Source organism: Amycolatopsis sp. NPDC051061 (assembly GCF_040682935.1).
Classification (GTDB): Bacteria; Actinomycetota; Actinomycetes; order Mycobacteriales; family Pseudonocardiaceae; genus Amycolatopsis.
Window position 1 is genome coordinate 1 of sequence record NZ_JBFBBZ010000034.1, and the last position, 54,886, is coordinate 54,886.

The 54,886-nt window shown below is 72.5% G+C and carries 55 protein-coding genes and 1 pseudogene (1 of these 56 cut by a window edge); 23 read left to right on the forward strand and 33 right to left on the reverse strand.

Translation table 11 applies throughout. From position 1 onward, the window contains the following. A partial coding sequence (locus tag AB0N03_RS35785; RefSeq protein ID WP_364381674.1) for a shikimate dehydrogenase occupies positions 1 to 543 on the reverse strand: 543 nt, incomplete at its 3' end. A 123-nt stretch (positions 544 to 666) separates the two neighbouring features. Here AB0N03_RS35785 and AB0N03_RS35790 point away from each other — a divergent pair. Further along, positions 667 to 1,323, forward strand: a complete 657-nt coding sequence (locus tag AB0N03_RS35790) for a TetR/AcrR family transcriptional regulator (RefSeq protein ID WP_364381388.1) — start codon at positions 667 to 669, stop codon at positions 1,321 to 1,323. Here the strand turns inward: AB0N03_RS35790 and AB0N03_RS35795 are convergent. Next, a complete protein-coding gene (locus AB0N03_RS35795) occupies positions 1,301 to 2,077 on the reverse strand; it encodes an N-acyl homoserine lactonase family protein (protein WP_364381391.1) in 777 nt (258 codons plus the stop codon). The two genes, AB0N03_RS35790 and AB0N03_RS35795, sit on opposite strands and share 23 nt — an antisense overlap. Further along, on the reverse strand, positions 2,074 to 3,423 hold the full coding sequence (locus AB0N03_RS35800) for an MFS transporter (RefSeq protein WP_364381393.1): 1,350 nt from the start codon (positions 3,421 to 3,423) through the stop codon (positions 2,074 to 2,076). Before AB0N03_RS35800 ends, AB0N03_RS35795 begins: the two co-directional genes overlap by 4 nt. Positions 3,424 to 3,639: 216 nt before the next feature. Between AB0N03_RS35800 and AB0N03_RS35805 the strand changes: the two genes are divergently transcribed. Next, positions 3,640 to 3,840, forward strand: a complete 201-nt coding sequence (locus tag AB0N03_RS35805) for a DUF302 domain-containing protein (RefSeq protein WP_364381396.1) — start codon at positions 3,640 to 3,642, stop codon at positions 3,838 to 3,840. A gap of 3 nt (positions 3,841 to 3,843) precedes the next feature. On the opposite strand, the gene AB0N03_RS35810 is transcribed toward AB0N03_RS35805, so the two are convergent. The 5 genes from AB0N03_RS35810 to AB0N03_RS35830 form a co-directional block, all read right to left on the reverse strand. Then, positions 3,844 to 4,539: a hypothetical protein gene (locus AB0N03_RS35810; protein ID WP_364381399.1), complete on the reverse strand. Its 696-nt coding sequence runs from the start codon at positions 4,537 to 4,539 to the stop codon at positions 3,844 to 3,846. Next, on the reverse strand, positions 4,539 to 5,417 hold the full coding sequence (locus AB0N03_RS35815) for an ABC transporter ATP-binding protein (RefSeq protein WP_364381676.1): 879 nt from the start codon (positions 5,415 to 5,417) through the stop codon (positions 4,539 to 4,541). The genes AB0N03_RS35810 and AB0N03_RS35815 overlap by 1 nt, the downstream gene beginning before the upstream one ends. Then, positions 5,414 to 5,785, reverse strand: a complete 372-nt coding sequence (locus AB0N03_RS35820) for a GntR family transcriptional regulator (protein WP_364381401.1) — start codon at positions 5,783 to 5,785, stop codon at positions 5,414 to 5,416. The genes AB0N03_RS35815 and AB0N03_RS35820 overlap by 4 nt, the downstream gene beginning before the upstream one ends. Positions 5,786 to 5,929: 144 nt before the next feature. Next, complete coding sequence (locus tag AB0N03_RS35825; RefSeq protein WP_364381404.1) at positions 5,930 to 7,057, reverse strand: enolase C-terminal domain-like protein; 1,128 nt, start codon at positions 7,055 to 7,057, stop codon at positions 5,930 to 5,932. After that, the gene (locus AB0N03_RS35830; protein WP_364381407.1) at positions 7,054 to 7,803 is read right to left on the reverse strand and encodes a creatininase family protein; all 750 of its coding nucleotides are present in this window, start codon (positions 7,801 to 7,803) and stop codon (positions 7,054 to 7,056) included. The genes AB0N03_RS35825 and AB0N03_RS35830 overlap by 4 nt, the downstream gene beginning before the upstream one ends. A gap of 41 nt (positions 7,804 to 7,844) precedes the next feature. Here AB0N03_RS35830 and AB0N03_RS35835 point away from each other — a divergent pair, with 41 nt between their 5' ends. Next, positions 7,845 to 8,774: an ROK family protein gene (locus AB0N03_RS35835; protein ID WP_364381409.1), complete on the forward strand. Its 930-nt coding sequence runs from the start codon at positions 7,845 to 7,847 to the stop codon at positions 8,772 to 8,774. A gap of 5 nt (positions 8,775 to 8,779) precedes the next feature. On the opposite strand, the gene AB0N03_RS35840 is transcribed toward AB0N03_RS35835, so the two are convergent. Genes AB0N03_RS35840 through AB0N03_RS35860 form a run of 5 tightly spaced genes read right to left on the reverse strand, consistent with a single transcriptional unit; the run spans position 8,780 to position 13,749 of the window. Next, positions 8,780 to 9,580, reverse strand: coding sequence for an ATP-binding cassette domain-containing protein (locus AB0N03_RS35840; protein WP_364381412.1), 801 nt, complete (start codon positions 9,578 to 9,580; stop codon positions 8,780 to 8,782). After that, on the reverse strand, positions 9,577 to 10,371 hold the full coding sequence (locus AB0N03_RS35845; RefSeq protein WP_364381415.1) for an ABC transporter ATP-binding protein: 795 nt from the start codon (positions 10,369 to 10,371) through the stop codon (positions 9,577 to 9,579). The genes AB0N03_RS35840 and AB0N03_RS35845 overlap by 4 nt, the downstream gene beginning before the upstream one ends. Further along, the gene (locus tag AB0N03_RS35850; protein WP_364381418.1) at positions 10,368 to 11,255 is read right to left on the reverse strand and encodes an ABC transporter permease; all 888 of its coding nucleotides are present in this window, start codon (positions 11,253 to 11,255) and stop codon (positions 10,368 to 10,370) included. Before AB0N03_RS35850 ends, AB0N03_RS35845 begins: the two co-directional genes overlap by 4 nt. After that, positions 11,252 to 12,217 carry an ABC transporter permease gene (locus AB0N03_RS35855; RefSeq protein ID WP_364381421.1) on the reverse strand — a complete coding sequence of 322 codons (966 nt, stop codon included), beginning with the start codon at positions 12,215 to 12,217 and terminating at the stop codon, positions 11,252 to 11,254. The genes AB0N03_RS35850 and AB0N03_RS35855 overlap by 4 nt, the downstream gene beginning before the upstream one ends. Next, entirely contained in the window at positions 12,214 to 13,749 is a 1,536-nt protein-coding gene (locus AB0N03_RS35860; protein ID WP_364381423.1) for an ABC transporter substrate-binding protein, read from the reverse strand. The genes AB0N03_RS35855 and AB0N03_RS35860 overlap by 4 nt, the downstream gene beginning before the upstream one ends. A 69-nt stretch (positions 13,750 to 13,818) precedes the next feature. Here AB0N03_RS35860 and AB0N03_RS35865 point away from each other — a divergent pair, with 69 nt between their 5' ends. Continuing rightward, entirely contained in the window at positions 13,819 to 14,607 is a 789-nt protein-coding gene (locus AB0N03_RS35865) for an IclR family transcriptional regulator (RefSeq protein ID WP_364381426.1), read from the forward strand. Beyond that, positions 14,597 to 15,598, forward strand: coding sequence for a serine hydrolase domain-containing protein (locus AB0N03_RS35870; RefSeq protein WP_364381429.1), 1,002 nt, complete (start codon positions 14,597 to 14,599; stop codon positions 15,596 to 15,598). The genes AB0N03_RS35865 and AB0N03_RS35870 overlap by 11 nt, the downstream gene beginning before the upstream one ends. A 24-nt stretch (positions 15,599 to 15,622) precedes the next feature. Here the strand turns inward: AB0N03_RS35870 and AB0N03_RS35875 are convergent, their stop codons facing one another. Beyond that, a complete protein-coding gene (locus tag AB0N03_RS35875) occupies positions 15,623 to 16,369 on the reverse strand; it encodes a GntR family transcriptional regulator (RefSeq protein ID WP_364381432.1) in 747 nt (248 codons plus the stop codon). A gap of 98 nt (positions 16,370 to 16,467) precedes the next feature. On the opposite strand from AB0N03_RS35875, the gene AB0N03_RS35880 reads away from it, so the two are divergent. Together AB0N03_RS35880 and AB0N03_RS35885 are read left to right on the forward strand one after the other, a co-directional pair. Then, the gene (locus AB0N03_RS35880) at positions 16,468 to 17,526 is read left to right on the forward strand and encodes a putative sulfate exporter family transporter (RefSeq protein WP_364381433.1); all 1,059 of its coding nucleotides are present in this window, start codon (positions 16,468 to 16,470) and stop codon (positions 17,524 to 17,526) included. Between the two features lie 128 nt (positions 17,527 to 17,654). Then, positions 17,655 to 17,783 carry a hypothetical protein gene (locus AB0N03_RS35885; protein WP_364381436.1) on the forward strand — a complete coding sequence of 43 codons (129 nt, stop codon included), beginning with the start codon at positions 17,655 to 17,657 and terminating at the stop codon, positions 17,781 to 17,783. Here the strand turns inward: AB0N03_RS35885 and AB0N03_RS35890 are convergent. Both AB0N03_RS35890 and AB0N03_RS35895 read right to left on the reverse strand, forming a co-directional pair. Next, positions 17,764 to 18,795, reverse strand: coding sequence for a hypothetical protein (locus AB0N03_RS35890; protein WP_364381438.1), 1,032 nt, complete (start codon positions 18,793 to 18,795; stop codon positions 17,764 to 17,766). The genes AB0N03_RS35885 and AB0N03_RS35890 overlap by 20 nt on opposite strands. Before the next feature lie 92 nt (positions 18,796 to 18,887). Beyond that, positions 18,888 to 19,337 carry a MarR family winged helix-turn-helix transcriptional regulator gene (locus AB0N03_RS35895; RefSeq protein WP_364381441.1) on the reverse strand — a complete coding sequence of 150 codons (450 nt, stop codon included), beginning with the start codon at positions 19,335 to 19,337 and terminating at the stop codon, positions 18,888 to 18,890. Between the two features lie 158 nt (positions 19,338 to 19,495). Between AB0N03_RS35895 and AB0N03_RS35900 the strand changes: the two genes are divergently transcribed. The 3 genes and pseudogenes from AB0N03_RS35900 to AB0N03_RS35910 all read left to right on the forward strand — a co-directional run bounded on the left by AB0N03_RS35900 (position 19,496) and on the right by AB0N03_RS35910 (position 21,427). Then, positions 19,496 to 20,485, forward strand: coding sequence for a hypothetical protein (locus AB0N03_RS35900; protein WP_364381443.1), 990 nt, complete (start codon positions 19,496 to 19,498; stop codon positions 20,483 to 20,485). A gap of 185 nt (positions 20,486 to 20,670) precedes the next feature. After that, positions 20,671 to 20,838: pseudogene (locus AB0N03_RS35905) on the forward strand (hypothetical protein); the annotation flags it as partial. 175 nt (positions 20,839 to 21,013) lie between these two features. Next, positions 21,014 to 21,427 (forward strand): carboxypeptidase-like regulatory domain-containing protein, encoded by a 414-nt coding sequence (locus AB0N03_RS35910; RefSeq protein WP_364381445.1) that lies wholly within the window; start codon positions 21,014 to 21,016, stop codon positions 21,425 to 21,427. On the opposite strand, the gene AB0N03_RS35915 is transcribed toward AB0N03_RS35910, so the two are convergent. After that, the gene (locus AB0N03_RS35915; RefSeq protein ID WP_364381447.1) at positions 21,417 to 22,016 is read right to left on the reverse strand and encodes a TetR/AcrR family transcriptional regulator; all 600 of its coding nucleotides are present in this window, start codon (positions 22,014 to 22,016) and stop codon (positions 21,417 to 21,419) included. The two genes, AB0N03_RS35910 and AB0N03_RS35915, sit on opposite strands and share 11 nt — an antisense overlap. Before the next feature lie 107 nt (positions 22,017 to 22,123). On the opposite strand from AB0N03_RS35915, the gene AB0N03_RS35920 reads away from it, so the two are divergent. The 3 genes from AB0N03_RS35920 to AB0N03_RS35930 all read left to right on the forward strand — a co-directional run bounded on the left by AB0N03_RS35920 (position 22,124) and on the right by AB0N03_RS35930 (position 25,031). After that, positions 22,124 to 23,194 (forward strand): MBL fold metallo-hydrolase, encoded by a 1,071-nt coding sequence (locus tag AB0N03_RS35920; RefSeq protein ID WP_364381450.1) that lies wholly within the window; start codon positions 22,124 to 22,126, stop codon positions 23,192 to 23,194. A gap of 93 nt (positions 23,195 to 23,287) precedes the next feature. Beyond that, on the forward strand, positions 23,288 to 23,737 hold the full coding sequence (locus AB0N03_RS35925; RefSeq protein ID WP_364381453.1) for a MarR family transcriptional regulator: 450 nt from the start codon (positions 23,288 to 23,290) through the stop codon (positions 23,735 to 23,737). Positions 23,738 to 23,819: 82 nt separating this feature from the next. Continuing rightward, positions 23,820 to 25,031: a cytochrome P450 gene (locus tag AB0N03_RS35930; protein WP_364381456.1), complete on the forward strand. Its 1,212-nt coding sequence runs from the start codon at positions 23,820 to 23,822 to the stop codon at positions 25,029 to 25,031. Positions 25,032 to 25,409: 378 nt separating this feature from the next. Here the strand turns inward: AB0N03_RS35930 and AB0N03_RS35935 are convergent, their stop codons facing one another. Beyond that, a complete protein-coding gene (locus AB0N03_RS35935; protein ID WP_364381459.1) occupies positions 25,410 to 26,045 on the reverse strand; it encodes a class I SAM-dependent methyltransferase in 636 nt (211 codons plus the stop codon). 118 nt (positions 26,046 to 26,163) lie between these two features. Between AB0N03_RS35935 and AB0N03_RS35940 the strand changes: the two genes are divergently transcribed. Next, positions 26,164 to 27,198 carry an alpha/beta fold hydrolase gene (locus AB0N03_RS35940; protein ID WP_364381467.1) on the forward strand — a complete coding sequence of 345 codons (1,035 nt, stop codon included), beginning with the start codon at positions 26,164 to 26,166 and terminating at the stop codon, positions 27,196 to 27,198. A gap of 7 nt (positions 27,199 to 27,205) precedes the next feature. Here AB0N03_RS35940 and AB0N03_RS35945 read toward each other — a convergent pair whose 3' ends face one another. Continuing rightward, positions 27,206 to 27,835, reverse strand: a complete 630-nt coding sequence (locus tag AB0N03_RS35945) for a TetR family transcriptional regulator (RefSeq protein ID WP_364381470.1) — start codon at positions 27,833 to 27,835, stop codon at positions 27,206 to 27,208. Positions 27,836 to 27,889: 54 nt separating this feature from the next. Here AB0N03_RS35945 and AB0N03_RS35950 point away from each other — a divergent pair, with 54 nt between their 5' ends. Further along, positions 27,890 to 28,762, forward strand: coding sequence for a 2-dehydropantoate 2-reductase N-terminal domain-containing protein (locus AB0N03_RS35950; RefSeq protein WP_364381473.1), 873 nt, complete (start codon positions 27,890 to 27,892; stop codon positions 28,760 to 28,762). Positions 28,763 to 29,139: 377 nt separating this feature from the next. Here AB0N03_RS35950 and AB0N03_RS35955 read toward each other — a convergent pair whose 3' ends face one another. From AB0N03_RS35955 to AB0N03_RS35975, 5 genes are all read right to left on the reverse strand, one after another. Further along, entirely contained in the window at positions 29,140 to 32,538 is a 3,399-nt protein-coding gene (locus tag AB0N03_RS35955; protein WP_364381476.1) for a TM0106 family RecB-like putative nuclease, read from the reverse strand. 63 nt (positions 32,539 to 32,601) lie between these two features. Further along, a complete protein-coding gene (locus AB0N03_RS35960; RefSeq protein WP_364381479.1) occupies positions 32,602 to 33,810 on the reverse strand; it encodes a helix-turn-helix domain-containing protein in 1,209 nt (402 codons plus the stop codon). A gap of 146 nt (positions 33,811 to 33,956) precedes the next feature. Beyond that, a complete protein-coding gene (locus AB0N03_RS35965; protein ID WP_364381482.1) occupies positions 33,957 to 34,676 on the reverse strand; it encodes an alpha/beta hydrolase in 720 nt (239 codons plus the stop codon). A 129-nt stretch (positions 34,677 to 34,805) separates the two neighbouring features. Then, on the reverse strand, positions 34,806 to 35,153 hold the full coding sequence (locus AB0N03_RS35970) for a TraR/DksA C4-type zinc finger protein (RefSeq protein WP_364381485.1): 348 nt from the start codon (positions 35,151 to 35,153) through the stop codon (positions 34,806 to 34,808). 165 nt (positions 35,154 to 35,318) lie between these two features. Continuing rightward, positions 35,319 to 35,531 carry a hypothetical protein gene (locus AB0N03_RS35975; RefSeq protein ID WP_364381487.1) on the reverse strand — a complete coding sequence of 71 codons (213 nt, stop codon included), beginning with the start codon at positions 35,529 to 35,531 and terminating at the stop codon, positions 35,319 to 35,321. 58 nt (positions 35,532 to 35,589) lie between these two features. Here AB0N03_RS35975 and AB0N03_RS35980 point away from each other — a divergent pair, with 58 nt between their 5' ends. Together AB0N03_RS35980 and AB0N03_RS35985 are read left to right on the forward strand one after the other, a co-directional pair. Continuing rightward, the gene (locus tag AB0N03_RS35980; protein WP_364381490.1) at positions 35,590 to 36,744 is read left to right on the forward strand and encodes an alpha/beta hydrolase fold domain-containing protein; all 1,155 of its coding nucleotides are present in this window, start codon (positions 35,590 to 35,592) and stop codon (positions 36,742 to 36,744) included. Beyond that, positions 36,741 to 36,953, forward strand: coding sequence for a hypothetical protein (locus AB0N03_RS35985; RefSeq protein WP_364381493.1), 213 nt, complete (start codon positions 36,741 to 36,743; stop codon positions 36,951 to 36,953). Before AB0N03_RS35980 ends, AB0N03_RS35985 begins: the two co-directional genes overlap by 4 nt. 107 nt (positions 36,954 to 37,060) lie before the next feature. Here AB0N03_RS35985 and AB0N03_RS35990 read toward each other — a convergent pair whose 3' ends face one another. Further along, entirely contained in the window at positions 37,061 to 39,859 is a 2,799-nt protein-coding gene (locus tag AB0N03_RS35990) for a BTAD domain-containing putative transcriptional regulator (RefSeq protein ID WP_364381496.1), read from the reverse strand. Between the two features lie 158 nt (positions 39,860 to 40,017). Here AB0N03_RS35990 and AB0N03_RS35995 point away from each other — a divergent pair, with 158 nt between their 5' ends. After that, positions 40,018 to 40,449, forward strand: coding sequence for a hypothetical protein (locus AB0N03_RS35995; protein ID WP_364381499.1), 432 nt, complete (start codon positions 40,018 to 40,020; stop codon positions 40,447 to 40,449). Between the two features lie 33 nt (positions 40,450 to 40,482). Here AB0N03_RS35995 and AB0N03_RS36000 read toward each other — a convergent pair whose 3' ends face one another. Beyond that, a complete protein-coding gene (locus AB0N03_RS36000) occupies positions 40,483 to 41,358 on the reverse strand; it encodes a LysR family transcriptional regulator (RefSeq protein ID WP_364381502.1) in 876 nt (291 codons plus the stop codon). 71 nt (positions 41,359 to 41,429) lie between these two features. On the opposite strand from AB0N03_RS36000, the gene AB0N03_RS36005 reads away from it, so the two are divergent. Continuing rightward, on the forward strand, positions 41,430 to 42,230 hold the full coding sequence (locus tag AB0N03_RS36005) for an LLM class flavin-dependent oxidoreductase (RefSeq protein WP_364381505.1): 801 nt from the start codon (positions 41,430 to 41,432) through the stop codon (positions 42,228 to 42,230). A 208-nt stretch (positions 42,231 to 42,438) separates the two neighbouring features. Here the strand turns inward: AB0N03_RS36005 and AB0N03_RS36010 are convergent, their stop codons facing one another. Then, the gene (locus tag AB0N03_RS36010) at positions 42,439 to 42,681 is read right to left on the reverse strand and encodes a hypothetical protein (protein ID WP_364381508.1); all 243 of its coding nucleotides are present in this window, start codon (positions 42,679 to 42,681) and stop codon (positions 42,439 to 42,441) included. A 672-nt stretch (positions 42,682 to 43,353) separates the two neighbouring features. On the opposite strand from AB0N03_RS36010, the gene AB0N03_RS36015 reads away from it, so the two are divergent. Next, the gene (locus AB0N03_RS36015) at positions 43,354 to 44,568 is read left to right on the forward strand and encodes a cytochrome P450 (protein ID WP_364381511.1); all 1,215 of its coding nucleotides are present in this window, start codon (positions 43,354 to 43,356) and stop codon (positions 44,566 to 44,568) included. A 102-nt stretch (positions 44,569 to 44,670) separates the two neighbouring features. On the opposite strand, the gene AB0N03_RS36020 is transcribed toward AB0N03_RS36015, so the two are convergent. From AB0N03_RS36020 to AB0N03_RS36040, 5 genes are all read right to left on the reverse strand, one after another. Beyond that, positions 44,671 to 45,894: a cytochrome P450 gene (locus AB0N03_RS36020; protein ID WP_364381678.1), complete on the reverse strand. Its 1,224-nt coding sequence runs from the start codon at positions 45,892 to 45,894 to the stop codon at positions 44,671 to 44,673. 35 nt (positions 45,895 to 45,929) lie between these two features. Next, positions 45,930 to 46,526, reverse strand: a complete 597-nt coding sequence (locus tag AB0N03_RS36025) for an ATP/GTP-binding protein (protein ID WP_364381681.1) — start codon at positions 46,524 to 46,526, stop codon at positions 45,930 to 45,932. Then, on the reverse strand, positions 46,519 to 46,878 hold the full coding sequence (locus AB0N03_RS36030; protein ID WP_364381513.1) for a DUF742 domain-containing protein: 360 nt from the start codon (positions 46,876 to 46,878) through the stop codon (positions 46,519 to 46,521). Before AB0N03_RS36030 ends, AB0N03_RS36025 begins: the two co-directional genes overlap by 8 nt. After that, positions 46,875 to 47,294, reverse strand: a complete 420-nt coding sequence (locus tag AB0N03_RS36035) for a roadblock/LC7 domain-containing protein (RefSeq protein ID WP_364381516.1) — start codon at positions 47,292 to 47,294, stop codon at positions 46,875 to 46,877. Before AB0N03_RS36035 ends, AB0N03_RS36030 begins: the two co-directional genes overlap by 4 nt. Positions 47,295 to 47,358: 64 nt before the next feature. Continuing rightward, complete coding sequence (locus AB0N03_RS36040) at positions 47,359 to 48,723, reverse strand: ATP-binding protein (RefSeq protein WP_364381684.1); 1,365 nt, start codon at positions 48,721 to 48,723, stop codon at positions 47,359 to 47,361. A gap of 433 nt (positions 48,724 to 49,156) precedes the next feature. On the opposite strand from AB0N03_RS36040, the gene AB0N03_RS36045 reads away from it, so the two are divergent. Beyond that, positions 49,157 to 50,371, forward strand: a complete 1,215-nt coding sequence (locus tag AB0N03_RS36045) for an SGNH/GDSL hydrolase family protein (protein ID WP_364381518.1) — start codon at positions 49,157 to 49,159, stop codon at positions 50,369 to 50,371. A 4-nt stretch (positions 50,372 to 50,375) separates the two neighbouring features. On the opposite strand, the gene AB0N03_RS36050 is transcribed toward AB0N03_RS36045, so the two are convergent. Next, a complete protein-coding gene (locus AB0N03_RS36050) occupies positions 50,376 to 52,982 on the reverse strand; it encodes a hypothetical protein (protein WP_364381521.1) in 2,607 nt (868 codons plus the stop codon). 196 nt (positions 52,983 to 53,178) lie between these two features. On the opposite strand from AB0N03_RS36050, the gene AB0N03_RS36055 reads away from it, so the two are divergent. Together AB0N03_RS36055 and AB0N03_RS36060 are read left to right on the forward strand one after the other, a co-directional pair. After that, positions 53,179 to 54,807, forward strand: a complete 1,629-nt coding sequence (locus AB0N03_RS36055) for an FAD-dependent monooxygenase (protein WP_364381524.1) — start codon at positions 53,179 to 53,181, stop codon at positions 54,805 to 54,807. Positions 54,808 to 54,846: 39 nt separating this feature from the next. Next, a protein-coding gene (locus AB0N03_RS36060; RefSeq protein ID WP_364381527.1) for an SRPBCC family protein crosses the window boundary here: on the forward strand, positions 54,847 to 54,886 show its 5' portion. Its footprint extends 506 nt past the window's final position; the window shows 40 of its 546 coding nt (coding positions 1–40); the start codon lies at positions 54,847 to 54,849; the stop codon falls past the right edge of the window.

Below are 54,886 nucleotides of genomic sequence, written 5' to 3' on the forward strand. Positions count from 1 at the left end.
GAGCGCCGCGGCCCGGCCGGCGTCGAGGTCGAAGACCCGGATCCGGCCCGCGCCGGCCGTGAGCAGCCCGTGGGCCACCGCGGCGCCGGCCCCACCCGCCCCGAGCAGGACGACGGAGCCGAGCTCGACGTCGGGCAGCCCGGTCCGGAGGCCCCGCGCGAAGCCGGACCAGTCGGTGTTGTGCCCGACCGCCCGGCCGTCCTCGAACACGACGGTGTTGACCGCGGCCAGCGCGGCGGCGTCCGGGGACAGCTCGTCCAGGTGCGCCAGCACCACCTGCTTGCACGGGTGCGTGATGTTCAGCCCGCGGTACCCCGCGTCGCGGGCGGCGGCCAGCAGCGGACCGACGGCGGTGGCCGGCGCGCCGAGGTCGTCGAGGTCGAAGCGGTGGTAGACCAGCTCCACCCCGAGCCGGCGGGCCTCGGTCTCGTGCAGCGGCGGGCTCAGCGACGGTCCGATCCCCGCGCCGATCAGCCCGGTGAGCACCGTGCCCGGCGTCGCCCGCGCTGCGTGCGCGCGGATCGCGTCGGCGGCCGAAGACAAGATCACGAGTACGCTCCTAATGTACGAACCAGTACGTTATTTGTACCTCATGGTGTCGCCGCCGTGAAGGGCCGCGGCGACGTCCTACAGTGGGGACACCAGCTGACGCGAGGAAGGAAGTCCGTGGCAGCACCATCGTCGGACGCAGTGGCGAACAGCGGACGCATCCGCGATGCGGACCGCACGCGCGCCGAGATCCTCGACACCGCCGCCCGCGAGTTCGCCGAAAAGGGCTTCGACGGCGCCCGGGTGGACGAGATCGCCGCGAAGACCCGCACCACCAAGCGGATGATCTACTACTACTTCACCAACAAGGACCAGCTCTTCGTCGAGGTGCTCGAACGGGCCTACACGGTCATCCGCTCCCTCGAGCAGGACCTCGACGTCGACCACCTCGACCCCGCCGAGGCGATCCGGCAGCTCGCCGGGCTCACCTTCGACCACCACGAATCCCACCCGGACTTCGTGCGGCTGGTCAGCATCGAGAACATCCACCGCGCCGAGCACATCGCCCGCTCGACCGCGCTGTCCAACCTGGCCAACCCGGCGCTCGACGTGCTCACCCGCATCCTCGCGCGCGGTCGCGAAGCCGGGCAGTTCCGCGACGACGTCGACGCGCTCGACGTGCACATGGCCATCAGCGCGTTCTGCGTGTTCCGCACGGCGAACCGCTACACGTTCAACGCCATCTTCGACCGCGACATGCTGGATCCCGCCTTCCGCGACCACCACCGGCGCATGGTCGCCGACCTGCTCGTCAGCTACCTGACCACGCGCTGAGCCGCACGATCCGGCCGGTGTCGCCGACCGTCGGGTACCGGGCGAGCACCGCCGGATCGTGCCCGGGAACGACCGGGCCGGGGCCGGCCAGCTCCTTGACCCGGTCGAAGGCGCCGTACACCCCGGTCATCGAGTGCAGCAGCGGCGCCGGGTGATCGTTCTCGAGGTTTTCGTGGAAGTGACTGGCGTCCGAGGCCAGCACGACCGGACCGGCGGCGGTCTCGACCCGGACGACCTGCATCCCGGCCGTGTGCCCGCCCACGAGGTGGACGCTGAGGCCGGGCACGACCTCGGCGTCGCCATCGACCAGGTCCGCGCGTCCGGACCGCAGGTGGTCGAGGGCGACTTCGTCGAGCAGCCACCGTTCCCGCTCGATCCGCTTGGCCCACGGTCCGGTCCAGTAGTCCAGTTCGGACTGCTGGACGACGAACCGCGCGCCGGGGAAGTCGGCCACCGTGCCGCAGTGGTCGTAGTGCAGGTGCGTCAGGACGACGTGGCCGACCGCGCTCGGATCGACACCCAGCTCGGCGAGCAGCCGGACGGGCTCGACGTAATCGAGCCCGTCCACCGCCCGCGCCCGCTCCGCCCGGATGCCCGCGTCGACGAGCACCGTGTGCTCCGGCGAGACCGCCAGCCAGACGTAGTAGGCGGTCGGGTGGGGTTCCGCGGAATCCCTGCCGTAGCCCAGGAAGTGCTCACCGCGATACCCGGTGCGCCGGCCGTAGCAGAGCGCGTGGACCTCGAACTCGCTCATCGCGGGACGCCGACCTCGCTGCGCGCCGGCTCCTTGAGGCCCAGCCGCGCGGTCGGCACCTGGTAGGTCTCCTTCCCGGTGGCCACGGCGATGATGTTCACCAGGCACAACGCGGCGGTGAACACGGCGACGCCCACCCACGCGCCGTGGCCCGTTCCGGTGACCCCGACCGCGATGGTCGGCAGGAACCCGCTGATCGCGAACCCGATCTGGGTCCCGATCGCGGTGCCCGACAAGCGCACCCGGGCGGGGAACATCTCGCCGTAGAACGACGGCCACACGGCGCTCGTGGCGGTGTAGACGATGCCGAACATCCCGATGCCGACGACGAAGATCCAGAGGTAGCTGCCGGCCGCGATAGCGCCCAGGTAGGGGAAGATCAGGATCGCGCAGCCCAGCGATCCGGCCATGAAGATCTTCTTGCGCCCGAAGCGGTCGGAGAACTTGGCCCACAACGGGATCGAGACCACGGCGGCGACGTTGGCCAGCACGCCGACCCACAGCATGGGCGTTTTGTTCAGGCCCACGGTGTTCACGGCGTAGCTGAGCGCGTAGACGGTGAAGATCGTGCTGACGGAAGCGATCAGCGCGGCCACGACCACGCGCAGGACGTCGGCCCAGTGGTCGCGCAGCAGCACGGCCAGCGGCAGCTTCACGACTTCGCCGCTGGCGACCTCCTCCTGGAACACCGGCGTCTCGTCCAGCGAACGGCGGATGAAGTAGCCCACCAGCACGACGACGGCGCTGAGCCAGAACGGCACCCGCCAGCCCCACGACAGCAGCGCTTCCTGGGGCAGCGCGGCGACCGGCAGGAACACCGCCGTCGCCAGGATCTGCCCGGCCTGGGTGCCGCTGAGCGTGAAGCTCGTGTAGTAGGCGCGCCGGTGTTCCGGAGCGTGCTCGAGGCTCATGGAGTTCGCGCTGGCCTGCTCCCCGCCGGCGGACAGGCCCTGCAGCAACCGCAGGGCGACCAGGAGGATCGGCGCGGCGACACCCAGGGTGCCGTAGCCGGGCAGGCAGCCGACGAGCACGGTCGACAGCCCCATCAGCAGCAGGGTGATCAGCAGGACGCGCTTGCGGCCGAACTTGTCACCCAGGTGCCCCAGCAGCAGCGCCCCGAGCGGCCGCGACACGTAGCCGACGCCGAACGTCGACAGCGCGAGCAGCGTGCCGGTCGCCGGCGACGAAGCCGGGAAGAAGATCTTGTTGAAGACCAGCGCGGCCGCCGTGCCGTAGATGAAGAAGTCGTAGTACTCGAGCGCGCTGCCGATCCACGCGGCCAAGGCCGCCTTGGCGGGCCGGCCCGCGGGCGGGGCGCCGCTGGCGCCCTCCGGACGATCGGTCACGTCAATCTCCTCCACGGTGCGCCGGTGCAGTCCAAGTAACTAACCGGTCAGGTATGTACCGTACGGTTAATTAGAGAGATTGAACGGCGGTCGCGGGCTTGTCAAGGGCCGATTTTCCGGCGCCCTCCCCGGGCCGGCGCCTGAATCGACGATGGCCTGGAAGTGCGATGATGAGGGACATCGGGCGCTCTCCGAACGGCGGCCCGCACCCTGCTCATGCAGGAGAACCAGGCGGCCGGCATCGACCTGCCGCTGAAGTTCCTCGTCTGGGAGGACGAGCACGGCCAGACCCGGGTGACCTACGACGAGGTCGCCTGGATCGCGCGCCGCCACGGCCTGTCCCCGGCGACGGACGGCGTCGTCACGGCGACCGCCTCCGCCGTCGAGAACCTGGCGCGCCAGGCGATCCAGGACTGACCCTCAGGCGGTCGCGCGCCGCAGGACCAGCCACGCCGCGCCGCCGAGCACCAGCGCGAGCACCACGGGACAGGCGGTGTAGAGCGCGAACGACGGCTGACCGCCGAGGAACTCGCCGATCGCGGGCCACCAGCTCCGCTTCGCCACCAGGACCTTGACCCCGGCGATCAGCGCGACGGCACCGGCGAGGGCGAGGTAGATCCCCGTCTGGCGCCAGCGCTGGAACACCACGCCCGCCAGCACCCCGATCGCGGCCACCGCGACCAGCGGTCCACTGTAGACGAACCACAGCGCGAGCGGGTCGTGCCCGCCCAGCACGTCCAGCCCGAAGATCCGCGCCTCCCGGCCCCAGCCGCCGGTCGACCGCTCGACGACGTCGAGCACCATCATCGCGAACCCGAGGAGCAGGGCCTGGCCGAGGACGACCAGCGCGGTGGCCGCGGCGAACGTCCGGCGGGTCACGCCGAGCCCGAGTGCGAAGGGGAACACCTGCGTCATCGACTGCAGGTGCGCGGGGCCGACCACGCCCCACAGCGCCGGCAGCAGGTAGATCTCGTGCGCGCCGAGCGCGCCTTCGCCGTTGGAGACGTCGATGCCCCAGCCCAGCAGCGGCAGCACGGCCAGCAGGCCCAGCGGGTAACCGAGCAGGACCGGCCAGTTGACCAGCTGGATCCGCGCGACGTCGAGCACGCGTGCCATCAGGATTCCTTCCCGGCGGCGACCGGCCCGCCGTGGGCTTGGGTGGTGCGGACGACCAGCTGCTGCAACGAAACCGGCTCGAAGTCCAGCCCGGGCTCGTACCGGTCGCGGGCGCCGGTGAGGGTCACGCGCAGGGAGCCGCCGATCCGCTCGCGGTGCAGTTCCTCGTGGCCCGCGGCGAAACGCTCGACGGCCTCGGCGGGCCCGGTCACCGCTACGGCCTCGCCGCGCAACGACTCCGCGTCGGTGTCGATGAGCACCCGGCCCGCGTCCAGCAGCACGACGTGTTCGATCAGGTCGCTGACCTCGTCGATCAGGTGCGTGGACAGCACGATCGTGCGCGGGTGCTCGGCGAAGTCGGCGAGCAGCCGGTCGTAGAACAGCTGCCGGGCAACGGCGTCGAGGCCGAGGTAGGGCTCGTCGAACAGGGTCAGCGGAGCCCGCGAAGCCAGCCCGATGATCACCCCGACCGCCGAGAGCCGGCCGCGCGAGAGCGTGCTGATCCGCCCACCGGCCGGGACGGCGAAGTCCGCCAGCAGCGCGGCGGCGTAGGCGTCGTCCCAGTTCGGGTAGAGCAGTCGCGCGGCCCGCAGCGCGTGCTTCACGCGGAACTTCTCCGGGTAGTGCTGGCTCTCCTTGATGAAGCAGACCCGCGAAAGCACGTCGGCGTTCTCGTACGGGTGCTGCCCGAAGACCTCCACCGCGCCGCCGGTTTCGAAGGCCTGCCCGGTGAGGATCCGCATCAACGTGGTCTTGCCGGCGCCGTTGCGGCCCAGCAGGCCGTGGATCGTGTCCCCGGCGAGCTCCAGGCTCACGCCGTCCAGCGCGGCGAGCGGGCCGTAGCGCTTGGTCACCCCGGTCGTGCGCACCACTTTCACCACTGCGGCTCCCAGACGTCGATCAGCTTCTTGATCTCCTCGGCGCCCATGCCGAGCTTGCCCGCCTCCGCCATCAGCGGGGTGAGGAACTGTCGCGTGAAGTCCCGGCGCCGCCGCTCCAGCAGCTGGGCGCGAGCGTCCGTCGCGACGAACATGCCGATGCCTCGTCTCTTGTAGAGGATCCCGTCGGCGACGAGCTGGTTGATGCCCTTGGCCGCGGTCGCCGGGTTGATCCGGTGGAAGGCCGCGAGCTCGTTGGTCGAGGGCACCTGCGTGTCCGCGGCCAGGCTGCCGTCGACGATCGAGCTCTCGATCTGCTCGGCGATCTGCAGGAAGAGCGGCCGTCCGTCGTCCTTCACGCCGACCACCGCACGGGGCGGTTCGTCGGTTCGTTACTCATGTAACTAACCATGGAGGCTCGGGTGGTGTCTGTCAAGGCCGAGGGTCGAGAGGCGCGGGAAAACAGGCAGGCCGCCCGCACATCGCGGACGGCCTGCCGGGAGCGTCGTCGCTCAGCCCGTCAAATCGCCTTCCCGCTCATTGCGTTCCGCGTAGTGAGCCAGCTTGTCCTCGTTCACCGTCACACCCAGCCCGGGCCCGGACGGCACCCGCAGCCGGCCGGCCGTCAGCTCCAACGGCTCCACGATGTCGTCCTCGTGCAGGTAATACATGCTGTCGATCGCCCGGGACAGCACCGGTGTGCTCGCCACCACCGCCAGGTGCGCCGCCGTCGCGATGCCGAGCTCGCCGCCGCTGTGCAGGTTCATCCCGAGGCCGAACGTCTCACAGTGCGCGGCCAGCGCCTTCGTCGCCGCGATGCCGCCCCACTTGTAGACGTCCCCGTGGATCACGTCGACCGCGCCGAGGCGGACCGCCGGCGCGAACTCCTCGAAGCGGACCACGCACATGTTGGTGCACAACGGGATCCGGACCTTCGCGCGCACCTGGGCCATCCCCTCGATGCCGACGCAGGGGTCCTCGAGGTACTCCAGGTCCAGCTCCTCCAGCGCCAGCCCGGCGCGGATCGAGTCGGGGACCGACCACGCCGCGTTCGGGTCCACGCGCAGCTCGACATCGGGCAAGGCGCGCCGCAGCTCGCGCATGATCGCGACGTCGCCGCGGACGTCCGTGGTGCCCTTGAGCTTCACCGCCGTGAACCCGCCCTGCGCGACCACCTTCGCCGCGTGTTCGGCGATGCCCTGGGCCAGTTCGCGACCCGACGCGCCGGGGGCGTCGGCGCGCGTGACGAGCGCCGTGATCGGCACGTCGTCGCGGACCCGGCCGCCGAGCAGGTTCGTCACGGACTGGCCGGTGACGTGCCCCATCAGGTCCCAGCACGCGACGTCGAGGGCCGCCAGCGCCGCGTAGCCGAGGTAGCCGTGGAAGAACGGCACCATGTGGTGGCGCCGGTGGAAGGCCTCCAGCTCGAACGGGCTCCGGCCGATCAGCTCCGCACCGAGCTTGCGGACGAGTTCGGCGACCGGGCGGCCCCACATGGTCTCGCCCCAGCCGGTGACCCCGGTGTCGGTGCGCAGCCGCACCACCGTGCGGGTCTCGCCCGTCTTGGTCTCGAACGAGCTGGTGAACGGGTTGGTCAACGGCAGGTTCACGACCCGCACGTCGACGTCGGTGATCTTCATGCCTCCCCTTCGGCGTGGGTTGCGCGGGTGGCCGCGTCGAACGCGCGGATCGCGTCGACGAGGGCGGTCACCCGGTTTTCGAGCAGGCCGGCGCCGTCTTCGGCGGTGGCGGCGGTGGCGTCGTCGGTGCTGCCGCCGGCGCGGGGCCATTCACCGTGGCGTTCGGCGGTCAGGCCCGGGTACGGCGGTTCGGCGAACAGCGGCGGCGGCGTGACGTCGGGTCGTGGCTCGCGCGGGCGGACCAGGGCCGGGTGCGCGGCGAGCATCAGCGACGTCTCGTAGTGCCCCGCGTGCCCGGGTGACCCGCTGTGCTCGCCGAGTGAGAAGTAGGAGCACGCACCCAGGGCGACGTCGGCCCGCAGCGCGTAGTCCTTGACCGCCAGCCGCATGATCTCGTCGTTGCCGCCGTGGCCGTTGACCACGAGGACGCGCCGGAACCCGCTGGTGGCCAGGGAGTCCAGGACGTCGGCGAGCACGGCTTGCAGCGTCGCCGCGCGCAGCGACACCGCGGCGGCGAACAGGTGGTGCGGGCTGTGACCGAACGGCAACGCGGGCAGGCGCACCACGGCCGGGTCCCCGCCGAGGCGCTCGAGCGCGCGATCGGTGACGGCCTCGGCGAGCATCGTGTCGGTGCCCATCGGCAGGTGGCCGGCGTGCTGTTCCTGCGAGCCGATCGGCAGCACGGCGATCGCTTTTTGCGCCGCCGAGCGCACCTCCCGCCAGGTCATCCCCGTCAGTTCGGGCATCTGATCTCCCCTCTCGTCGCCGGTCGTGGCATCGTGACCCCATGAGCACCGGCGAACGCCCGGCCCTGCGGCTGGTCCCGGCGCCGGCCGCGACCGAGGCCGGCGGCCCGCTGCTGGGTGCGGTCGAGCTGCTGCCCGGCCGGGTCCGGGCGGCGCTGGTCGAGCTGTCCGGCGTGGTCGTGTGGCGCGCGGAGGCGACGTACCCGCGCGGCACGGCCGACCGGGCCGAGATCGATGCCGCGTTGGCCGCGGTCACCCGGTTCCCCGCCCCGCCGGTCGGCATCGGCGTCGCCGCCGCGGGTCTCGTCGATTCCGCGACGGGCGTGATCATCGAAGTCAACGAAGTGCCCGCGCTGCACGGCTATCCGGTCGCGGACGTCCTGTCCACTGTGGCCGGTGTGCCGGTCCACATCGAACACCGGGCGCGCCTGCAGGTCCTGGGCGACCGCTGGTTCGGCGAAGGCCGCGGCCGCACCACGTTCGCGTCCGTGTCCACCGGCGAGGTGCTGGGCGTGGGGATCCTCTACGGCGGCGAGGTGCTGGCCCCGCCGGGCGGCCGCAGCGGCGCGCACATGACGGTCGCCGCGAGCGGCCGCCCGTGCACGTGCGGCGCGCGGGGCTGCTGGAAGACCGTCGCGACGACGCCGTGGCTGCGGGCGGAGGCTTCGCGCCGGGGCCTGGAGGCGGACTCGGTGCGCGAGCTGGCCGGGCATCCCCTGCTCGACGAGTACGCCGCCAACATCGCGCTCGGGCTGGTGAACATCCAGCAGCTGTTCGCACCGGGCCTGTTCGTGCTGCACGGCGAGGCCGCCGACGGCGGCGAGCACTTCCGGTCGCGCATCGAAGAGCGGCTGCGGGAAGACTCGTCGTGGGCAAGCGGGGCCGAGCCACCCCGGGTGGTGGTCAGCCCCGGCCCGGCCGACGACGTCGCCCTGCTCGGCGGCGCCGGGCTCGTGCTCTCGCACCACTGACCCGCTCACGCCGTCACCCGCCGCCGCGCCAACCGCGGATCGGGGTTCGGCACCGCGTCCAGCAGGCTCCGCGTGTACTCGTGCGATGGTGCGCGGAACAGCTCCTTCGACCCAGCCAGCTCGACGATCTTCCCGGCGCGCATCACCGCCACCCGGTCGGCGATCTGCTGCACCACCGCGAGGTTGTGCGACACGAACACGTACGTCAGGTCCAGCCGCTGCTGCAGGCCCGCGAGCAGGTCCAGGACCTGGGCCTGCACGGACACGTCCAGCGCGCTGGTCGGCTCGTCGAGCACCACCAGCCGCGGCTGAAGCGCCAGGGCCCGCGCGATCGAGATGCGCTGGCGTTGCCCGCCGGAGAACTCGTGCGGGTAGCGGTCCTGCACCTGCGGCGGCAGGCCGACCGCGTCGAGCAGCTCCGCGACGCGCTCGCGCACCCGGGCCCGCCCACGACGGCCACGCAAGGCCGCGTCGTGCGTCACCAGCGGCTCGCCCACGATCTCCGTCACGCGCAGGCGCGGGTTCATGCTCGAATACGGGTCCTGCAGCACCACCTGCATCTGGCGCCGCACCTTCCGCAGCCGGCGCGGCGGCAGCGCCGACAGGTCGTCGCCGTCGAAGCGGACCGTGCCCGCGGTGGGTTCGAGCAGCCGCAGCAGCAGCCGGGTCAGGGTCGTCTTGCCGCTGCCGGACTCCCCCACCACGGCCAGGGTTTCGCCCGCGACGACGTCGAGGTCGACTCCGTCCACAGCGGACAGCGCGCCGTAGTCCTTGCGCAGCCCGCGGATTTCGACCAGGTTCGTCATACCCGCTCCACCTTCGGTGTCGCACGCAGCAGCTCGCGCGTGTAGTCCTCCCGCGGCGCCTCGAACAGCGGCACCACGTCGCCGGTCTCCACGACCCGCCCGGTGTTCATGACCACGACCCGGTCGGCGACTTCGGCGACGACCCCGAGGTCGTGGGTGATCAGCAGGATCGCCATGCCGTGGCGCCGCTGCAGGTCCACCAGCAGGTCGAGGATCTGGGCCTGCACGGTGACGTCCAGCGCCGTCGTCGGCTCGTCGGCGATGAGCACCCGCGGCCGGCCGACCAGCGCCATCGCGATCATCACGCGTTGCCGCAACCCGCCGGAAAGCTGGTGCGGGTACTGGGAAGCCCGGCCCTCGGGGTCCGGGATCCCGGCTTCCCGCAACGCTTCCACGGCCGCCGCGCGCGCCTCGGTCCGCGACGCGCCCCGGTGCTTCCGGACGACTTCGGCGACCTGGGCACCGACGCGCTTCACCGGGTTCAGGCTCGTCATCGGATCCTGGAACACCATGGCGACGTCGTTGCCGCGGATCTTGCGCAGCTCCTTTTCGGGCAGCCGCAGCACATCGCGGCCGTCGAGGAGCACCGAACCGCCCGCGTAGACGCACGGCGGCTCGGGGTTGAGCCGCAGGACCGACAGCGCCGTCGCCGTCTTGCCGCTGCCGGACTCCCCCACCAGCGCCAGGGTCTCGCCTTCTTCCACCGCCAGGCTGACGCCGTCGACGGCGGTCACCGCGCCGGTGTCCACGTGGAACTCGACGCGCAGGTCGGTGATCTCCAGCAGGCTCATGAGCGGTACGCCTTCGGGTCCGCGACGTCGCGCAGCACGTCGCCGGTGAGGTTGACGGCCAGTGCGGTGAGCATCAGCGCGACCCCGGGGAACACGGCCACCCACCACGACGTGCCGAGGTACAGCTGCCCGTCGGCGAGCAGGCCGCCCCAGGTCACGGTCTGCTTCGGCACGCCGAGGCCGAGGTAGCTCAGGGACGCCTCCGCCACGATCGCCGCGGCGACGTGCAGGGTGCCGATGGTCGCCAGCGGCGCCATCACGTTGGGCAGCAGGTGCCGCCGCATGATCGTGAAGTCGGTGACGCCGATCGCGCGCGCCTCGGTGACGAACTCCCTGGTGCGCAACGAAAGCACCTCGGAGCGGATCACGCGGGCGTAGGACACCCACCCGGTGAAGCCGAGCACCAGCACGACGTACCAGAGGCCGGAGCCGAGGAAGCCGACGATGGCCAGCGCGAGCAGGATCGACGGGAACGCGAGCTGGATGTCGGCGATCCGCATGAGGATCCGGTCGAACCAGCCGCCGAGGAACCCGGCGACCAGGCCGATCGCCGCGCCGACGACGCCGGCCAGCAGCGCCGCGCACGCGCCGACGAGCAGCGAGACGCGGGCGCCGTAGCAGAGCCGGGACAGGATGTCGCGGCCCAGCTGGTCGGTGCCGAGCAGGTGCGAGGCGTCGCCACCGGCCGCCCACGCAGGCGGGTGCAGCCGCACCAGCAGGTCCTGCGCGCCCGGGTCGTAGGGCGCGATGAGCGGCGCGAACAGGGCCACCAGCACCATCAGGGTGAGCACGGCGAGCGCGACGACGCCGAGTTTGCTGCGCAAGACCGCACGGACCACGTTCGGGCGCGCGGCCCGGGCCGCCGGAAAAGCGATGGCAGTCATGCGGTCACCCTCACCCTCGGGTCGAGCAGCGTGTAGGACAGGTCGACCAGCAGGTTCACCACGACGAACGTGGCGGCGAAGAACAGCACCGCGGCCTGCACGAGCGGGAAGTCGCGGTTCTGGATGGCTTCCACGGTGAGCCGGCCGAGGCCGGGCCACGAGAACACCTGCTCGGTGAGGATCGCCCCGCCGAGCAGCGAGCCGACCTCGAGCCCGACGACGGTGACCACCGGCAGCGCGGCGTTGCGCAGGCCGTGGGCGAACACGACGCCGCCGGTGCCGAGGCCCTTCGCCCGGGCCGTGCGGATGTAGTCGGCGCCGAGCACGTCGATCAGCGACGTCCGCAGCAGCCGCGCGATCACCGCGACCGAGTACACGGCCAGGGTCACCGCGGGCAGCACCAGGTGCTCGAAGCCGCCGTAGCCGGAGGCGGGCAGCACCTGCAGCCGGACGGCGAAGACGAGGACCAGCAGGATCCCGACCCAGAACGCCGGGGTCGACTGGCCGACGAGGACCCCGGTCATCACGCCGGTGTCGCCCGCGCGGCCCCGGCGCAGCGCGGCGAACGTGCCGGCCGGGATCGCGATCAGCAGGGCCAGCAGCAGGGCCGAACCGGCCAGTTCCAGCGTCGCCGGGACGCGGGCGAGCAGCACGTCGGCGACCGGCTGGTCGTAGACGAGCGACGTGCCCAGGTGCAGCCGCGGCAGACCGCCGAGGTAGTCGAGGTACTGGGTGAGCAGCGGCCGGTCGAGCCCGAGGCTCGCGCGCAACGTGGCCTCCTGCGCGGCGGTGGCGTCCGGCGGCAGGATCAGCTTCACCGGGTCGCCCGAGAGGCGGACCAGGAAGAACGCCGCCGTGGCCACGAAGAACAGCACGACGACGGCGGTCAGCACCTTGGTGGCGACCGTGCGCAGCACGCCGGCGCCGGCCGCCGGGCGGCGGGTGCGGGCGACGGTGGTCACGCGGTCACCCCCGCCTTCGCCATGTTCAGCACGCCGACCACGCCCGGCGTCCACTGTGGACGCGTGTTGACCGCGCAGACGTTGTCGATCTGGTAGAGGAACACGAACGGCGCCTCCTGCTTCAGAAGCCGCTGCAGGCCGGTGAAGGCCCGCTGCCGGTCGGCGGGGACGAGCGACTGCTCCTCGGCGTCGACCAGGCGGTCGGCGTCGGTGTTGTGCCAGCGGCTCTGGCGCCGGTCGTGGCGGACGTTGGACTGCACGAGGCTTTCGGCGTCGAGCGTCCAGCCGGTGCTGGCGGCCAGGTAGATCGGGCCGAGGGCGCCGCGGTTGCTGGAGGTGAGCCGGCTGCTGTACGTGCCGGCGTCGACCAGGTCCACCCGCGCCCGGACGCCGACGCGGGCGAGCAGGCCGGAGATCGCCTCGGCGAGGTTGCCATCGGCGGTCTGCGCGGTGAGCGAAGTGTCGAAGCCGTCCGGGAAACCCGCCTCGGCGAGCAGCTGTTTCGCCAAACCGACGTCGCGGGTGAACGGCGCGATCGAGGCGTCGAAGCCGAACGACTCGCGCGGGAACATCGTCGGCACCTCGCGGGCCTTGCCGTCGAGCACCGCCTTGATCAGCAGCGGCACGTCGACGGCGTGGTTGAGCGCCCGGCGGACGCGCACGTCGCGCAGCGGACCGCTGGTGGTGTCGAGCGACAGGTACGACGTGCGGATGCCGGGGAAGTTCCGGATGGCGACGCCCTTGTAGCCCTTCAGCTGTAAGGCGGCGTCCGGGGTCAGGTTGGCGACGAGGTCCACCTCGTCGCTCTGCAGGGAGGCCAGCGCCGACGACGGGTCGGCCATCGGGAGGAACACCAGCTCGTCGAAGGCCGGCTTGCCGCCCCAATACGCCGGGTTCGCGCGCATCCGCAGCTGGTGGTCCCGCTGGAACTCGACGAAGGTGAACGGACCGGTGCCGACCGGGTGCTTCGCGAACCCGGCGTTACCGACCTGCTTGAGGTACCCGGGCGGCACGGCGACGCCGCCGAACAGCGACACCTTCGCCGGGATGATCGGGTCGGGCTGGGCGCAGCGCAGGTCCACGGTCAGCGCGTCGACCGCCACGGCCTGCTTGACGTAGCGCAGCTCGACGATCGGCGACTTCGTGGCGGGGTCGAGCAGGCGGTTGATGCTGAACGCGACGGCGTTGGCGTCGCACGGCTCGCCGTTGTGGAACTTGACGCCGGGGCGCAGCTTGAAGCGCCAGGTGAGCGGGTCGGGCGAGGACCACTCCAGCGCGAGACCGGGCGCGAGCCGGTTGTCCGGCCCGCGGGTGGTGAGCGTGTCGAACAGGTTGGTCAGCACGTTCATCGAGGTCATGTCGCCCTGCTTCTGCGGGTCGAGCGTCTTGGGGTCCGACGTCTGCGCGACCCGCAGCACACCGCCGGTGGCGCCGGCGGCGGTGCCACACGCGGACAGCAGTCCCGGCAGAGCCAGCGCGGGGAGCGCGAGCCCGCCGAGCCTCAGGGCGTCGCGGCGCGACAGTGGGGACACGGCGCCTCCTTTCCGTCTCGCGGAAGAGCGTTCCGTCAAATGGAACGCGATTGCGCTAAGCTAGGCGCCGTGAACCACGCTGTCAACGCTTCCCCCACATCCCGAGGCGCGGTCGAGAAGGCCCTGGAGGTGCTGGCGACACTGGCGGGCCCCGGCGGGCCGCACCGGCTGGCCGACCTGGCGCAGGCCTGTGACCTGCCGAAACCGACCGTGCACCGGATGCTGCAGACGTTCGCCGAGGCCGGGTACGCCGTGGGCGCGGGCAGCGGGCACTACGCCGTGGGCCCGCGGCTGCTGGGGCTCTCGGCGGCGGCGCTGGCGGGCACGCGGCCGCTGCGGCCGGTCCTGGCCGACCTGCAGCGGCGGACCGGCCACACGGTGCACTACGCGGTACGCCACGGCGACCGGGCGGTGTACGTCGAGAAGCTCGAGCCGGACCAGGCGTACCAGCTCAACACCCGGCCCGGCGGCGAAGTGCCGCTGTACTGCACGGCGGTCGGCCGCGCCATCCTCTCGCGCCTGCCCGAGTCCGAAGTGGACGCGGTACTCGGCGGCCCTCTCGAGGCGCGGACCGCGAAGACGATGACCGAACCGGCGTCGATCCGGGCCGAACTGGCCACTGTGGACAGTGCAGGTTACGTGGTGGACGACGAGCAGTTCGAGGCGCACGTGCGCTGCCTGGGCGCCCCGGTGCTGGACGCCGGCGGCGCGGTGGTCGGCGCGGTGAGCGTGTCCGGGCTGACGTTCACGCTGCAGCCGTCGAGCTTCGACGTGCTGGGCCCGCTGGTGGCCGAGGCGGCGAACCGGCTCTCGGCGGTGCTCGCCGGGACGACGTTGCGAGCGGTCGATGCTCGCTGAACTGCTGACCCGGGCGCGGGACGCGCGGGTCTTCTCGGCCGCGGCGTGGTCGGTCGGCACGGCGGACGAGGTGCTCGACGAGGGAATGCTGGGCACGCGCTGGTGGGACGGGCCGCCGGTCACGGAGGCGAGCCGGTGGGACCTGGCCTCGGTGACCAAGCCGGTGGCGGGCATCGTGGTGGCGGCCCTGGCGGAGGCCGGCGCGCTGTCCCTCGACGACCCGCTCCCCCGTCACCTGCCGTCGTACCGGGGCACCGACAAAGCGTCGATCACCGTGCGGCAGCTGCTGACCCACACCTCGGGCCTGCCCGGCGGGACCCCGCTGTGGCGCACTTTCCCGACGCGGACGGACCTGCTGGAAGCGATCCGGACGACCCCGCTGCCGGCCCCGCCGGGCAGCCGGGTGGAGTACTCGTCGCAGGGGTTCATCCTGCTGGGCCTGATCGCCTCGGCGGCTTCGGGACGGCCGCTGGATCGTCTGGTCGAGGACCTGGTGACGACCCCGGCGGGCCTGCGGGACACGGGGTTCGGCCCGGTGGACGACGCGGTGGCGACCGAGGACTGCCCGTGGCGCGGCCGGGTCGTGACCGGCGAGGTCCACGACGAGAACGCGGTGGTGCTGGGCGGGATCTGCGGGCACGCGGGCTTGTTCGCACCCTTGGCGGACGTGGCCCGCCTGGGCCGGATCCTGGCGGCGGGCGCGTCCCCGCTGCTGAAGCCGGAGACGCACGCGGAGATGATCGCGTGCCACACGCAGGGGTTGCGCCGCGGTCTGGCGTGGCAGGGACTGGACGTCCCCGGCTCGCCCGTCGGTACCGCCCTGCGGCCGGATTCCTACGGCCACACCGGGTTCACGGGCACGAGCCTGTGGGTGGAGCCCGCCCGCCGCCGGTACTACGTGCTGCTGACGAACCGCGTGCACCCGAGCCGGGCCCGGGACGTTTCGGCGGTCCGCCGGGCGTTCCACGACGCCGCGGTGACCATCGGGTAGCCACGGCTCGCGCGGCCCCGGACGTCACACGAGCCGGTAGCCGGCGGCCGAGAACTCCGCGGTCAGCGAATAGCGGTCGCCGCGGACGAGGGTGTGCCGCCACTCCACCGGGCGGCCGCGGGCATGGCTGAGCCGGTTGATCGCGAACGCCGCGACGTCGTGCGCGCAGGCGAGCTGGGCGCGCTCGGCCGCGGTCGGAATGACCGCGTGCACCTCTTCCCGGCCGTGGTCGAGCCGCACCCCGGTCCGCCGCGCGAGCTCGGCGTAGAGCCCGGTGTGCGTGAAGTCGGCCTGCAGCAACGGTTTCGCCAGGTCGGCCGGAAGCCAGACGCGGTCCAGCGCCAGGGGCTCGTCGCCGGCGAGCCGCAGCCGTTCCAGGTAGACCAGCGGCGTCGACGCCTCGAGCTCCAGCCGCTCGGCGACGAGCGCGTCCGCCCGGATGTCGAACGTGCGCACGACGCTGTGCTGCGAAAGCCCGGCCGCCTCCACCGAGGCGAACAGGCTGTAGAGCGCCCCCAGCGGCTGGGCGATCTCGGCCGGCGGCGCCACCCGCGGCTGCCGCCCCCGCTCGGCGACGATCACCCCGTCCGCCCGCAATTGCCGCAGCGCCTGCCGCACCGTGCTGCGGCTCACTTCGTAGTCCTCGACCAGCGCCAGTTCACCCGGGAACTGGTCGGTGAACTCCCCGGCGTCGAGCCTGGCCAGCAGCTCGCGCCTCAACTGGCGCCAGAGCGGCTCGGAGCCGGAGCGGCTCAGCGTCCGCGGTGGCATGGCTTCCTCCCCGGCTCGTCGCGCCCGACCCTACCCGTGGCCAAATGTCCGTACATCATCTAAGTTGAATGTACGTACATTTTGCCTCGGGAGGGTCGATGGTTCAGGTCGGAGTGGTCGCGACGCCGGCCACGGCGGAGCCGACCCGGCCGACGCCATCAGTACCGGGCCTGCTGATCGCCGTCGCGGTCGCCGCGGTCGCGACCGGGCTGGGCACCCTGGTCCCGGTCGTCGGCGGCCCGGTCTTCGGCATCCTGCTCGGCGCGCTCGCCGCCGCCGTCGTACCGGGACTGCGCGCCGAGCGGTGGACGCCGGGCTACGCCGTGGCGTCGAAGCCGGTGCTGCAGTCGTCGATCGTGGTGCTGGGTACCGGCCTGTCGCTGCACCAGGTGCTGACGGTCGGCGGCGGCTCGCTGCCGGTGCTGCTCGGCACCCTCGCCGTCGCCCTCGGCGGCGCGTGGCTGCTCGGCCGGTGGCTCGGCGTCCGCGGCGACACCCGGACCCTCATCGGCGTCGGCACCGGGATCTGCGGCGCGTCCGCGATCGCCGCCACCACCGCCGTCCTCAAGCCGAAACAAGCCGACGTCGCTTACGCCCTCGGCACGATCTTCACCTTCAACATCGCCGCGGTGCTGCTGTTCCCGCCGCTCGGGCACCTGCTCGGCCTGAGCCCGCACGCCTTCGGCCTCTGGGCCGGCACCGCGATCAACGACACCTCCTCGGTCGTCGCCGCGTCCTTCGCCTACGGCGGCGACGCCGGGGCCCACGGCATCGTCGTCAAGCTCACCCGCACACTCACCCTGATCCCGATCGTCATTGTGCTGGCCCTCCTCAAGGCTCGCCGCGAAGCCCGGCGAGCCGGCCCGGGTTCGACCGTGGCCGCGATGCCCTGGCGCCGGATCGTTCCGCTGTTCCTGCTGGGCTTCCTCGCCGCGGCCGCGCTGAACAGCCTCGGCGTCATCCCCGCGTCGTGGCACCCCGCGCTTTCGGCGCTGGGCGCGTTCCTGATCACCACGGCGCTGGCCGGGATCGGGCTTTCCCTGCGCCTGGCGGACATGCGCCGCGCGGGTGCCCGGCCCCTGCTGCTCGGCGGGCTGCTCTGGCTCGCCGTCGCCGCGACGAGCCTCGGGCTGCAGGCCCTCACCGGCACGCTCTGAGCCGGCCGGTCGAGGAGGATCCTCCGGTAGGTTCTCGAATCGTGAGCAGCCTGGCAGCGGCACCGCCGACGTGACCGTCCGCGGTCCGGCGAAATCACTGGCTGCCGGCGCTGACCCGCCGGCTCCCCGTGACCGGCGCCGCCGACGTCACCATCGAGGGTGACGTCGAGCCGGCCCGGCACCGGGTGGAGCACACCGCCCACGTGGCGGGCTGGCCGCAGCCCCGCGAGCGTTCCGTCATCCACCGTCCGCGGTGAGGGAGGAACTGCCCTCGGGGCCGGTCACGGTGACGCGGACGGTGAACGGGTCCGCCGTGACCTGCCAGGTCCGCGGGGAGCCGACGTCCAGGGTGCTCGTGGCCTTCCGGACCAGGTCCGGGAGGCGGTCGACGGGCAGGGTGCGCAGGTCGAACCGCGGGACGGCCACGCCGGTGGGCGCGAACACCACCGACAGCCGCCGGTCCTGGACGACCGCGGTGAGCACCTGGGAAACGTCCGCGGTCCGCGCCAGGGACTCGACGACCCGGCGCAGCTCCCCCGCGTCCAGCAGGGTCTGGTCCGGCCCCACGGTCACGGTCGCCGAGCCCGAAGACGACGTGACCGACGTGGCCGACGACTCGGGCGGCCGCTCGGAGGTCTCCGGGCCGAACAGCTCGGCACGGAACAGCACCAAGACGACGGCGGCGGCGAGCAGCAATCCCGTCGAGGTGACCGCTCCGACCGCACCGCCCTCCGGCGGAGTCCGCACCAGAGTGGACTCCGGGGCGGATTCGACGACGGCACCCGCTTTCCGCCGCTCCCACTCCGGCGCCGGGCGCGGCACGATCCGGGCTTTCCACGGCCGGTCCGGCGGGTACTCGACCACGACGACGTCTCCCCGCCGATGGCCCGGGAGGTCGACCAGGTTGACGTGGTGGGTCACTTCGACCCGGAACGACGGCGCCTCGTCCGGGGCGACCGTGAGGACGAAGTCGACCGGCACGTCGCCCGTTTCGGTGCCGCCCGCGCGCAGGCTCTCGACCTTCGCGAGCGCCACGCGGGGAACGACCGCCGCTTCCCGGGTACGCCGCGGGATGCCGGCGACGAAGAGCAGCCCGCCGTAGACGAGCGGAAGTCCCAGGCTCGCCAGGATCAGCGGCACCCGCTCGATGATGATGCCGACGACGAACGCGCTCAGCGTCCCTCCGACGACGCCGCCGGTCAGGAACCCGCGGGCGAGAGCGACCGGGCCGCGGTGGGTCGGCGCGGCGATGTCCTGCACGGCCGGCATCGATGTACTCCGGACTCTCGAAGGGCGGCTCGGCCGCGGAACAACCCCAGGCTGCACCGGGCCGGGCGCTACCGAACCCGGGTTCCGCGCGCTCAGTCCGGCAAGAGGCTCACGTCGTATTGGCGGGCGACCGCCTGGTTGTAGCGGGCGAACGACTCCCCGATCACCCGTAGCTGTTCCTCCGGCACGCCCGCGAACATCTCGGCCAGGTTGGCCCGGCGGCGGTCGTGCACCCGGCGGGCGCGTGCCTGCCCCTCCGCCGTCGCCACGACGATGCTCCGACGGCGGTCGCCGGTGGCCGGGGCGCGCTCGACCAGGCCGGCCGTCGTCATCGCCGACACCTGGCGGCCGACCGTCGACGGGTCCAGGCCGAGCTTCGCCGCCAGCGTCGTGATGTCCGCCGGCCCGGTGGCCTCCAGCGTGCGCAGCAGGAGGTAGCCCGCGCGGTCGACCTCGTCGTAGATGTCGGTCCGGCGGCTCAGCAGCTCGAAGTTGCGCACCATGACCGCGGTGTGGGCCTCGATGAGGTCGAGCGCGTCCATGCCGGAAACCTCCCTTCCGGCCGATTGCCCGGCCGCAAGCCATGTCGGTATCATACCGATAAATGTCGGCATGATACCGACATCTATGGCGAAGGGCGGGAGAAGTCACTCGGATGGGACGCGCGGCGAGGACGATCCACCGGATCAGGGACAAGGCGATGGGCTCCGATCCGGGTCTGACGCGGCTGTGGAGCGCGGTTTCGGCCGCCGTCGCCATGACGACCGGCCTCGCCGTCTTGTACGGCTACGCGACACTGACCGGAGCCGGGCCGCAAGCCACCCTGGTCGCTGTCCTGCTCGGCGCCATCACCGCGATGATGGGGTCGATGGCCCTGTCCGGCACCGCGGTGTGGCCCAAGGTGCGGACCGCGGCACTGTTCCCCGTGGCCATGGGGCTCGGGATGCTGGTCGGCGTCCTGGTCGCCCCGCACACCGACCTGATGCTCGCGGTGTTCGTCGTCGTGATGTTCGCCGCCGTGTTCGTCCGGCGGTTCGGCATCCCGTTCTTCTTCTACGGCTTCATGGTCTGGATGGGCTACTTCTTCGCCGCGTTCCTGCACGCCACCCTCGACGGCCTGCCCGCCATGCTCGTCGCCGTCGTCATCGCGAGCGTCTGGGTGCTGCTGCTGTCGCTGACGGTGCTGCGCGGCCACCCGGGCCGCACCCTCGCCCGCACGCGCCGCGCGTTCGGCGCCCGGGCCCGCACGGTCGTCCGGCGCTGCGCCACCCTGCTCGAAGACGGCCGGTCGGTGCGGCGGGTCCACGCGGCGCAGGCCCGGCTCGCCGAGTCCGCGCTGATGATCGAGGCGTGGTCGGCCGAAGTGCCCGTGCTGCCGGACGCCGTCCCGCCGGCGGCGATCCGGCGCACGACCATCGACGCGCAGCTCGCGATCGACCTGCTCGTCACCGCCTGCACCCAGCTGGCCGCCGAGCCGGACCGGGACCTCGGCCAGAGCGCGGCGCGCGTGCTCGACCTGTTCGCCCGCAACGACTACGCCGCCGCCGGGCGCGCCGCCGAAGCGCTGCTGGCGCACGCGGGCACCTCCCCCGCCCGGCTGGTGGCCGTGGCGGTCACCGACTACCTCGGCGTCGTCCGCCGCGCCGACCGCGACGGGCTCGCCGAAACCGCCGACTTCGAACCGCCGTGACGATCGCGCTGGGCGCGCTGCCGGGTTCGGCCGCCGCGGCCGGCGACGTCGAACCCCGCGGCCGGGCGTGGAACCCGTTGCGCCGCCTGGACTTCACCACCCGCCAGGCCGTGCAGGTCGCCGTGGCCGGCGGGCTCGCCATCGTGCTCGGACGGCTGCTGTCCGAGCAGCGCTACTACTGGGCAGTGATCGCCGCGTTCGTCGCGTTCACCGGCACGGCGACCCGCTCGGAGGTGTTCCTCAAGTCCGTCAACCGCGTGCTGGGCACGCTGGTCGGCCTCGGCGCCGGCATCGCGCTCGCCCACCTGACCGCCGGGAACACCACAGCGGTGCTCGTGGTCATCGTCGGCAGCATGTTCTGCGGCTTCTACCTGCAGCGCCTGTCCTACGCCTACATGATCTTCTTCGTCGCGAGCGCTCGCCGACGTCGCGACCGCGGTCGCCGACCCCGGCGAGCGGGATCCGGCCGCCCTGCTCGGCCTCGCCGAAGTCACGCTTTCCCTGCACTGCTCCCGCGCGGACGCGCCCGTGCTGCTCGAGCTGATCCACCTGCGGCGGCTCCTGCACGAGATCGCCACCGGCGAGGAACCCGGTCAGCTCGCCGAGCCCGCCGCACCGTGCGTCACCGAAATCCACGGCCGCGTCCACGGTTCGGGCGGCGCACCCCTGCCCGGAGCGAGCCTGACCCTCGTCGACGCCCACGGCCGGCAGACCGCCCGGGCGACGTCGACGGCCGGCGGCGCGTTCACGCTGGAAGCCCCGCGCGCGGGCTCGTACGTCCTGATCACCACGGCGGACGGGCACGCCCCGGCCGCTTCGACGGTGCCGGCCCGCGGACGGCCGGCGGTGCAGGACATCTGGCTGGCGATGGCCCGGCCGCAGCCCCCCTCGGCACTTCGCCCGTGCCACCGCCGCGACGTCCGGACGCCCTTCACCGGCTGACGGCGCCGAGAACGAAGTCCACCAGCCGGCCCGCATAGTCGGTCAGGCCGGCGGCGACCTGGGGCCGCAGGTGGGCCGGGGTCGCCAAGGCGTGGTTGAGGCAGCCACCGACGACGGCGTCCAGCAGCAGGGTGACGCTGGTGTCGCGGTGCAGCTCACCGCGCGCGATGCCGCGCCGGACGATCGACCGCGCGGCAAGCACCTCCGCCTGCCGCAGCCGGGCCACGCGCTCGGCGACGCCGGGGATCCGGTCGGCCTCCAGCAGCAGCCGGGTGGTCGCCCGGCCCGACTCGCCGAAGAACGCGGTCAGCAGCTGCTCCGCGAGCCGGACCAGGTCCTCGCGCACCGAGCCGGTGTCGATGTCGGCGACCGGCGTGATCCGCGCTTCCAGGCAGCCGGTCAGCAGTTCCTTCTTGTTCGGCCAGCGCAGGTAGATCGACGCCTTGCCGACTCCGGCGCGGCGGGCCACGGAGTCGACGGTGAACCGGCCCCAGCCGTCCTCGCCGAAGACCTCCGCGGCCGCGCGCAGAACCCGCCGGTCGACCTCGGGATCGCGCGGGCGACCGGCGATCGCGGCCTCGCCCGTCATGCGCCTCACCTCGTCCCGGCCCGATCATTGCTGAACGGAATTCGGTCAGTATAGGGTCGGGTGATTACTGGACGCACCTTGTTCAGTATCTCGTGGGGAGGTGCGCGATGGCGGTCGATCCGGGGATCGAGGTGCTCGGGATCGAGCAGCGGGCGGCGTGGCTGGCGCGGCGGCCGCCGCCGGTGGAGAAGCTGCCGGGCGGGCTGTGGTCGGTGCCGGTGCCGATTCCGGACAACCCGTTGCGCTACACGCTGTCCTACCTCGTGCCCGCCGACGACGGCTTGGTCGTCGTCGACCCCGGCTGGGACACCGACGAAGGCTGGACGGCCCTGCTCGGCGGGCTCGCGACCGCCGGCGCGTCGACCGCCGACGTCGCCGGGATCGTGACCACGCACGTCCACCCCGACCACCACGGGCTGTCCGGCCGCCTGCGCGCCGAATCCGGCGCGTGGATCGGCATGCACCCGGCCGAACGCGACACGCTACCCCAGCGCCGGCGCGACGAACACGGCGACACCCGGACCGAAATCACGACGTGGCTGCGCGGCTGCGGAGCGCCCGAGGCGGAGATCGCCGACCTGCTCGGCACGCTCGAGCGCGCCCCGCGCCCGGCCGGCGAACTCCCCGAACCCGACGTCCTGCTGGAGGACGGCGACCTCGTCCCGGTGCGCGGCCGCCGGTTGCGGGCCGTGTGGACGCCCGGGCACACCCCCGGCCACCTGTGCTTGCAGGAGCCCGACGCTCAGCTGCTGCTCACCGGCGACCACGTGCTGCCCCGGATCACCCCGGCGATCGGTTCGTGGCCGGGCGCCGCCGAGCCACCCCTGGGGCAGTTCCTCCGCTCGTTGGAGCGGACCGCGACCTTCGACGACCACGACGCGCTGCCCGCGCACGAGTACCGCTTCCGCGGGCTCGCCCGGCGCAGCGAAGGACTGCGCGAACACCACGAGCGGCGATGCGCGGAAATCCTCGCCGTCGTCGGCGAGCACGGGCGGCCGACGCCGTGGGAGATCGCCACGCGGCTGACGTGGTCACGGCCGTGGCCGGAGATCGGTTACATGCGGCTGAGCGCGGTGGCCGAGACCGTCGCGCACATCGAGTACCTCGCCGACCGGGGACGCCTCGCGTGGCCCGGGTACGGCGCTTCTCCCGCGCGAGTGACCCGGACCGACTCATAGTTGTACATGCTAACTATGCAACTTCGCCCATAGTACACAATCCACCACCGTGCGCGTTGGACATTCACATAGCCCAGTGATACAAGTTGAACCATGGACGACGTCGCGGACGCACTGGATGAGATGGCCGGTCTTGTCCTCCGGCACCTGACCGGCCGGGAAGGCCTGTCGATCACGGCTCTGGCGTCACTGGCCCGGCTTCAGCGCGAAGGCCCGCTCCGCCTGACCACGCTCGCCACGGCGGAAGCGGTCAGCCAGCCGTCGATGAGCCAGCTCGTCCAGCGCCTGGAGCGCCACGGGCTCGTGTCCCGGATCAGCGACCCGGAGGACGGGCGCGCGTCCCTGGTCGCGCTCACCGAACCCGGCCGCGCGCTGCTCGCGGCCCGGCGCGACGACCGCCACCGGCGCCTCGCCGAACTGCTGGCGGCCTTGCCCGAAGAAGACGCGGCGGCGCTGCGGCTGGCCATGAACGTGGCGTTGCCGGTGGTCCGCCGGCTCGTCGACGCCGCCCGCGACCCCAGTTCCCAGCCCGCCGGAGCCTGACCACCACCCGGTTCGCGCCGGGTTTCGCCATGCCCGCACCCCGTCACCGAACGTAGGCGACCGCCTACGGAAAGGGAGAGCCATGACCACCACGCTCGAGTCCCTGCCGGAATACCCCGCGCCGCGGGCGAAGGGCTGCCCGTTCGACCCCTCGCCCGAGATCCGCGGGCTGCAGAAAACCGCGCCGCTCACCCGGATCAAGCTGTGGGACGGCAGCACACCGTGGCTGGTCACCCGGCACGAAGACGTGCGCGCCCTGCTGTCCGACCGGCGGGTGAGCGCCGATCCCACCCGGGACGGCTACCCGAGCTCGAGCCCGGCCATGGTGGCCCGGCGCACCCAGGCGCGCACGTTCATCTCCATGGACGACCCGGACCACGCACGCCTGCGGCGGATGGTGACCGCGCCGTTCGCCATCAAGCGGATCGAGGCGCTGCGGCCCGCCGTCCAGCGCGTCGTGGACCAGCTGCTCGACGACCTGCTCGCCGGCCCGAAACCCGTGGACCTGGTGCAGGCCTTCGCGCTCCCGGTGCCGTCGCTGGTCATCTGCGAGCTGCTCGGCGTGCCCTACGCCGACCACGGCTTCTTCCAGGAGAACAGCCGGCTCCTCGTCAAGCGCGACGCCGGCCCGGCGGAATCGGTGGCCGCGCAGCAGCGCCTCATCGGCTACCTCGACGACCTCATCGGCCGCAAGCTCGCCGAACCCGCCGACGACTTGCTCTCCGACCTCGCCGCCCGGCGCGTCCGCACCGGTGAGCTGACTCGGCGCGACGCCGCGGCGATGGGCATGCTCCTGCTCGTCGCCGGGCACGAAACCACCGCCAACATGATCGCCCTGGGCACGGCGGCCCTGCTCCGGCACCCGGACCAGCTGACGGCGCTGCGCGAGACCGACGACCCGAAACTGGTCGCCGGGGCGGTCGAGGAGCTGCTGCGCTACCTCACCATCGTCCACATGGGACGCCGGCGGGTGGCGCTCGACGACATCGAGTACGGCGGCGAGACGATCCGCGCCGGCGAAGGCATCGTGCTCGCCGGCGAAGTCGGCAACCGCGACCCCGCGGTCTTCGCCGACCCCGACAAGCTCGACATCACGCGCGACGCCCGCCGGCACGTCGCCTTCGGCGTGCACCAGTGCCTCGGGCAGCCGCTCGCCCGGGTGGAACTGCAGGTCGCCTACTCGACCCTCTTCCGCCGCATCCCGGCGTTGAGCCTCGCCACCGGCATCGACGAACTCCCCTTCAAGCACGACGGCCAGGTCTACGGCGTCTACGAACTGCCCGTCACCTGGTAGCCCGACCGTCCACAGAGGAGCCCGTGAAGGTGAGCATCGACCAGGACGCCTGCGTCGCGTCCGGGCAGTGCGTGCTCGCCGCCGCCGACGTCCGGGAAGCGGCCGCGATCTGCCCCGCGCCGGCCATCCGGATCGAGGAATGAGTCCCCGGCGGGTGGTCGTGGCCGGCGCTTCGGCCGCCGGCCTGACCACCGCCGAAAACCTGCGCAAACGCGGCTACGACGGCGAACTGACTCTGGTCGGCGACGAAACCCACCTGCCCGGGCACCTGGGAGCCCGAGCGGATCGGGTTGCGCGGCGAAGACGTCCTGGCCGGTCCCGTACTTCTGGACCGGCCAGGACGACACCAAGAAGGCCGCTGGCCGGAGGCAGGCGCCGTCACCGGGTGGGCGTCGCCGACCCGATGATCAGCGGGTGGACCACCGACGGCATCCCGCGCCAGCGCGCCGTGCTCAGCTCCTCGATGTCGAACCGCTGCTTGACGAGCGCGACGGTGTCGCGGTCGCAGCGGCACCCCTGCGCGAACGCCGCCCACGGCCCCGCCAGCCGCGTTTGCCGGCGCGCCCGCTTCGGGTCCTCGGCGCGCACGTGCTCGCAGAACAGCAGCCGACCGCCGGGCCGCAGCACCCGCACGAGCTCGGCCAGCACGCGATCGACGTCGGGCACCGTGCAGAGGACCAGCGTCGACACCACCGTGTCGACGCTGGCGTCCGCCATCGGCAGCGCGTCGGCCTGCGCTCGCTCGGACCGCACGCCGGCTCGGCCGCGCAGCCGTTTTTCGAGCCGCCGGTACATCGCCGGGACGGGCTCGGTGAGCACGACCCGCGCCGACGCCGGGTAGTGCGGGACGTTGAGCCCGGTCCCCGCCCCGATCTCGACCACCTGCCCGTGCGCACGCCGCAGCAGCTCCGCGCGCCGGCCGGTCATGCCCAGCCGCTCCCCCCGGCGCAGGAACGGTTCGTACAGCGCCGCCCCGAACCGTTCCCCGAGCCCGTCCCTGTCTTTTCCGGCCATCGTTACTCCTTCGCCCTGCCGATGGGAGGCAGTCCACCAGCCACCGCCCGGCCGTCGCATCGCCTGCCCGTGCCATTGCGCGCGCTGGCCGGAACGGGCCACGGCTTACGCTCGGGGGATGCCGGGGCCGGACCAAGTCGTGCGTTTCACCGCCGCGGGCGACCGCCCGGTCGCCTGGGCCGCCCTCGGCGCGGGACCGCCCCTCGTCGTCGGGGGCTGGTGGTGCGGGCACCTCGAGCTGGACTGGCGGAACCCGCTGTTCCGCCGGTTCGCCGAGCTGTTCGCCGACCGGTTCACGCTCGTCCGCTACGACCGGCCCGGCGTCGGCATGTCCGACCCCGCCGGCCCGCTGATCACCTCGCTGGCCGACGAAGTGGCGGCGTTGAGCGCGGTCGTCGACGCGGCCGGGGAGAAGGTGAGCCTGTTCGGCGGCTCGTCCGGAGGCTGCGCCGCGATGGCGTACGCGGCGGCCCACCCGGAGCGGGTGGAGCGCCTCGTCCTGTACGGCAGCTACGCCCGCGGCGCCGAGATCGCCACGGCGGAAGCGCGGGATTCCCTGCTGGCGCTCGTCGGGCGCCATTGGGGCGTGGGCTCCCGGGTCCTCGCCGACCTGTTCCTGCCGACGGCGACCGCGGCGGAGCGCGACGAGTTCGTCCGCTTCCAGCGCGCCGCCCTGACCGCGGAGCAGGCGGTGCGCTCGCTGGAGGCGGTGTACGCGTTCGACGTCCGGGACCGGCTGGCGGCGATCGAGGTCCCGACCCTCGTGCTGCACCGCCGCGACGACCGCGCGATCCCGTTCGCCCTGGGCCGCGACGTCGCCACCCGCATCCCGGGCGCCGGCTTCGTCCCGCTCGACGGCCCCGACCACCTGCCCTGGCGCGGGGACGCGGAATCGCTCGCCCACGCCGTGCGGGAGTTCCTCGGCGCCGGCCGTCGAGCCCGCCGGAACGGCTCGCCGCACCCCGACCTCTCCGAGCGCGAACTCGAGGTGCTGCGCCTGGTCGCGCAAGGGTTGAGCGATCAGGAGATCGCGCACCGGCTCGGGATCAGCGCCCACACGGCGCACCGCCACGTGTCGAACATCCGCGGCAAGCTCGGCGTGTCCTCACGAGCCGCGGCCGCCGCGCACGCCGCCACCGCCGGACTGCTCTGACCGGCCGTCAGGCGCCGGTCGGCGGCGCGCTCATCGCCGCCGCCAGGAACGTGATCGCCCAGCGCCGGGCCGCCTCGCCCGCCACCGGGGACGAGCACCCCGGGACGTCCTGGTTGTAGACCTCGACGCGGTCCACGGCCGTCACGGCGAGGACCCCCCGGATCCGGAACCACAGCTCCTCCGCGGACAGGCCGGGTAGTGCGCGCCCGAACGCGGCCAGGTAGCGGTCGCGGACCGCGTCGTCGGCCGGGCCGGTCCAGTCGCGCATCTCCTCGGCCGGGTCGCCGATGATCCGCACGATCAGCCGGGACGTGCGGGCGCCGCCTTCGTCGCCGGCCGGCATCTCGTCGAACAGCGGCCCCGCGAACGCTTCCACCAGGTCGGTGACCGTCGGGTCCGGTGTCCGGGCGAGCAGCCGGTCGAGCCCGGCGCGCTGCGCGGCGGTGATCGGCTCGATCACGCGGCGGACGACCGCGACCAGGAGCCCCGCCTTCGACCCGAAGTGGTACCCGACGGCGGCCAGGTTCGCTCCGGCCAGGTCGGTGATCGCGCGGATCGAGGTGCCGCGGAACCCGCGTTCGGCGAAGAGGCGTTCCGCCGCGTCGAGCAGCTGGGTGCGGGTGTCGGGTGACGCCATGCGTGCCTACTATACATACGTATGATTCAAACGAACGTATGAATGAGGGTTGCCATGAAACTGCTCGTGTACGGCGCCGGGGTCACCGGCACCCCGTTCGCCGCCCGGCTGCACGAGGCCGGGCACGACGTCTCGCTCCTCGCCCGCGGCGAGCGCCTGGCCGCCCTGCGCCGGCACGGCGTGCGGCTCGCCGAGGGGACCGGCCAGGTCGTCCGGCGAGTACCGGTGCCGGTGGTCGAGCACCCGGCCGGCGGGTACGACCTGATCGCCGTCTTCGTGCGCGCCCACCAGGTGGACGCGGTGCTGCCGTCGCTCGCCGGTCTCGACGGCGACGTGCTGTTCCTGCACCAGTGGGCGGCCGGCCCGGCGCCGCTCGGCGCGGTGATCGGCCCCGAGCGCGTGCTGCTCGGGTTCCCCGTGTTCGCCGGCACGATGGACGGCGACGTGGTCCGCCTCCGCCCGGCCACCTTCCTGACCCGCCTGAGCCCGATGCCGATCGGCGAACCCGACGGCCGCACCACCCCGCGGCTGGACCGGATCGTGCGAGCGGTGCGCACCGCCGGGATCAACGCCAGGGCCGAGCCGCGGATGGACGCCTGGCTCAAGACGCACGCCGCGTTCGCGGTGCCGCTCGAGCAGGCGGCGCACGCGGCGGGCGGCCCGGCGGCACTGGCCGGCGACCCGGCCGCGGTCCGCCGCATGGTCCGTCTCATGCGGCAGCACCTGGCCGCCCTGCCGACGCCGCCGGTCCCCCGCGGGTTCGTCGCGCTGCGGACGCTGCCGGAAGGGCTGCTGGTGGCGATGTTGCGGCGCTTCTTGCGAGGTTCGACGGCCGCGCACAGCGGACTCGCGAGCGCCTCGCCGGCGGCCGCGGCCGAGCTCGAGCGGATGGCCGAGCAGCTGCGTGCTCAGGCGAGGATCCGGTAAATGAGCGGATCGGGTTCCCGACACGCTCATTGATGCGCTTCGTCACCACTTCTTCGTCCCCGCCATCGCGCTATCGGTGCCTCAGCCCACCGAAGAAGGTTCGATGCGTATGCCCGTGGTCGTCCGGCGAACGCCGAGGTGGCGGTCGACGTCCGAGGAGAGTGGTCCTGTGCGTTGCGCGAGCAGAACACGGGTGTCGTAGTCGGCGGCGGAACTCTGCGCAACACGGCCGAGTCCATGGTCAAGGGCTGGCTCGCCGTGGATTTCCTTCTACGGGGCCGAAGTGTGCAAGACCGTCGCCCAGCAGCTGTTCGGCCGGACCGCCTCCGGTTTCGCACCGGGTCGAGGAGCGGGCGGTCCGGGATCCGGAATCGCCGCTACGAACAGCTCGGCCGAGCGATGCCACCGTCGGCCGGCCAGGGCCGGGCTCCGCTCATCAAGCCGATCATGCCCGCCACCAGCCGCATCTGGTCCACCGTGCGGATGTCGGCCTCCACCAGCTTGGCCGAGCACACCAGGACCGCCAGGACCTGAGCCCGCGACAGGGCGACGTTCAACCGGTTGCGGGACAACAGGAAGTCGAGCCCGCGGGGCAGGTCGAGCGCCGACGACGACGTCATGGTCGTGATCACCACCGGCGCCTCCTGCCCCTGGAAGCGGTCGACCGTGCCCACCCGCACACCCGGGAAGCCGGCGTCCGCCAACGCCCTCGTCACCGTCCGCGCCTGCAAGTTGTACGGGGCCACCACGACGATGTCGGTGTCGGCCAGCGGGCGGCTCGAGCCGTGGTCCGTCCACAGGCGACCGTTCAGCGACGCCACGATGTCGACGACCGCCGCGGCTTCCTCCACCGAGCGGGTCGTGTTGCCGTGGTGGTCGACCTCGGCCAGGTAGAGCCCGGCGGGGATGTCCTCGAGGGCGCGCTCGGCGGCCGACGGGTGGGCACGCAGGCGGCCCGCGTAGGACAGCTTCGACACCGGCTCGCACACCGCGGGGTGCATGCGCCGCGTCTCGTCGAGGAAGTAGCCCAGCGCCGCCGGCATGATGTCGGCCTCGCCGATCAGGTGGCCCAGCGCCGACGCCTCCGCGCCCGCCGGGTGGGTCCCCTGCACCACCTGCGGGAGCTGCTGCGGGTCGCCCAGCAGCAGCAGGTTCTTCGCGCACATCGACACCGCGAGCGCGTCGGCCAGGGCGAACTGGCCGGCCTCGTCGATGATCAGCAGGTCGAACGGTTCCTCGCGGATCGCGGCGTTGGCGAACGTCCACGCCGTGCCGCCGACCAAGTGCCCGGTGTCGTGCTCCTCGCGCCACTTCGCCAGCGCCGGGTTGCTCTTCGGCTGGTCCCACGGCGCGGCCGGATCCGGGGTCCGCTTCGCGCGCTTGGCGCACGGCAGCTCCGGCGCGCTCTTCTTCGCCGCGCTCAGCACGTTCTCCACGGCCTTGTGGCTCGTGGAGGTGACGGCGACGGTGCGGCCGGCCCGCACGAGGCGGGCGATCAGCTTCCCGGCCAGGAACGTCTTGCCCGCCCCCGGCGGTCCCTGCACCGCCAGCGTCGAGCCGTCGAGGGCTTCGACCGCGTCGATGACCGCGGCGATCAGGTCCGTCCCCGGCTCCGGCAGCGCCGCTCCACCGCGCAGCCGAGGCGGAGTCCGGCGGAGCAGGTCGACGCCGGGGTGGCGCGGCAGCGCCGGGAGCGCGTCGACGACGAACTGCGCGAGATCCGCGACCGCCTCGTCCTTGGGCGAGGGTCGCACCGGGCTGCCCGGCAGCACCGCGGACGGCCGCTCGGCGGTGGCGGCGTCGGGCGGGCAGCTCTCCTCCAGGGTCAGCTCCACCGCCGACGCGGCCGCGACCTTGGCGTCGCGGGTGCCGCCGTCGTAGCGCAGCCGCACCTCGTCGCCCGGCGCGAACGGGTGCGGCCGGTCCGGGTCGCACGCCAGGACCAGGGTCCGCTTCGCGGTGCGGACGCGCCCGGCCGGGGGAACCCACTCCCCCGCTTCCAGGGACACCGGCACGGTGCACGAGGTGTCGACCTCGAGGTCGCCGAGCGGGGCGGCCAGCTGGCGGAAGTACTCCCACCATGCGGGGTTGGTCTCGCGGCGGTGGTAGCCGACCGCCGCGGCCAGCAGCGCGCGGGCCCGCTCGTCGCCGGTGAACTCGCCCGGGTCGTCCGGCAGCCCGTCGAGCAGCGGGTCGACCAGCGCGGCCAGTCGCGCGGCCCGTTCGGCCCGGCGCTCGGCGGCGACGTCCTCCTCGGCCTGACGCAGCAACGCGTCCTCGGGCGACTCCTCCGCCGGGGCCGCGAGTGCGATGCCGGCGTCGGTCCGGACCTGGTGGAGGAACTCGGACAGCCGCAGCGCCGAGACGCAGTCTTCCTCGCTGTCCCCGGCGATGCCGCGCAGGAACTCCTCCGCGCGGTCCGGCTCGGCGGACCGCGCCAGCACCAGGTACTCCTCGTACGCCTCGACGTCCGACAGCGCGGTCTTCACGTCACCCTCACGGGTGCCGGGCCGGTAGAGCGGCTCGAGGTGCCGGATCGCATAGGACCGCTGCGAGACCCGCAACGCCTTGCGGACCACCGTGTGCAGGTCCACCAGCGCGCCCCCGCGCAGCAGCTGGTCGACGGTCTCCTCGCGGGTGCCGTGCACGGCCGCGAGCCGCTTGATCGCGGTGACCTCGTACGGGCCGTAGTGGTAGACGTGCGAGCCGGGGTGCTCGGCGACCCGCGCGGCGGCGAAGTCCACGAACTCCTCGAAGGCTCGCTTCTCCTGGGCGCGGCTGTGCGCCCAGAACGGCGTGAACCGCCGGTCGCCGCCCGGGGTGAGCGCACCGAAGAGGAACTCCAGCCCTTCGCCCGCCAGGGCGTGCGGATCACCCGCGAGATCGGCGAAGACGTCGCCCGGCGCGGGCGCCGGCAGCGCGGCGAGGACGTCGGGGTCGACGACCTCGTAGCTGACCTCGCCGGTCGTGTCCTGCCGCACCTGGAGCGCGGCCTGCGCCCGCAGGGTGGTGAACGCGGTGGCGGACAGGTCCCGCGGCCGGTCGCCCGGCGTCGCCGCCGCGAGCGCCTCGATGGAGCCCAGCCCGGCGGCAGCCAGTTTCCGGCGCTGGTCGCCGCGCATCCCGGCCACCAGGAGGAGGTCGCGGTCGGCTTCGCGGCCCGACGCGCAGTGGCGGGCGAAGCCGCAACCGGCGCAGGCCGGGCGTTCGTCGGCCCACAGCGTCGCCGGCAGCGCCGGCGGGCGGTCGCGCAGCCGGGCCCGCAACCGGTCGACCAGGGGCCGGAAGTCCTCGACCGCCAACGTCCGGGTGCCGCCGTCGCCCAGGCGCAGGTGCACGTGCGGGCCGGTCGGCCAGCCGGCCCGGCGCAGCGCGTCCGCGAAGGCGATCAGCCGGACCACCGCGGCGGGCTTCGCCTGCCGGGCCGGCTCGGCGTCGTAGACCTCGTAGCGGCCTTCGCCGTCTTGGATCAGGAAGTCCGCCACGCCGGAGAACGCCTCGTCGTGCAGGACGGCCTGGTGGATCACGGTTGCGCCCGACCACAAGGCCGCGGCGGTGGTCTCGGCGGCGGCGACGCGGTCCCGGGTGTCGATCTCGAAGACGTCGTGGCCTTCACCACGCAGGCGGGCGAGCATCGCCGCGCCGGCCGCACGCCCGCGCCGGGCGGCGCCCGGGTCGGCGACGGGCCGCGGTGCGCCCGGCAGGCCGGCGGCCTGGTTCAGGACGCTGCGGTGTTCGCATTCGAGCAGGTCGGCGAGATCGGCTGGGGTGTGCATCGCCAGGCAGTCTGACACGGCCGTACACCCGGTCGGAGCAGACCGGCCCGGACACGCCGGGCGTCAGGACGAGGCTTCGTCCAGCATCGCGGCCTCGAGCGCCACCAAGATCTCCGCGGTCGCTTTCGGGTCGCCGAGGGAGCGGCCGGTGGCCGACTCGATCCGGCGCAGCCGGTGGCGGACCGTGTTGGGGTGGCAGAACAGGATCGCCGCGGCGTCCGACGCCGATCCCTTGCTGTCCCGCCACGCGGCGAGGGTGTCGAGCAGGACCTTGGACTGCTCGGCGGGCAAATCGAGGATCGGCCCGAGCACGGCCTGGCGGACTCGCCGCATCGCATCGGGCGCGCTGACCGCCGCGACGGCCAGCGGGAAGTCGTCGAACTTCGTGACGTGCGGGGTGCCGGCGACGGTGCTCGCCAACGCGATCCGCGCGAAGCGCAGCGCGGCCGCCGTCTCGGCCAGCGTGAGGTAGGGCGGGCTGATGCCGATCCGGCTGCGCGCCGACGCGGTGAGCGTCGCGGTGAGGGGGTGCAGGTCGGCGTCGTTCTCGAAGCGCACGATCCCGATCTGGGCGTCCGGCGTCAGCCGCCAGGCCGAGCCGATGCGGCGGACCCGCAGGCGGTTCTCGATGCCGGGCAACGCTTCCTGGGCCAGGTGCACCGATTCCGCCGCGACCACGACGAAGGGTCCGCGTTTGGGCAGGCGGAGCACGTCCGCCACGTCCCACACGGACGTCTCGTGCAGCGGCCGCCCTTCCAGGAGGGCGCCGACCAGGGCCGACCGCTCGCCCTCGTTGCGCAGCACCAGTGCCATCGTCGACTCGCGGTGCGCGGCGGCCATCTCCTCGGCGAAGGTGTCGTGTGCGGACCAGAGGTCCGACGCCGCGTCCACCAGCGCCTGGTCGGAGACCTGTTCCCGCGCGCGGGCCTGCCGCACGAGGCTGTGCCAGATCCGGCTGAACAGGACACGGAACGCCGCCATGACGACCGACAGCGGCACCCCCTGCTCGGCTCGCAGAGCGCCGGTCGCGCGGGCGGCCGAAACGTCGGCGAGCTCGTCCTCGCGCAACGACCGGAGGACGTACTCGAGGTTGCCTCGCACGGACTGCCTGAGGTCGTCGGCCGCGACGACGCCGTGGATGGCGTAGAACTCGACGCGGGCCTCGATCGCGGACGCGATCTCGTCGGCGAACTCGTCGATGCTGCCCAGCAGCCGCCCGGCGAGGGCCACGAGCGCCGGATCCGGGCCGCCCGTGGCCTCGCGTCGCGTCACCAGCGCAGCTTATCGAGGGGTGAGGCAAGAGGGCGCGTACGCCGGCGTCGTGGGGCCTCGGGCACCGCTACGTCATGAAGGGCATCCACCTGGCTCCTACGTCCATGAGGGTGCCCTGCATGGACATACGACCTTTGCCCTTCCCCTCAATGGTTCTTGCTCGCGGCGACGATCAGCTCGATCGTCTCGGCCGGCTTGCTGATCATCGCCACGTGGGAAGCGGCGACCTCGACCGTGTGCGCCCCGGCGCGCTTCGCCATGACCCGCTCGGCCTCCGGCGGGATCGTCAGGTCGTCGGTGGCGACGAGGTACCAGCTCGGGATGGTCCGCCAACCGGGCACCCCGGAGGGGGTGGCCAGGCAGGAGAGCGCGAACCCGCGCTGGGCGGCCGCCATGAAGGCGGCGAGGTCGGCGTCCAGGTCGGCGCAGAACAACCGGTGGAAGTACACCGGGTCCACGTAGCCGTCGGCGTCACCGTCGGGCGCCCCCGCGTAGGGACGCCGAACCAGGCGCCCGCCGAGATCGGTCGTGCCACCGCCCAGCTCGAAGGTCTCCGCCAACGTCTCGCCCTCGTCCGGTGCGAACGCGGCGATGTAGACCAGCGCCCGCACGTTCGGGGTGCCCGCACTCGCGTTGGTGATCACGCAGCCGCCGTACGAGTGGCCGACGAGCACGACGTCACCCTCGATCGTCGACACGAAGTCCCTGACGTAGCAGGCGTCGGAGGCGACCCCGCGCAAGGGGTTGGCCGGTGCGAAGACCGGGTGCCCGCGCTCACGCAGGCCATCGGCCACCGCCTGCCAGCCCGAAGCGTCGGCGAACGCGCCGTGGACCAGGACGACGGTGGGTAGTGCGGAAGCGGCCATGACGAGCCTCGTTCCTGTGCGGGGTGAAGGATTTGCCGTCCTTCACCGTGCAGCAGGACACCCGCACGAGCGATGTTCCCGGCCAACTCGAACGCGACCGATTGTTGTCCCCGCGGACAACCCGCGGGGTCACCGCCGGTTCGCGCAGGCGATGCAGATCCGCGTCGCCGGCAGGGCCGTGAGCCGGCCTTCGGCGATCGGGCCGCCGCAGCGTTCGCAGACGTCGTACACGCCGGCGCGCACCCGCTCCGCGGCTTGGCCGAGCGCGGCCAGTTCGTCTTGGGCTTGGCGCAGCAGTGCCTGCACCTGCGCTCGTTCGAACGCGATGGTCGAGCCTTCCGGATCGTGCTCGTCGTCGGCGCTGGAGAACTCCGATGCCGCCACGATGTCGTCCCGCTGCCGCGTCAGCGCCGCGGCCAATCGAGCGGTCTCGGCCCGGGCCCGCTCGATCAGCTCCGTCGCGGCACGCTCGTCCACAGCGGCCAGGCTACCCGGGGCGCGTGGTCAGGACCTGATGAACGCCAGCAGGTCGGCGTTGACCGTGCCGGCGTGGGTGGTCGGCCTGCCGTGCGGGAAGCCCGGGTAGGCGTACGGGACCCGCGCCCAGGATCCGGTCCGTCTCGCGGTCGACCACGAACTTCATCAGGCCACGGGTGTCGCCGACGATCTTCGCCGCGGCATCCCGGCGATGTCCGCCACGGCCTTCTCGACGACCTTCACCGGCAGTCCCCGGTCGACGGCTTCGCGCTCGGTGAGGCCGACGCGCGAGAGCGCCGCCAGCAGCTCGCCCATCACCACGAAAGTGTCCAGGGAGGACCTGGCACGTGCCGCGCGCGACAGGCCACGATTAGTCATGATTTATGACTATCATAGATTTGGACTACACGGCGGATCGCAGACTGAGGAGTTGACGATGTCGGTCATCGAGCTGACCACCTTCACCGTGGCGCCGGAGAACACCGAGGCGATGCTGGCCGCGCGCCCGGGCATGGTGGCGGCGTTCCGCGAGGACCGGCGCGGCTTCCTCGCCGCCCGCCTGGTCCGCCTCGACGAGCGGACGTGGCTGGACTTCGTCGAGTGGACCGACGACGCCGCGTGGGACGAGTCGAAGGCCAAGGGTGCGAACCGGCCCGCGATCGGGGCCTTCTTCGCCACGATCGGCACGCTGGTCGGCGCCGAGCGCGGCGTGCGCTACGACGACGCCGAAGACGGCGCCCGCCGGGTCCGCACCATCGCCTACGGCCCCGAGCCGTCGCAGGTCGGCGAGCTGTACCTGCCCGAGGGCGACGGCCCGTTCCCCGTCGTGGCCGTGCTCCACGGCGGCTACTGGACCGCGATGTGGGACCGCCGTCAGATCACCGACGTCGCCGACGACCTCGTCGCCCGCGGCTACGCGGTGTGGAACGTCGAGTACCGCCGGATCGGGGAGCCGGGCGGCGGCTGGCCCGGCACCTTCCTCGACGTGGCCGCGGCGATCGACGCCCTCGACGGCCTGGACCCGGCGCTCGACACCGGCCGCGTCGTGCTCCTCGGTCACTCGGCCGGCGCCCACCTGGCCACGTGGGCGGCCCACCGCGGCGTGCTCCCGGCCGAGGCCCCCGGCGCCCACCCGAAGGTCACCCCGATCGGCCTGGTCGAGCTGGCCGGCGCGCTGGACCTGACGGCGGCCGACGCGGCGGGCTTCGGCAAGGGCCTCGCCGATCCGGCCGCCGAGCCGCCGAAGGGCGCACCCGAGCCCGCCCGGCCCGAAGCGTGGGCGGGCGTCGCGGCCGTCGTCGGCGAGGGGATCGTGCCGCTGCTGGTGAACGGGCACTTCGCGTGGACGTCACCGCTGGAGCTGGCGGGCGCGGGTGTCCCGGTGCTCGCCGTGCACGGCACCGCCGACGAGGCCGTGCCCGCCGGGTGGAGCCGCCGCTACGCCGAGAAGATCACCGCCGAGGGCGGCCGCGCCCGGTACGTCGAGGTCGAAGGCGGCACGCACTTCGACGTCGTCCGGCCGGGCCACCCGGTCTGGGCGGAAGTCACCGGATTCATCCACGAAACCGTTACGGGACAGGAAAAAGCGTGAACCACGAAGAGGTCTTCGAGCAGGCGTGGGCAGCGCCGGAAACGACGTCGGTGGAGCTGCCGGCGATCCCGGTCAACGAAGTCCTGCGCGAGCGCTACGACGTGCGGCCGCCGTTCGCCTACACCGGCACGCGGCTGTGGGACATGGAGGTCCGCAAGGCCGCGGCACCGGAGGACCTCGGGCGTGAACTCGTGCGCCGGCCGAGCTGATCGACCGAGCGCGGGATCCCGCCCGGTCCGGCAAAGTCGGTGACCGGGTCCGGCTCGGCGGTGTTCCGGTGGCATCGGCGGGCGCGGTGGCGTCTTGAATGACTCATTCAAGACTTTTGCGGGCCTTCCAGCTTGGCCCGGATCCGCTCGGCATCCGGGTGGTCGAGCCGGTCGAGGATCACCAAAGCGTCCTCCCACGCCGCACGAGCGAGGTCCGCGTGCCCGGCGGTCTCGTGGGTGTCGCCCAGATGGGACAAGGTGATCGCCTCTTCGCGATATTCGCTGAGATCCTGGTACAGGTCGATGGCGTGCCGGTAGCAAGCGACGGCTTCGGCGTGGTCACCGAGGTGGTGGTGGGCGTAGCCCAGGCTGTCCCACGTCAAGGCTTGCCCCCGGCGGTTGCCGAGCTCCCGGAGCAGGGTGAGGGCCTGCCCGCAAGCGACGAGGGCCTGCTCGTGGTCCCCCAGCAGGGCATGGCACCAGCCGACCGTGGCGAGGGTTTCGGCTTCACCGCGCCGGTTCCCGGCCGACCGGAACAGCGTCAACGCCCGCCGGGCGTGGTCGAGGGCCTCGTCGTGGCGGCCTTGCCGCTCGAACGCCAGGGTGACGTTGTGGTGGGTCTGGGCTTGCGCCGATCGGTCGCCGGTCCGGCCGTAGATGTCGAGGGCCTGCCGCAGGTGGAGGTGGGCGTCGTCGAGCCGGCCCAGCTGCGTGCAGGCGCGGCCGAGGATGCGATGGGCGCAGGCCGCCAAGGAGGGAGCACCCAGCCTTGCGGCCGCGGCCAGCGCGACGTGCTGGGTCGCGGCGTAGTCGTGCCAATGGCCCTGCCGGTCGAGGAAGTCGGCCATGGTCCAGGCGAGTTGCCAGGCGTGCGTGTCCCAGCCGGTCGCGGCGGCGTGGTCGAGAGCGGCGAGCAGCACGGCGTGCTCGGTGGTGAACCAGTCCAGCGCGCGCACGTGGCCGGCGACGGCTTCGGGCCGCACACCCGGCTGCGGAGGAAGCAGGGCGGCCGGGATCGGATCCCGTTCCGGGCGCAGCACCCGGGCGGCCGCGTGGGCGGTGTGCACGTAGTGGTCCAGCGTCCGGTGGAGCGCGGTGTCGCGCTGCTCGCCGGCGTCGACGAGCTGGGCCTGTTCGGTCGCGTAGGCACGCAGCAGGTCGTGGAAGGTGTACCGGCCGGGGGCGTGCTCGACGATCAGGTGGGCCTGGGCCAGCTCGGCCAGCAACCTCCGGGCCCCCGCCCGGGAAAGGCCCGCGAGACTGGCCGCCGCCGGCTCGCCGAGATCGGGGCCGGGGTGCAGGCCGAGCAACCGGAACAACCGGGCCGCCGCGGGGCCCAGCTGCCGGTAGGACCACGAGAACACCGCTCGCGCGTCGGTCGCCGGGTCCACGCCGGCGAACTCGTTCAGGCCACCTCGGGTCCCGCGCAGCTCGCCGGCGAGCGCGGCCAGCTCGAATCCGGCGTGGGTGGCGGCGCGGGCGGCCACGATCGCCAAGGCGAGCGGCAGCCGCGCGCACGAGGTGATGATCTCGTTCACCGCCCGGGGTTCGGCCGCGACCCGGCCGGCACCGAGGCGCCCGGCCAGCAGCTGACGCGCTTCGGCGACCGGCAGCAGGTCCAGCGGCAGCGGGTGGGCGCCCTCGGCGACCAGGCCGATGAGCTGGCTGCGGCTGGTCACCACCACCACGCAGCCGGACGCCCCCGGCAGGAGCGGCCGGACCTGCTCCGCGTCGCGCGCGTTGTCCAGCACCACCAGCACCCGCCGCCCGGCCAGCAAGCTCCGGTACAGGCCGACCTGGGCGTCGAAACCGGTCGGGATCCGCTCCGCCGGCACCTCGAACGCATCGAGGAAGCCGCGAACGGCCTCGGCGGGGGCCACCGGCGATCCGGTCGGGTCGAAGCCCCGCAGGTTCACGTACAGCTGGCCGTCGGGGAACTCGGTACGGACGCGGTGGGCCCAGCGCACCGCCAGCGCGGTCTTGCCGACTCCGGCGGTTCCGGACACCGCGGAGATGACCGCCGTGGCCGGGCGGTCGCCGGTCGTCTCGAGCAGGCCGTCCAGCTGCCGCAGGTGATCGCCGCGGCCCGCGAACCCGAACGTGTCCGGCGGGAGTTGCGCGGGGCCGGCCACCACTTTCGCGGTCGGGAGCACGGAATCCGGTCCGGCCGGTGGCAGGCCGCCGTCCAGGATCGCCCGGTGCAGCGAACGGAGTTCGGGGCCGGGGTCGGCGCCCAGCTCGTCGGCCAGCCGTTGCCGGATGGCGGTGTACCGGTCGAGGGCCTCCGCACTTCGCCCCACCGCGCACAGGGAGCGCATCAGGAGGGCCTCGAGGGGTTCGGCCAGCGGGTACTCCGCGACCAGCTCGGGCAAGGCGGCGAGCACCGCCGCGGGCCGGCCGAGGCGGAGCGTGAGCTGGGCCCACAGGACCACCGCGTCCAGCCGTTGCCGGGACCAGCTGTCCCGCACCCGGGCGACCCACTCTCCCGGGAGACCGGCCAGCGGAGGCCCGCGCCACAGCCCCAGTGCCTCACCGAGCGCGACGGCCCGGCCGTCGTCGTCGCGCCGGGAGTCGCGGCCCTCGCCGGCCAGCCGCCGAAACCGGTGCAGGTCCACCAGTCCGGCGTCGATGTCCAGCACGTAACCGGCGTGGCGGCGCTCGACGCGCACCGCCGGACCGCCCTGGCGCAGAAGCCGGCGGATCCGGCTCAGGTACGAGTACAAGACGTTGCGCGCTTCGGCGGGTGGCGAGTCGTCCCAGACCCGGTCGATCAGCGTCTCGATGGTGACGGGTCGTCCCGCGTCCACGGCGAGAGCGGCGAGCACCACCTGCAGCCGTGGTGCTCCGACGTCCACGAGCCGGCCGTCCGCTCGCAGCTCCACCTCACCCAGCAGACGGAGCTCCATCAACCCACGCTCCCGGCTGTCCGATGCGCTGCCGAAACGGCCGAATCCCGACTCAATGCTGGCCCGTTCTCAAGGCCGGCGCAAGGTCGGCGAACAGGCTCGCGCCGGACCATCGGGGAACGGCGGGACCGTCCGCCGCCATTCACCAGGAGGAACGGATGACCCGGACATCCCTGCTCGCGAAACTCACCTTCCTGCCCGCCGTCGTGCTGGTAGCCGCCGGATTGACGGCCGTCCCGGCTTCTGCCGCGCCCGCTGAACACACCGCGAGCAGCACGGTTCGTCAGGTGGAGGATTCGTCTTTCCTCTTCAGCTACACCTTCAACGGTCACTTGAAAGTCGCCGGCGGTAATTTCACGATCGGGGGTGAGGTTTATCTGGCCGTGAAGCTGAACGACGGGACCGTGTGGTTCAGCACGCACGTGATCGCGCAACCGCATTCGATCACTCCGGGCGGCACCATCTACGTGGAAACGACGATCGCGGCCCCGTGCGCGCCGGGCGACAACGGTTACGCCCGGGCCTACGACTACGCCACCGGCGTGTGGTCGCCTCGGCTGCCGGTCGCCATCTGCCGGATCATCGAATGACCGACGCGGTCGTGGCCACGCTCGCGGGCTCCGTCACTCCTGACCCACGGGCAGGCCGAGGACGAGTTCGCGGGCGCGCTCGGCCAGCGGGGACAGCGTCCGGTCCGCCGGCCACGCCAGCCAGATCTCGCGCGGCGCGAGCGCGGGATCGAGCGGGTGGGCCGTGAGAACGTCGTCCTCCGGTCGCACCTCCATGGCCAGGCGGGGCAGCACGGCGATCCCGAGCCCGGCCCGCACCATCGAGAGCACCCCGCGGTTGTCCGCGGTGCGGAACACGATCCGCGGCGCGACGCCGGCCGCGACGTATTCGCGCTCCACCCGCGCCTGGTCGCAGATCGGCGGCTGGGCGACCATCGCGACGCCGTCCAGCGCGGCGAGCGGCACCGGCCCCGGCGGGAAGACGCCGCGGCGCGCGACCACCGCGTACGGGTCGATCAGGATCCGCGTCTGCTCGACGTCGCCGCCGACGCGACCGTCGAAGAACAGCAGATCGAGCTCGCCGATCCGCGGCACGGCGGACTCCTCTTCGAAGAGCCGGACGTCCGCCGCGGGCTGCTCGTCCCGCAGCCTCCGCACGACGGTGGGCAGCAGCGCGTTGGTGACGCTCTGGAACGTACCGATGTCGACCCGCCCCGCCCCGGCGCGGAACCGCTCGACCGCGTCTTCGGCGGCCGCGGCGCGGGCGAGCAGCTCGCGCCCGTGGTCCAGCACCAGGGTTCCGAGCGGCGTCAAGCGCACCGGCTTGGGGCCGCCCGGCCGGTCGAACACCGCGCCACCGACGGACTTCTCCAGCGCGGCGATCTGCTGGCTGACGGCGGACTGGGTGTAGCCGAGGCGCTCCGCCGCCCGGCCGAAAGTGCTCTCGACCGCGACGGCGTCGAGGGTGGCCAGGAGACGCAGGTCCAGCATCAGTACAGCTTATCGAATCGGTCAGATTTCATCGCTTTTCCCGATGGCTTCGCTTTCGTAGCGTTCTCGGCATGACCCCACAGCACGCGCTCTGGCTCCCGCTCTTCGACGCACTGGCCGACCCGGCGCTCGTCGCCCGCCTCGCCGCAGAGGCCGAAGAAGCGGGGTGGCACGGCTTCTTCGTCTGGGACCACCTCCGCTGGCGAGAGCCGGTGGCCGCCGCGGCGGACCCGTGGATCACCCTGGCCGCGATCGCCACCGCCACGTCGAGGCTGCGCTTCGGGCCGATGGTCAGCGCGATCACCCGCCGCCGCCCCGCCAAGCTCGCCCGCGAGACCGCGACCCTCGACCGCCTCGGCGACGGCCGGCTCACGCTCGGCGTCGGTCTCGGCAGCGACCGGTTCGGCGAGGAGTTCTCCCGCACCGGCGAGGAGTGCGACGACCGGGTGCGCGCCCGCATGCTCGACGAAGCTTTGGACGTCCTCGCGGCCGCGTGGTCCGGCGACGTCGTCCACCACCGCGGCGAGCACTACACAGTGGACGGAATCCGGTTCCTGCCGACGCCGGCGCGGCGGATTCCGGTGTGGGCGGCGGGCTTCCCCGGCAAGCTCCGCCCGATGCGCCGGGCCGCGCGCCTCGACGGCTACTTCCCGGTGAACCTCGGCTCACCCGGCCGGTTCGCCGAGGCCGTGGCCCAGGTCGAGGCGCTGCGCACCGGAACCGGGCCGTTCGACTACATCGCGGAGCTCGAACCCGGCCAGGACAGCGCGGCGTACGCGCGAGCGGGCGCGACGTGGCTGCTGACCGGCTTCGCACCCGAATCGCTTTCCGTCGACCAGGTGCGCGGAGTGCTGCGCGAAGGCCCCCGCTGAACCACCGGATACCCGGGCGGAAGCCGGCGGTGAGGACTCGGGCTCGCCGTTCAAGCAGCGGGGGGCGGACGCCCTGCGCGTCTACACGCGCGTCCGCCGGATGAGGGACGCCCGCCGCCGAACTCGGCGTCCCGGCCACCTTCACCGCGGCGGAGTTCTACCGCATCACGCCCTCCGACGTCCAGGGAGAAGCCTGACCCGGAAACGCTCAGCGGGTGTTGAGTTCGTCGTCCAGCGCCGCTTCCACCTTCGCCGCCGCGCGCACCAGCGCCCGGTGGGCCAGCGCCACGGCCGCCACCACGGCGAACACCGCGGCCATCGCCCACGCGTCACCGCCTTCGTCGGCCGGCACGACCGCCGTCGTGACCAGGGCGAACAGCAGCCACCGGTGGGGTATGGCCGGGCGGAGCCGCCCTCGGCCGGAGACGGGCTCGCGAGCGATCAGGGACATCGGACCATGAGCACCCACCGGCGACGACCTTTCGTCCGGGATCAGGCACGAGATGTGACAGATCACGAGTAGGAGATGACCCAACAGTCGTGAACTGCGCCATCGGAGTTACCAGATTCCGCCCCAGTAACCCATCGTGAGCGTGAATCCACTCGAACGAGTAAGTCGGAGTGGTGGCTTTCTCGTGACCCGACCCGGAATTACCACCACGCCAAAAACTTTTTCATATTCTGCGGGAGCCGTCCTGGACTGCCGGTGGAACAGCTGTACGGACTCGGTTCCCTACACGAGCCCGTACAGCTGCGGCTGTGGTGGCGGCGAGGACGGCGTGCGTCAGGATTTCCCGCCGCTCCCGTCAATGAACAATCACCGGCTCGCCGATCTGTGGCTGAGATTCCCGAATCTCCCCGGGGAAAACACCGGATCCCGGGAAACGCTCGATGAGGTGACGGTGCGAATGCGCTGCCGAGCAATCGGCCCCGCACTTCACCGGGAAATCCCGTCGCGGGCCGTCCGGTCATCCCGAGCAGAACTCCGTGTCCTGGAGCCATTCCTTTGCCCGCGCCACCGGACTTGCCGCCCGCGTGCCCGGCTCCCCCAGCTGACTCTTTCGCCATGGCAACTATTCCCGATAGCCTGCTGACACCGCCGACCGCCGCGCAAGGGAGCCCCGTGACTGCAGCAGGACACGCACCGGACCTATTGTCTCCGGAATTCGCCGCCGATCCGTACACCGCCTACGACGCCATGCTCGAGCATTCCCCGGTGACCTGGCACGAAGGGATGCAGAGCTACGTCATCTCGCGCTACGAGGACGTGTCCCGCGCCTTCAAGGAGGGCGTGTTCACCACCGAGAACTACGGCTGGCAGCTGGAACCGGTGCACGGCAGGACGATCTTGCAGATGAGCGGCCGGGAGCACGCGACCCGCCGGGCGCTGGTGGCCCCGGCGTTCCGGGGCAGCGAGCTGGAGCACAAGTTCCGCCCGGTGATCGAACGGAACTCCGCGCAGCTCATCGACACCTTCCGCGGCCGCGGCTCGGCCGACCTCGTCACCGACTACGCGCGCCACTTCCCGATCAACGTCATCGTCGACATGCTGGGCCTGGACCGGAGCGACCACGCGCGGTTCCAGCGCTGGTACATCGCGATCATCGCCTTCCTCGGCAACCTCAGCCAGGACGCGGAAGTCACCGCCGCCGGCCTCCGGACCCACGACGAGCTCGCCGCCTACATGATCCCGATCATCCGGGAACGCCGCGAAAACCCCGGTGACGACCTGCTTTCGACGCTCTGCGCCACCGAAGTGGACGGCACCACGATGAGCGACGAGGACATCAAGGCCTTCTGCAGCCTGCTGCTCGCCGCCGGCGGCGAGACGACCGACAAGGCGATCGCCAGCCTGTTCCGGAACCTGCTGGCCAACCCCGAGCAGCTCGCCGCCGTGCGCGCGGACCGCGGCCTGATCCCGAAGGCCTTCGCCGAAACCCTGCGCCACACCCCGCCGGTGCACATGATCATGCGGCAGCCGGCGGAGGACATCGAGATCGGCGGTCAGCGGATCCCGGCCGGCAGCACGGTGACCTGCCTCATCGGGGCCGCGAACCGCGACCCGCGGCGCTTCGCGAACCCCGGCGCGTTCGACATCTTCCGCACCGACCTGCCGGCCGAAACCGCTTTCTCGGCGGCGGCGAGCCACCTGTCCTTCGCCCTCGGCCGGCACTTCTGCGTCGGCGCGCTGCTGGCGAAGACCGAAATCGAGGTCGGCGTCAACCAGCTGCTCGACGCGATGCCGGACCTGCGGCTCGCCGAGGGCGCGGAGACGGCCGAGCAAGGCGTGTTCACCCGCGGGCCGGCGTCGCTGCCGGTGGTCTTCACCCCGGCGTAGCCACCGGAGCGCTCCGGCCTGGCGGATCGGCCGGCCGGAGCCGGTGATCGTTTCGGACCCCGGCCCGGCAGCGCCCTCGCCTCACCGGGCGAGGAACGCGCGTCACCAGCCTCCCGATGCGGCCACGTGGACCGGGGTGAAGACGACCGGCAGGCTCTCGAGCCCCCGCATCCACACCGAAGGCCGCCACACCAAGTCCTCGGCCGGGACCGCCAGTTCCAGGTCCGGGAGGCGGTCCAGCAGGACCTCGACCGTCGTGCGGGCGATAACCTCGGCCACCTCCGGTGCCGGGTACGGGCAGCCGTGCTCGCCGTGGCCGAACGACATGTGCGCGTGGTTGCCCAGGGCGCCGGCCGCCGCGTCGGGGCGGGCGTGCGGGTCGGCGTTGCCCGCCGCCAGGCCCAGCACCACCAGGTCGCCCTGCCGGACGCGGACGCCGCTGAGCACCGTGTCGCGGGTCGCGAACCGGCCGATGAAGTTCTGCGTGGGCGTGTCGTGCCAGAGCACCTCGTTGAGGGCCTGGCCGACGCTGCCCCGGCCACCCGAGAGCGTCATCGCGAACCGGCTGTCGGTCAGCATCAGCCGGATGGTGTTGCCGATCCAGTTCGCCGTCGGCTGCTGGGCCGCGGCCGTCACCACGAGCAGGTCCTGGACGACCTCGTCGTCGGTCAGGTTCGCCGGGTCCCGCATCATCGCCGTGGGCACGTCCGCGCCCGGCTGCTGGTGCTTCACGGCCACGAGCCGCGCCATCGCCTCCTGCACGCGCCCGTACGCGGGCAGCGCTTCGGGGCCCACGTCCAGCGACAACGCGACGTCCCGCACCAGCGCCGGCGCCTCCGAGTCGGGCATGCCGTACATCTTCGCGAGCGCGAGCAGCGGCGCCTGCTGGGCGAACTGGGCGATCAGGTCGGCTTCGCCGGTGCCCGCGAACTCGTCGACGAGCCGGTCCGCGATGCGCTCGCAGTGCGCGCTGAGGTCGAACTGGTCGACCGCGGACAGCGCGTCGCCGATCGCGCCCGCCCGCCGCCGGTGTTCCGCGGCCTCGGTGAACATCACCGAGGGGTTGTGCATGACGTAGGGCAGCAGCGGCCAGTCGTCGGGGACGTTGTCCCACTGGTTCCACCGGCGGCTGTCGCGGGCGAACAGCTGCGAGTCCTGGCACACCTGGTGGATCTCGCGGTAGCCGGTCAGCAGCCAGGCGGGGACGTCGTTGTCGAGCAGGACCGGGACGACCCCGCCGTACTGCCGCCGGATCCGGGCGTACAGCGCGGCCGGGTCCTTCTGGAACTCGGGTCCGTACAACCGGACCCGGTCCGCGGCGGCCATCGTCTCCGTCGCCGGGGTGCTGGTCTGGAAACCGGTCACGATGCGCCCTCCCGGACTTTGGACAGGGTGTAGAGGTGGTCGACGAGCGAGATCAGCACCTGCTTGGACGAGTCCCGGTCGCGGGCGTCGCAGTCGACGAGCGGCACCTCGTCGGACAGGTCGAGTGCGGCGCGGACGTCGTCGAGGCTGTGCTTCGGCGAGCCGAAGTTGTTGCGCGCCACGATGAACGGCGTCCCGTGGTGCTCGAGCCGGTCGATCGCGTACCAGGATTCGGCCAGCCGCCGGGCGTCCACCAGGACGACGGCGCCGAGGGTGCCGGCGAAGAGGCTGTCCCAGAGGAACCAGAACCGTTCCTGGCCCGGCGCCCCGAACAGGTAGAGCACCAGCTGCTCGTCGAGGCTGATCCGGCCGAAGTCGAACGCCACCGTGGTCGTCGTCTTGCCCTGCACCCCGCGGGTGTGGTCGACGCCGATCCCCGCCTGGGTCATCGTCTCCTCGGTACTCAGCGGCCGGATCTCGCTGACCGACCGGACCATGGTCGTCTTCCCGACGCCGAAGCCGCCGACGATGACGATCTTCAGGCCGTCGGTCGCGGTTTCGGCCAGGGGCAGCCGTTCGTCTTGTTCAGAGATTGCGGAGTCCAACGAGCACCTTCTTGAGGAATTCCGAGTCGGAGGTCCGTCCCGCGGCCTGGGCCGACGACGGATGTCGGGCGGACACCTTGCCCGTGGCCAGCAGGTCCGCGAGCAGGATCTTGACCACGCTCACCGGGAGGGACAGATCGGACGACAGCTCCACGACGGACGTCGGTTTGGCGGCGATCTCGAGGATCCGGACGTGTTCGGACTGCATGCCCGCCGACGGCAACGACTCCCGGACGATCAGCGTGACGAGGTCGAGGTCGATGTCGTCCGCGCTGCTGCGCCCGCCCGTGACCGTGTAGAGCCGGTCCGGGTCTTCCCCGTCGAGCGCCGAACGCGTCACGAAGCCGGGTGGTCAGCCGCCACGAACCGCGGCGGGGCGGTGAAGACCGAGCCGATCTGCTCCACCAGCTCGTCCATGTTGTGCCCGATCAGGCCCACGTCGGCGTCCTCGGTCGCGATCACGGCCAGGTGCGAGCCGACCCCGGCCTCGACGATGAAGAGGATCCCGCCGTGGAACTCGGTCATCGAGTTCCGCACGCCGCCGGTGCCGTCGCCGAACTCGACCGACGCGCCGTGCGCCAGCGCCTGGACCCCGGCCGCGATCGCGGCCAGCTGGTCGGCGCGGTCGACGGTGAGGCCTTGGGTGTGGCAGAGCTTCAGTCCGTCACGCGACAGCACGAGTGCGTGACACGCGCCGGCGGTGTTGCCGACGAGGTTTTCAAGGAGCCATTCGAGGCTCTTGTCCGAATCAGTCATCGAATCCGGGGACCGGCCTGGCGGGTCCCCTCGCTCCAATCTGGCGGGGTGCGGGTGTAGGAGGTCACGCGTCTTCGCCGGTCTCCGCCGGGGTGGCGGCGTGGCGCGACGACGTCGCACCGCCACTGCGCCGCTGTTGGAAGGCACCGAACCGGGAACCGGTGTCCCGGTCGGCCCGGGCCGTGCTCGGCGTGGGCGACGGCGGCCGGCGCGACGCGGCGGTCAGCGTCTGCCCGCGCGAGCGCTTCGGCAGTTCCGACGGCTCGGTCAGGTCGCCGGCGATCTCGTGGCTCGTGTCGGGCCCGGGCCACGCGACGTCGGCGGCCTGCTCTTCCGCCTCCGGCAGCGTGTCCGGGCGGGGCTGCGTGATCAGCTGGGTCGGGATCCGCATGACGACCCCGATCCCGCCGCGCGAGGAGGGCCGGAAGAAGACGTGCAGCCGGTGCTTGCGCGCCAGGCAGCCCACGACGGCCAGCCCGAGCCGCGTCCCCGACATCGAGGTCAGGTCGAGCGGCTGGTCGAGGGACACCGCGCGCTCGGCGCGGACGAGGGCCTGCGCCTTCATCCCGAGGCCACCGTCCTCGATGGTGATGACGGCCCCATTGTGCAGATCTTCGACATAAACGTGCACTTCTTCCGACGGCGCCGAGAACTTCGTGGCGTTGTCCATCAGTTCGGCAAGGGCGTGCATGACGTCTTCCGCGGCGTAGCCGACGACGGCCACCCCGCTCGCGGAATGCACCCGGACCCGCTGGTAGGCGCCGATCCGGCCGAGCGCGCCACGCAGGATGCTCTCCATCCGGATCGGTTTCGTCCACCGGCGGCCCGAGCGCGCGCCGGTGAGCACGGCGATGCTGTCGGCCAGCCGGCCCGCCTGCGCCGTGCTGTGGTCGACCTTGAGGAGATCCCCGAGCATCGCGTCGGACGAGCGGTTTTCCATTTCGCGCAGGTCCCCGAGCGTGCTGGTCGCCAGTGCCTGCAACCGGCCCGCGGCGTTCGCGCAGGCGGCGGTCGCGGCCGCGCGACGCCGTTCCCCGATGGCGATTTCGTCGACCACCAGCCGCAGGACGCGCTGGTGGAGTTCGTCGGCGGGGCGCGGGACTTCGGCGAGCACGCTGTCCGCGGGCGCGCCACCGCGCAGCCGCGCGACGGCGTCGGGCACGGTCCGGTCGAGCAGCCGGGTCAGTTCACCGCCGCTGGACCGGACGAACTCGAGGGCTTGCCGGGCCTCGTCCAGCGCGGCCTGCGTCCGTCCGGTCTCGTGCGCGACCTGGTCGGTGCGCCGCAGCGCGAAGAACACGGCGACACACGCGACGATCCCGGTGAACGCGCCCGCGACGGCGACGACAATCCCCTGACCACCGGAAATCGAGAGGGATATCCACGTCCAGATCGCCGCGACGACGACCGCGGTGACCACTACCCCGATTACGGCCCGGCCGACTGACTCGCGTTCTTCCCGATGCTCTGCGGGCGGTCGTTCCGACATCGCTCCACTTCCTCGAGTCCGATTGGTGTCCGAACAGTACTCGGTTTGCCGACGGAGATCACGGATCGGTTTCAGCGCGCCCGCAACGGCGGCGACAATAACGCCGACGTCATCGGCGGGGCCGCGCGGGTCCGGTTTGGGCGATCACGCGCCCGGGCGGCCGGGAAGCCCGGCGACGCAGCAAGATCACCACGACGGGCCCGGCGGATTGATTACTCTCGGTGCTCGGCACGGTCACCGGTCGCCTCCCGCCGCGGCGACCGGCGCGCGTCCGGCGGCCGGCACCGCGCCGGCTCCCGGCAACTATCTCTGGCCATTTTCGGCACTGCCCGGCAATACTGAAGATTCCCACCGAAAGAGGTGATTTCCGGTAATGACCAAAAAGACATTCCTGGCCGTGGCGGCGACCTTTTTGCTGATTTCGGGCAGCACGACGACGGCCGTCGCGGAAACCGATTCCGCCGCGTCCCGGCCGATTTCGGCCTGGTCACCGAGCATGACGATCGGCGGCCCGAACTTCACCGACCGGACCCTGCGGATGGTCGTCCACCCCAGCGTCGGCGGTGCCGCGCTACGCGTGCACCTGTCGAACCTGCGCGGCACCACCCCCCTCGCCGTCGGCGCCGTGAGCCTTGCCCTGCAGGCCGATCGGGCGACCGCGGTCGAGAGCTCTCGGCGCACCGTGACGTTCTCGCACGCGAGAACGCTCACGATCCCCGCGGGCAAAGAGGTCGTCAGCGACCCGGTGCCGCTGCCGGTGCGCGCGGAACAGAACCTGCTCGTGAGCCTGTACCTGCCCCAGGCGACCAGCTCGGCGACCTGGCACTCCGACGCCTTCGACGTCTCCTACCTCTCGAAGCCGGGCGACCACGCGGCCGACACCGACGACGGGAACTACGTCGCCGCCACGACTTCCTGGTACTACCTGTCCGGTTTGGACGTCGTCGCCCCCGCCACGCGCGGCACCGTGGTGGCCTTCGGCGACTCCATCACCGACGGCTACAACACCCCGGCGAGCGTCTACCACCGCTGGCCGGACGACCTCGCCCGCCGGCTGGCCGGACCGCACCCGGCCGCGGTGGTCGACGCCGGGATCGGCGGCAACCGCGTGCTGACCGACGTGCCGAACATCTGGCAGGGCGTCAGCGCGCTCGCACGATTCGGCCACGACGCGCTGGCGCAGCCGGGGGTCCGGACCGTGATCCTGATGGAGGGCATCAACGACATCGGCACCAACGCGGGCCCCGGCGGGGTCCCGCTGACCGCGCAGCACCTGATCGACGGTTACCGCGAGCTGATCCGGCAGGCACACGCGGCCGGCGTGCGCATCCTCGGCGGGACGATGCTGCCGGACAAAGGCGCCGGCTACTACAGCGAACCCGCCGAGGCGATCCGTCAGGCGGCGAACGCCTGGATCCGCACGAGCGGTCAGTTCGACGGCGTCGTCGACTTCGACCGGGCGCTGCAAGACCCCTCCGATCCCGCGGCCCTGCGGGCCGGCTTCGATTCGGGTGATCACCTCCACCCGAACGAAGCCGGCATGCAGGCCATGGCCGACGCGGTCGACCTGCGGCTGCTGAACTCCTGAACCGCTAAGCGATGCGGAACCCGTCCACCAGGAAATAGGTTCCGCTCGTTTTCGAAACGGTCAGCGTGTGCCGCCCGGCGGCGAGCCCGGTCACCGAATAAACGGGGAACCGGGTTTGCCGCTGGGCGGTGTTCGCGCTGACCGTTCCTTTCGAAATCCCGTCGAGCGTGACGGCGATGTCACCTTCGTCGGAATTCGTCTCGGTCAGGAAACCGATCCCGGTCCCGGTGAAGGTGATCGACGCCGCATCGCCGTTCTGCTGGGTGTAGTGCACGCCGCCTTCGAGGTCGCCGTAGGTCCGCGAGCCGCTCGAAGCCCAGCTCCCGGTGTAGGAGATGCGCAGATCGTCGTCGTCGAGCACCTGGCCCGGCGGGGTGCCCGGCCCGGCCGCGGCGATGATCGCCTGCGCCGCGGGCGGCCAGCGGCCGTCGGTGACCACAGTGGACGGTGTCAGGTCGATGTCCGTGCCGCTGTTGTTGTACCGGTCGGTGTCGGTGAAGTTGCCGTGGATGGAGTCGTCGTGGATGGTCGGCGTCCACAGGTTCAGCCACAGCGAGCCGTTGCTGAACTTCACCACGTTGTCGTGGGTGTTCCACAGCGAGCTGCCCTCGTCGTGGTAGATCATGTTGCAGCCGTTGATGCACTCGCCGAGAACGTTGCCGGCGAATTCCGAGCCCGCCGCCTGCCCGCCGAGGGTGTAGATGGGGCCACCGTCGAACAGCACGCCCATGACGCTGTGCACGTGGTTGCCGAGCACGTGGTTGCCGCCGGTGTAGGTCGTGCCGTGCGGGCACGGGTCGGGCAGGCCCTGCTTGGCTTGCAGCGCGCAGCTCGACGCCCAGCCCCAGCCCCAGCCGATCGACACGCCGGAGTACGGCGTGTAGCCGATGTCGTTGTGGGACAACGTGGTCCCGCGGCTGTGGCCCACCCAGACGCCGACGGCGTCCTGGTACTCCTGTCCCGGCCGCTGCACGACGTTGCCGGCCACGGTGTTGCCGCTGGTCATCAGCGACGGCTGGGTCTGGTAGTAGTCGTCGACCTCCCCGACCGCGACGCCGGTGCCGCCGATGTCGGTGATCGAACCGCCCGCCACCGTCGAGTCCTGGGTCTGATCGGCAAGGTCGATGCCGCTGGTCCCGGTGTGCCGCACGGTCACGCCGGTGAAGGCGATCCGCGCGCCGCGGTGCACCTGCACGGCCGCGGGGATCCGGGTCGGCGTCCGGGTGGCCGGGTCCCAGAGGATGCCGGCCTGGTTGTCGAGGTAGCCCGCGGTGCTCGGGGCGGTCCAGGTCGTGTAGGCGAACGTGATCCCCTCGAAGGCGATGTCGTGCACCGGCGCGACGACGTCGGGGATCACCGTGAAGCCGTCGATCAGCAGGTAGTCGCCGCCGGCCTTGACCACGCGCACCGTGTGCTCGGCCTTGGCCAGCCCGGTGACCGAGACGACGGCCTGCTGCGCGAGCCGCTCGGCGCTCTTGGCGGACACCGTCTGCGTCTTGACGCCGTCGACGTAGACGTCCAGGTCGCCTTCGTCCGAGTTCGTCTCGGTCAGGACCTGGAGGCCGGTACCGGTGAACGTGTAGCTGAAACTGTCGCCGTCGTTCTGCGTGTAGTGCACGTCGGCGCCGAGGTCGCCGAGGTGCCGGCCGTTCGAGTAGTTCCAGGCGCCGGTGTAGGTCGCGCGCCAGTCGGTGTCGTCGAGCGGCGCCAGGTGCCCGGGAGTCCCGGCCAGGTCGAGCAGTTCCGGCGCGACGGGCAGTTCGACGTCGGCCTTCGCGAGGTCCTCCCCGGGCCGGGGCACGTAGTAGAGGAAGCCGGCGTCGCCGTCGAGATAGAACTGGCCGGGGATGCCGAGCAGCTGGTAGGCGTTTTCGAGCCAGGTCACGCGGTCGAGGCTCGGCAGCCCGGCGCCGTTGAAGGGAAAGCTCGGATTGGGGACGGAGGTGTGGTTGTTGTTCCAGCACCCGGGGTCGACGGTCAGCGCCGAGCCGCCCGACGCACCGGGCGTGATCGAGGCCAGCGGGCAGCGCAGCTGTTTCCAGCCGTTGTTCGCGACCACCTCGACCCGGGCGGCGTTCGTCCAGGAGGTGTAGGACGCGTCGGCGGTGGTGAACCCGGTGGCGGACACGGAGAACCCGCCCGGATCCTGCGCGGTGCGGGCCCGCTGCGCGCGGACGCCGTTCACGAACAGCTCCCGGCTCGCCACCCCCTTCGGCACCGGAGCGCGGTAGATGTTCTTGGCGGCGTCCGTCTTCCGGAAACCGCTCACCGCGAGCGCGCCGCTGAAGACCGGCGTCTGCCCGGCGGCCGCGCGGTAGACGACGCGGTGCCCCGGCCGGCCGGAGTCCTGCACCCCCAGCCGCAACGGCGTGGTCAGCGCGTAGGTGCCGCCGCGCAGCTCGACGACGACGTCTCCGGCGGCCCGCGGGACGAGCCCGCGCACGCGGTCGCGGGCCGTGGCCAGGTCGCACGGGGCGGGGGACGTGCAAGCGGAGCCGTGGCCGGACGGGGCGGCGTAGAGGATGTCCGGGGCTCTTCCGGGGTAGGCGCCGACAGCCGCGACAACGGCTGCGGCGGTGACCAGGTGCGCGACGACGGTGGCGATTCGCATCGGGGTTCTCCGGCGGGGTCAGCGGACATACATCAGATGAATATAGCCCGCGACGAGGGGAAGCGGGATAGCTGATCGCTCTTGAGCCCGCAGAGTTCCTACCTTTAGGCTCGCCGACGCGACGTCTTTCGGAGGCGGGCGCCCTCGCCGTAGTCTGCGCCGAGACGATCACGCCGACTGGCTGGGGAGCTCCGACATGACGAGCAGCACCGATCACGGGGAGACCACCGAGGTCGTCATCGCCGGGGGCGGCCCGGTCGGCCTCACCCTCGCCCACGAACTCGGCGCCCGGGGCGTCGGCTGCGTCCTGCTCGAACCGCGGCCGGAGCCGAGCCTCGCCTCCCCGCGGTGCAAGCAGATGAACCCCCGCTCGATGGAGATCTTCCGGCGCCTCGGCATCGCCGACGCGGTACGCGGCAACGCACGCCTGCCGTTCGGCTGGTCCGATTCCGCGGTCTTCTGCACCTCGCTCACCGGACATCGGCTCGAACGCTTCGACGGCGTCTTCGCCCTCAGCGACGTCCAACGACCGGAGCTGGCCGAACCCGCGCTCTGGTGCGCGCAGAACCACGTCGAGGAGGCCCTGCGCGACACCCTGAGCCGGCGGGACACGGTCCGCGCGCACTGGGGCTGGACGCTGACCGGCCTGGAGCAGGACACCGACGGCGTCACGGCCATCGCGACCGACGACGCCGGCCGGGAGCGCGTGGTGCGGGGCAGCTACCTGGTCGGTGCCGACGGCGCCCGCAGCGCCGTCCGGCGGGCCTGCGGCATCCCGCTCACCGGGCGCAGCCACGAAATCCGCAACATCCAGGTGATCTTCGACGCGCCGGGGCTCTCGGCCCGCCACCGCCTCGGCCGGGCCGTGCAGTACTGGGTGGTCGACCCCGACGTCAACGGTTTGATGGGCACCCTCGACACCGAAGACCGGTGGTGGGCCATCATCATCAACGCCCCCGTAGACCCTGACGCCGCCGACGAAGCGTGGTGCGAACGAGCGGTCCACCGCATGATCGGGGCCGAGCAACCGATCACCGTCACCGCGACCGATCCCTGGACGGCCCGGATGCTGGTCGCCGACCGCTACCGGGACGGCCGCTGCTTCCTCGCCGGCGACGCCGCCCACCAGAACCCGCCCTGGGGCGGCTTCGGCGCCAACACCGGTATCGGCGACGCCGCCGACCTCGGCTGGAAACTCGCGGCCGCGGTGCGCGGGTGGGCCGGCGACGGCCTGCTCGGCTCCTACGAGACCGAACGGCGTCCCATCGCCCGGCGCGCCATCGCCGAAGCCGAACGGAACATGCGGGTGCTGACCGGCGAGCTCGCCGCGCCGGGGCTGGACGACGACGGACCGGACGGCCGGGCCCTGCGCGCCAAGACGGCCGAGCTGATCCGCCAGGCCAAGACCGCCGAGATGTACACCCTCGGTTTCGTGCTCGGCACCGCCTACCCGGACTCGCCGATCGTCGTCCGCGACGACGGCCCCGCGCCGGCCTCCACCGGTTCGGACTACCGGCCCTCCGGCGCTCCGGGCCACCGGCTGCCGCACCAGTGGCTCGACCGGAACCGGTCACTCCAGGACGAACTCGGCCCCGGCTTCACGCTCCTGGAGATCGCCGCCCGGCCGGCCCCGGAATGGGAACCCGCCGCGGCGGCGGCCGGGGTGCCCCTGAGCCGCTACCGCCTCAACCGGCCGGATCTGCACGGTCTCTACGCCGCCCGGTACGTCCTGGTCCGGCCCGACGGGTACATCGCCTGGCGCGGCGAAACCTCCCCCGATGACCCGCGAGCGGTGCTGGACCACGCACGGGGACACCGAGCCTGACCGGCCACTGCGGATCCACTGACGTGGAACCATCGACCCGTGTTCACCTTCGGAGTCGCACCCCGGCCGGGCGAGGTCA

Coding starts and splice junctions, on each gene's coding strand:
- AB0N03_RS35795 (WP_364381391.1), bottom strand. CDS start 2,077: ATGAGCGAGTTCGAGGTCCACGCGCTCTGCTACGGCCGGCGCACCGGG.
- AB0N03_RS35805 (WP_364381396.1), top strand. CDS start 3,640: ATGCAGGAGAACCAGGCGGCCGGCATCGACCTGCCGCTGAAGTTCCTC.
- AB0N03_RS35810 (WP_364381399.1), bottom strand. CDS start 4,539: ATGGCACGCGTGCTCGACGTCGCGCGGATCCAGCTGGTCAACTGGCCG.
- AB0N03_RS35825 (WP_364381404.1), bottom strand. CDS start 7,057: ATGAAGATCACCGACGTCGACGTGCGGGTCGTGAACCTGCCGTTGACC.
- AB0N03_RS35830 (WP_364381407.1), bottom strand. CDS start 7,803: ATGCCCGAACTGACGGGGATGACCTGGCGGGAGGTGCGCTCGGCGGCG.
- AB0N03_RS35835 (WP_364381409.1), top strand. CDS start 7,845: ATGAGCACCGGCGAACGCCCGGCCCTGCGGCTGGTCCCGGCGCCGGCC.
- AB0N03_RS35840 (WP_364381412.1), bottom strand. CDS start 9,580: ATGACGAACCTGGTCGAAATCCGCGGGCTGCGCAAGGACTACGGCGCG.
- AB0N03_RS35845 (WP_364381415.1), bottom strand. CDS start 10,371: ATGAGCCTGCTGGAGATCACCGACCTGCGCGTCGAGTTCCACGTGGAC.
- AB0N03_RS35850 (WP_364381418.1), bottom strand. CDS start 11,255: ATGACTGCCATCGCTTTTCCGGCGGCCCGGGCCGCGCGCCCGAACGTG.
- AB0N03_RS35870 (WP_364381429.1), top strand. CDS start 14,597: ATGCTCGCTGAACTGCTGACCCGGGCGCGGGACGCGCGGGTCTTCTCG.
- AB0N03_RS35875 (WP_364381432.1), bottom strand. CDS start 16,369: ATGCCACCGCGGACGCTGAGCCGCTCCGGCTCCGAGCCGCTCTGGCGC.
- AB0N03_RS35880 (WP_364381433.1), top strand. CDS start 16,468: ATGGTTCAGGTCGGAGTGGTCGCGACGCCGGCCACGGCGGAGCCGACC.
- AB0N03_RS35890 (WP_364381438.1), bottom strand. CDS start 18,795: ATGCCGGCCGTGCAGGACATCGCCGCGCCGACCCACCGCGGCCCGGTC.
- AB0N03_RS35895 (WP_364381441.1), bottom strand. CDS start 19,337: ATGGACGCGCTCGACCTCATCGAGGCCCACACCGCGGTCATGGTGCGC.
- AB0N03_RS35900 (WP_364381443.1), top strand. CDS start 19,496: ATGGGCTCCGATCCGGGTCTGACGCGGCTGTGGAGCGCGGTTTCGGCC.
- AB0N03_RS35915 (WP_364381447.1), bottom strand. CDS start 22,016: ATGACGGGCGAGGCCGCGATCGCCGGTCGCCCGCGCGATCCCGAGGTC.
- AB0N03_RS35920 (WP_364381450.1), top strand. CDS start 22,124: ATGGCGGTCGATCCGGGGATCGAGGTGCTCGGGATCGAGCAGCGGGCG.
- AB0N03_RS35925 (WP_364381453.1), top strand. CDS start 23,288: ATGGACGACGTCGCGGACGCACTGGATGAGATGGCCGGTCTTGTCCTC.
- AB0N03_RS35930 (WP_364381456.1), top strand. CDS start 23,820: ATGACCACCACGCTCGAGTCCCTGCCGGAATACCCCGCGCCGCGGGCG.
- AB0N03_RS35935 (WP_364381459.1), bottom strand. CDS start 26,045: ATGGCCGGAAAAGACAGGGACGGGCTCGGGGAACGGTTCGGGGCGGCG.
- AB0N03_RS35940 (WP_364381467.1), top strand. CDS start 26,164: ATGCCGGGGCCGGACCAAGTCGTGCGTTTCACCGCCGCGGGCGACCGC.
- AB0N03_RS35945 (WP_364381470.1), bottom strand. CDS start 27,835: ATGGCGTCACCCGACACCCGCACCCAGCTGCTCGACGCGGCGGAACGC.
- AB0N03_RS35950 (WP_364381473.1), top strand. CDS start 27,890: ATGAAACTGCTCGTGTACGGCGCCGGGGTCACCGGCACCCCGTTCGCC.
- AB0N03_RS35955 (WP_364381476.1), bottom strand. CDS start 32,538: ATGCACACCCCAGCCGATCTCGCCGACCTGCTCGAATGCGAACACCGC.
- AB0N03_RS35965 (WP_364381482.1), bottom strand. CDS start 34,676: ATGGCCGCTTCCGCACTACCCACCGTCGTCCTGGTCCACGGCGCGTTC.
- AB0N03_RS35975 (WP_364381487.1), bottom strand. CDS start 35,531: ATGACTAATCGTGGCCTGTCGCGCGCGGCACGTGCCAGGTCCTCCCTG.
- AB0N03_RS35980 (WP_364381490.1), top strand. CDS start 35,590: ATGTCGGTCATCGAGCTGACCACCTTCACCGTGGCGCCGGAGAACACC.
- AB0N03_RS35990 (WP_364381496.1), bottom strand. CDS start 39,859: ATGGAGCTCCGTCTGCTGGGTGAGGTGGAGCTGCGAGCGGACGGCCGG.
- AB0N03_RS35995 (WP_364381499.1), top strand. CDS start 40,018: ATGACCCGGACATCCCTGCTCGCGAAACTCACCTTCCTGCCCGCCGTC.
- AB0N03_RS36000 (WP_364381502.1), bottom strand. CDS start 41,358: ATGCTGGACCTGCGTCTCCTGGCCACCCTCGACGCCGTCGCGGTCGAG.
- AB0N03_RS36005 (WP_364381505.1), top strand. CDS start 41,430: ATGACCCCACAGCACGCGCTCTGGCTCCCGCTCTTCGACGCACTGGCC.
- AB0N03_RS36010 (WP_364381508.1), bottom strand. CDS start 42,681: ATGTCCCTGATCGCTCGCGAGCCCGTCTCCGGCCGAGGGCGGCTCCGC.
- AB0N03_RS36020 (WP_364381678.1), bottom strand. CDS start 45,894: ATGGCCGCCGCGGACCGGGTCCGGTTGTACGGACCCGAGTTCCAGAAG.
- AB0N03_RS36035 (WP_364381516.1), bottom strand. CDS start 47,294: ATGACTGATTCGGACAAGAGCCTCGAATGGCTCCTTGAAAACCTCGTC.
- AB0N03_RS36045 (WP_364381518.1), top strand. CDS start 49,157: ATGACCAAAAAGACATTCCTGGCCGTGGCGGCGACCTTTTTGCTGATT.
- AB0N03_RS36050 (WP_364381521.1), bottom strand. CDS start 52,982: ATGCGAATCGCCACCGTCGTCGCGCACCTGGTCACCGCCGCAGCCGTT.
- AB0N03_RS36055 (WP_364381524.1), top strand. CDS start 53,179: ATGACGAGCAGCACCGATCACGGGGAGACCACCGAGGTCGTCATCGCC.